Annotated in this window: 55 protein-coding genes (1 of these 55 only partly in view); 25 read left to right on the top strand and 30 right to left on the bottom strand. The window is 47.2% G+C overall.

All coding sequences use genetic code 11. The features are described 5' to 3' along the window. The 6 genes from A596_RS13305 to mscL all read left to right on the top strand — a co-directional run. Window positions 1-1,490: the 3' portion of a response regulator gene (locus tag A596_RS13305; protein ID WP_039915413.1), read on the top strand. 910 nt of this gene lie to the left of the window's left edge; only the last 1,490 of its 2,400 coding nucleotides appear in the window; its start codon lies off the left edge, out of view; its stop codon occupies window positions 1,488-1,490. A 136-nt stretch (window positions 1,491-1,626) separates the two neighbouring features. Beyond that, a complete protein-coding gene (trxA, locus tag A596_RS13300; RefSeq protein WP_039915411.1) occupies window positions 1,627-1,956 on the top strand; it encodes a thioredoxin TrxA in 330 nt (109 codons plus the stop codon). A gap of 404 nt (window positions 1,957-2,360) precedes the next feature. Continuing rightward, window positions 2,361-3,620, top strand: a complete 1,260-nt coding sequence (gene rho, locus A596_RS13295; protein WP_039915409.1) for a transcription termination factor Rho — start codon at window positions 2,361-2,363, stop codon at window positions 3,618-3,620. Between the two features lie 163 nt (window positions 3,621-3,783). Continuing rightward, entirely contained in the window at window positions 3,784-5,265 is a 1,482-nt protein-coding gene (gene ubiD, locus A596_RS13290; protein ID WP_039915407.1) for a 4-hydroxy-3-polyprenylbenzoate decarboxylase, read from the top strand. A 20-nt stretch (window positions 5,266-5,285) separates the two neighbouring features. Continuing rightward, the gene (locus A596_RS13285; RefSeq protein WP_039915405.1) at window positions 5,286-5,477 is read left to right on the top strand and encodes a CPXCG motif-containing cysteine-rich protein; all 192 of its coding nucleotides are present in this window, start codon (window positions 5,286-5,288) and stop codon (window positions 5,475-5,477) included. Window positions 5,478-5,582: 105 nt separating this feature from the next. After that, on the top strand, window positions 5,583-5,984 hold the full coding sequence (mscL, locus tag A596_RS13280) for a large-conductance mechanosensitive channel protein MscL (protein ID WP_039915403.1): 402 nt from the start codon (window positions 5,583-5,585) through the stop codon (window positions 5,982-5,984). 3 nt (window positions 5,985-5,987) lie between these two features. Here the strand turns inward: mscL and A596_RS13275 are convergent, their stop codons facing one another. From A596_RS13275 to A596_RS13260, 4 genes are all read right to left on the bottom strand, one after another. Next, a complete protein-coding gene (locus tag A596_RS13275; RefSeq protein ID WP_039915400.1) occupies window positions 5,988-6,896 on the bottom strand; it encodes a type 2 periplasmic-binding domain-containing protein in 909 nt (302 codons plus the stop codon). A gap of 92 nt (window positions 6,897-6,988) precedes the next feature. Continuing rightward, window positions 6,989-7,357, bottom strand: coding sequence for a hypothetical protein (locus A596_RS13270; RefSeq protein ID WP_039915398.1), 369 nt, complete (start codon window positions 7,355-7,357; stop codon window positions 6,989-6,991). Window positions 7,358-7,549: 192 nt separating this feature from the next. Beyond that, window positions 7,550-8,347: a serine O-acetyltransferase gene (cysE, locus tag A596_RS13265; RefSeq protein WP_039915396.1), complete on the bottom strand. Its 798-nt coding sequence runs from the start codon at window positions 8,345-8,347 to the stop codon at window positions 7,550-7,552. A gap of 75 nt (window positions 8,348-8,422) precedes the next feature. Then, window positions 8,423-9,406 (bottom strand): serine/threonine protein kinase, encoded by a 984-nt coding sequence (locus A596_RS13260; protein ID WP_039915688.1) that lies wholly within the window; start codon window positions 9,404-9,406, stop codon window positions 8,423-8,425. A 221-nt stretch (window positions 9,407-9,627) separates the two neighbouring features. On the opposite strand from A596_RS13260, the gene A596_RS13255 reads away from it, so the two are divergent. From A596_RS13255 to A596_RS13225, 7 genes are all read left to right on the top strand, one after another. Continuing rightward, on the top strand, window positions 9,628-10,389 hold the full coding sequence (locus A596_RS13255; protein WP_039915394.1) for a ParA family protein: 762 nt from the start codon (window positions 9,628-9,630) through the stop codon (window positions 10,387-10,389). A 17-nt stretch (window positions 10,390-10,406) separates the two neighbouring features. Then, window positions 10,407-10,865 carry a hypothetical protein gene (locus A596_RS13250; RefSeq protein WP_039915392.1) on the top strand — a complete coding sequence of 153 codons (459 nt, stop codon included), beginning with the start codon at window positions 10,407-10,409 and terminating at the stop codon, window positions 10,863-10,865. A gap of 368 nt (window positions 10,866-11,233) precedes the next feature. Beyond that, the gene (locus tag A596_RS22145; protein ID WP_052417481.1) at window positions 11,234-12,976 is read left to right on the top strand and encodes a two-component system sensor histidine kinase NtrB; all 1,743 of its coding nucleotides are present in this window, start codon (window positions 11,234-11,236) and stop codon (window positions 12,974-12,976) included. Window positions 12,977-13,040: 64 nt separating this feature from the next. Further along, window positions 13,041-13,751 (top strand): response regulator, encoded by a 711-nt coding sequence (locus A596_RS13240; protein ID WP_039915685.1) that lies wholly within the window; start codon window positions 13,041-13,043, stop codon window positions 13,749-13,751. Between the two features lie 242 nt (window positions 13,752-13,993). Next, window positions 13,994-15,049 carry a M23 family metallopeptidase gene (locus A596_RS13235; protein ID WP_039915391.1) on the top strand — a complete coding sequence of 352 codons (1,056 nt, stop codon included), beginning with the start codon at window positions 13,994-13,996 and terminating at the stop codon, window positions 15,047-15,049. Window positions 15,050-15,101: 52 nt separating this feature from the next. Next, a complete protein-coding gene (locus tag A596_RS13230) occupies window positions 15,102-15,311 on the top strand; it encodes a hypothetical protein (protein WP_039915390.1) in 210 nt (69 codons plus the stop codon). 332 nt (window positions 15,312-15,643) lie between these two features. Further along, window positions 15,644-16,387 carry a hypothetical protein gene (locus A596_RS13225; protein WP_039915389.1) on the top strand — a complete coding sequence of 248 codons (744 nt, stop codon included), beginning with the start codon at window positions 15,644-15,646 and terminating at the stop codon, window positions 16,385-16,387. Window positions 16,388-16,970: 583 nt separating this feature from the next. Here A596_RS13225 and A596_RS13220 read toward each other — a convergent pair. The 7 genes from A596_RS13220 to A596_RS13185 all read right to left on the bottom strand — a co-directional run bounded on the left by A596_RS13220 (window position 16,971) and on the right by A596_RS13185 (window position 26,043). Then, complete coding sequence (locus A596_RS13220) at window positions 16,971-17,636, bottom strand: PEP-CTERM sorting domain-containing protein (protein WP_039915387.1); 666 nt, start codon at window positions 17,634-17,636, stop codon at window positions 16,971-16,973. Window positions 17,637-18,245: 609 nt separating this feature from the next. Then, complete coding sequence (locus A596_RS13215) at window positions 18,246-19,172, bottom strand: DUF6625 family protein (protein WP_039915386.1); 927 nt, start codon at window positions 19,170-19,172, stop codon at window positions 18,246-18,248. 1 nt (window position 19,173) lies between these two features. Then, window positions 19,174-20,535 (bottom strand): MFS transporter, encoded by a 1,362-nt coding sequence (locus A596_RS13210; RefSeq protein WP_039915384.1) that lies wholly within the window; start codon window positions 20,533-20,535, stop codon window positions 19,174-19,176. A gap of 5 nt (window positions 20,536-20,540) precedes the next feature. Further along, window positions 20,541-20,960 carry a hypothetical protein gene (locus A596_RS13205; RefSeq protein ID WP_039915383.1) on the bottom strand — a complete coding sequence of 140 codons (420 nt, stop codon included), beginning with the start codon at window positions 20,958-20,960 and terminating at the stop codon, window positions 20,541-20,543. Between the two features lie 188 nt (window positions 20,961-21,148). After that, complete coding sequence (locus tag A596_RS13200; protein ID WP_039915382.1) at window positions 21,149-22,711, bottom strand: hypothetical protein; 1,563 nt, start codon at window positions 22,709-22,711, stop codon at window positions 21,149-21,151. Between the two features lie 775 nt (window positions 22,712-23,486). Further along, complete coding sequence (locus A596_RS13190) at window positions 23,487-24,431, bottom strand: hypothetical protein (RefSeq protein WP_039915380.1); 945 nt, start codon at window positions 24,429-24,431, stop codon at window positions 23,487-23,489. 1,033 nt (window positions 24,432-25,464) lie between these two features. Beyond that, on the bottom strand, window positions 25,465-26,043 hold the full coding sequence (locus A596_RS13185) for a pyridoxine/pyridoxamine 5'-phosphate oxidase (RefSeq protein WP_039915379.1): 579 nt from the start codon (window positions 26,041-26,043) through the stop codon (window positions 25,465-25,467). Between the two features lie 280 nt (window positions 26,044-26,323). Between A596_RS13185 and ahpC the strand changes: the two genes are divergently transcribed. After that, the gene (ahpC, locus tag A596_RS13180) at window positions 26,324-26,887 is read left to right on the top strand and encodes an alkyl hydroperoxide reductase subunit C (protein WP_039915377.1); all 564 of its coding nucleotides are present in this window, start codon (window positions 26,324-26,326) and stop codon (window positions 26,885-26,887) included. 161 nt (window positions 26,888-27,048) lie between these two features. Beyond that, the gene (gene ahpF, locus A596_RS13175) at window positions 27,049-28,614 is read left to right on the top strand and encodes an alkyl hydroperoxide reductase subunit F (protein ID WP_039915374.1); all 1,566 of its coding nucleotides are present in this window, start codon (window positions 27,049-27,051) and stop codon (window positions 28,612-28,614) included. An 83-nt stretch (window positions 28,615-28,697) separates the two neighbouring features. On the opposite strand, the gene A596_RS13170 is transcribed toward ahpF, so the two are convergent. Further along, on the bottom strand, window positions 28,698-29,297 hold the full coding sequence (locus A596_RS13170) for an RBBP9/YdeN family alpha/beta hydrolase (RefSeq protein WP_084128299.1): 600 nt from the start codon (window positions 29,295-29,297) through the stop codon (window positions 28,698-28,700). Window positions 29,298-29,443: 146 nt separating this feature from the next. Then, entirely contained in the window at window positions 29,444-30,079 is a 636-nt protein-coding gene (locus A596_RS13165) for a LysE family translocator (RefSeq protein WP_235425722.1), read from the bottom strand. Between the two features lie 102 nt (window positions 30,080-30,181). On the opposite strand from A596_RS13165, the gene A596_RS13160 reads away from it, so the two are divergent. Beyond that, a complete protein-coding gene (locus A596_RS13160) occupies window positions 30,182-30,517 on the top strand; it encodes a hypothetical protein (protein ID WP_039915369.1) in 336 nt (111 codons plus the stop codon). A gap of 345 nt (window positions 30,518-30,862) precedes the next feature. Further along, complete coding sequence (locus tag A596_RS13155; protein WP_039915367.1) at window positions 30,863-31,315, top strand: nuclear transport factor 2 family protein; 453 nt, start codon at window positions 30,863-30,865, stop codon at window positions 31,313-31,315. A gap of 83 nt (window positions 31,316-31,398) precedes the next feature. Here A596_RS13155 and panB read toward each other — a convergent pair whose 3' ends face one another. The 9 genes from panB to dksA form a co-directional block, all read right to left on the bottom strand. Beyond that, window positions 31,399-32,238 carry a 3-methyl-2-oxobutanoate hydroxymethyltransferase gene (panB, locus tag A596_RS13150; RefSeq protein WP_039915365.1) on the bottom strand — a complete coding sequence of 280 codons (840 nt, stop codon included), beginning with the start codon at window positions 32,236-32,238 and terminating at the stop codon, window positions 31,399-31,401. 95 nt (window positions 32,239-32,333) lie between these two features. Then, window positions 32,334-33,017, bottom strand: coding sequence for a deoxynucleoside kinase (locus A596_RS13145; RefSeq protein ID WP_039915364.1), 684 nt, complete (start codon window positions 33,015-33,017; stop codon window positions 32,334-32,336). An 18-nt stretch (window positions 33,018-33,035) separates the two neighbouring features. Next, window positions 33,036-33,521: a 2-amino-4-hydroxy-6-hydroxymethyldihydropteridine diphosphokinase gene (folK, locus tag A596_RS13140; RefSeq protein WP_039915362.1), complete on the bottom strand. Its 486-nt coding sequence runs from the start codon at window positions 33,519-33,521 to the stop codon at window positions 33,036-33,038. A 3-nt stretch (window positions 33,522-33,524) separates the two neighbouring features. Then, window positions 33,525-34,910 (bottom strand): polynucleotide adenylyltransferase PcnB, encoded by a 1,386-nt coding sequence (gene pcnB / locus A596_RS13135; RefSeq protein WP_039915361.1) that lies wholly within the window; start codon window positions 34,908-34,910, stop codon window positions 33,525-33,527. Between the two features lie 848 nt (window positions 34,911-35,758). Beyond that, window positions 35,759-37,168: a sigma-54-dependent transcriptional regulator gene (locus A596_RS13130; protein ID WP_039915360.1), complete on the bottom strand. Its 1,410-nt coding sequence runs from the start codon at window positions 37,166-37,168 to the stop codon at window positions 35,759-35,761. Window positions 37,169-37,245: 77 nt separating this feature from the next. Beyond that, a complete protein-coding gene (locus tag A596_RS13125; RefSeq protein WP_039915358.1) occupies window positions 37,246-40,212 on the bottom strand; it encodes an ATP-binding protein in 2,967 nt (988 codons plus the stop codon). Window positions 40,213-40,263: 51 nt separating this feature from the next. Next, window positions 40,264-40,446, bottom strand: a complete 183-nt coding sequence (locus A596_RS13120; RefSeq protein WP_039915355.1) for a hypothetical protein — start codon at window positions 40,444-40,446, stop codon at window positions 40,264-40,266. Between the two features lie 80 nt (window positions 40,447-40,526). Beyond that, a complete protein-coding gene (gene gluQRS, locus A596_RS13115) occupies window positions 40,527-41,537 on the bottom strand; it encodes a tRNA glutamyl-Q(34) synthetase GluQRS (protein ID WP_235425721.1) in 1,011 nt (336 codons plus the stop codon). Further along, window positions 41,503-41,946 carry an RNA polymerase-binding protein DksA gene (gene dksA / locus A596_RS13110; RefSeq protein ID WP_039915350.1) on the bottom strand — a complete coding sequence of 148 codons (444 nt, stop codon included), beginning with the start codon at window positions 41,944-41,946 and terminating at the stop codon, window positions 41,503-41,505. The genes gluQRS and dksA overlap by 35 nt, the downstream gene beginning before the upstream one ends. 283 nt (window positions 41,947-42,229) lie before the next feature. Between dksA and sfsA the strand changes: the two genes are divergently transcribed. Continuing rightward, window positions 42,230-42,940 (top strand): DNA/RNA nuclease SfsA, encoded by a 711-nt coding sequence (gene sfsA / locus A596_RS13105; RefSeq protein WP_039915347.1) that lies wholly within the window; start codon window positions 42,230-42,232, stop codon window positions 42,938-42,940. A 13-nt stretch (window positions 42,941-42,953) separates the two neighbouring features. Here sfsA and A596_RS13100 read toward each other — a convergent pair whose 3' ends face one another. Then, window positions 42,954-43,871, bottom strand: a complete 918-nt coding sequence (locus A596_RS13100; RefSeq protein ID WP_039915345.1) for a DMT family transporter — start codon at window positions 43,869-43,871, stop codon at window positions 42,954-42,956. Window positions 43,872-43,987: 116 nt separating this feature from the next. Next, window positions 43,988-44,533 carry a DUF4136 domain-containing protein gene (locus tag A596_RS13095; protein WP_039915342.1) on the bottom strand — a complete coding sequence of 182 codons (546 nt, stop codon included), beginning with the start codon at window positions 44,531-44,533 and terminating at the stop codon, window positions 43,988-43,990. A gap of 132 nt (window positions 44,534-44,665) precedes the next feature. On the opposite strand from A596_RS13095, the gene A596_RS13090 reads away from it, so the two are divergent. Beyond that, the gene (locus A596_RS13090) at window positions 44,666-45,490 is read left to right on the top strand and encodes an undecaprenyl-diphosphate phosphatase (protein WP_039915680.1); all 825 of its coding nucleotides are present in this window, start codon (window positions 44,666-44,668) and stop codon (window positions 45,488-45,490) included. A 31-nt stretch (window positions 45,491-45,521) separates the two neighbouring features. On the opposite strand, the gene A596_RS13085 is transcribed toward A596_RS13090, so the two are convergent. The 5 genes from A596_RS13085 to A596_RS13065 all read right to left on the bottom strand — a co-directional run bounded on the left by A596_RS13085 (window position 45,522) and on the right by A596_RS13065 (window position 50,852). Beyond that, the gene (locus A596_RS13085) at window positions 45,522-45,914 is read right to left on the bottom strand and encodes a gamma-butyrobetaine hydroxylase family protein (protein WP_039915339.1); all 393 of its coding nucleotides are present in this window, start codon (window positions 45,912-45,914) and stop codon (window positions 45,522-45,524) included. Beyond that, window positions 45,914-47,236 carry an ATP-dependent protease ATPase subunit HslU gene (hslU, locus tag A596_RS13080; protein ID WP_039915678.1) on the bottom strand — a complete coding sequence of 441 codons (1,323 nt, stop codon included), beginning with the start codon at window positions 47,234-47,236 and terminating at the stop codon, window positions 45,914-45,916. Before hslU ends, A596_RS13085 begins: the two co-directional genes overlap by 1 nt. 86 nt (window positions 47,237-47,322) lie before the next feature. Continuing rightward, window positions 47,323-47,880 (bottom strand): ATP-dependent protease subunit HslV, encoded by a 558-nt coding sequence (hslV, locus tag A596_RS13075; protein WP_200882925.1) that lies wholly within the window; start codon window positions 47,878-47,880, stop codon window positions 47,323-47,325. A 97-nt stretch (window positions 47,881-47,977) separates the two neighbouring features. Next, window positions 47,978-48,529 (bottom strand): SPOR domain-containing protein, encoded by a 552-nt coding sequence (locus tag A596_RS13070; protein ID WP_039915334.1) that lies wholly within the window; start codon window positions 48,527-48,529, stop codon window positions 47,978-47,980. A 103-nt stretch (window positions 48,530-48,632) separates the two neighbouring features. Then, window positions 48,633-50,852: a primosomal protein N' gene (locus tag A596_RS13065; protein ID WP_039915332.1), complete on the bottom strand. Its 2,220-nt coding sequence runs from the start codon at window positions 50,850-50,852 to the stop codon at window positions 48,633-48,635. 260 nt (window positions 50,853-51,112) lie between these two features. Between A596_RS13065 and rpmE the strand changes: the two genes are divergently transcribed. Together rpmE and A596_RS13055 are read left to right on the top strand one after the other, a co-directional pair. Further along, complete coding sequence (gene rpmE, locus A596_RS13060; protein ID WP_039915328.1) at window positions 51,113-51,334, top strand: 50S ribosomal protein L31; 222 nt, start codon at window positions 51,113-51,115, stop codon at window positions 51,332-51,334. Window positions 51,335-51,344: 10 nt separating this feature from the next. Then, entirely contained in the window at window positions 51,345-52,169 is an 825-nt protein-coding gene (locus A596_RS13055; protein ID WP_039915326.1) for a thermonuclease family protein, read from the top strand. A gap of 22 nt (window positions 52,170-52,191) precedes the next feature. On the opposite strand, the gene A596_RS13050 is transcribed toward A596_RS13055, so the two are convergent. After that, window positions 52,192-54,624, bottom strand: coding sequence for a penicillin-binding protein 1A (locus tag A596_RS13050; protein ID WP_052417480.1), 2,433 nt, complete (start codon window positions 54,622-54,624; stop codon window positions 52,192-52,194). A gap of 104 nt (window positions 54,625-54,728) precedes the next feature. Here A596_RS13050 and A596_RS13045 point away from each other — a divergent pair, with 104 nt between their 5' ends. The 4 genes from A596_RS13045 to A596_RS13030 are packed head-to-tail and all read left to right on the top strand — an operon-like array spanning window position 54,729 to window position 57,524. Then, window positions 54,729-55,796, top strand: a complete 1,068-nt coding sequence (locus tag A596_RS13045) for a pilus assembly protein PilM (protein ID WP_039915322.1) — start codon at window positions 54,729-54,731, stop codon at window positions 55,794-55,796. Beyond that, complete coding sequence (locus A596_RS13040) at window positions 55,796-56,383, top strand: PilN domain-containing protein (RefSeq protein WP_039915320.1); 588 nt, start codon at window positions 55,796-55,798, stop codon at window positions 56,381-56,383. Before A596_RS13045 ends, A596_RS13040 begins: the two co-directional genes overlap by 1 nt. Next, window positions 56,383-57,003 carry a type IV pilus inner membrane component PilO gene (locus A596_RS13035; RefSeq protein ID WP_039915318.1) on the top strand — a complete coding sequence of 207 codons (621 nt, stop codon included), beginning with the start codon at window positions 56,383-56,385 and terminating at the stop codon, window positions 57,001-57,003. Before A596_RS13040 ends, A596_RS13035 begins: the two co-directional genes overlap by 1 nt. Continuing rightward, window positions 57,000-57,524, top strand: coding sequence for a pilus assembly protein PilP (locus A596_RS13030; RefSeq protein WP_039915316.1), 525 nt, complete (start codon window positions 57,000-57,002; stop codon window positions 57,522-57,524). Before A596_RS13035 ends, A596_RS13030 begins: the two co-directional genes overlap by 4 nt. Window positions 57,525-57,671: the final 147 nt, after the last annotated feature.

The following is a 57,671-nucleotide window of genomic DNA, read 5'->3' as shown; positions in this document are numbered from 1 at the left end:
GTGATACGCCGCTTGATGAAAATCAGAAACACTATATCGATGTTATTCATCGCTCTGGCGAAACGTTGTTGAGCATCATCAATGACATTCTTGATTACTCCAAAATTGAAGCCGGAAAAATGCGGTTGGAGGAAACCACATTTGAATTGGATGAATTAGTCGAAAATTGCATCCAGCTTTTTGGTGCGACGGCAAATAAGCGACAGATTGAATTGTTTGGCGGTTTGGAGCCGGGGGTGCCGCGGTGGTTGCGTGGCGATCCAACCCGATTGCGGCAAATCATTATTAATTTGCTCGGCAACGCCTTTAAATTTACCAGCGAAGGTTTTGTTTCCTTGCGCGTGCAGCTGATTGCGGATCCGGTCGATCAAAAAGTAACGCTCAGATTTTTAGTACAAGATAGCGGTATTGGTTTGGATACCAGCAACACCGCCGTTTTGTTTGATTCGTTTAACCAGGCCGACGCTTCTACAACACGCAAATATGGTGGCACCGGTTTAGGATTGGCGATTTGTAAAAGCCTTGCCGAATTAATGGAGGGGGAGATCGGCGTAGAAAGTACCAAAGGGCAGGGCGCTACCTTTTGGTTTACGGCGCGAATGGAAATTGAAGAAGTTTGTGATTGGAATGCGAGTCGCAACCAGGCGAAATATGATGTGCTGATTGCAAAAAAATTATTGTTTGTGCAGTCCAGCCGTTCATTAACTGATTTTCTTACGCACCATTGTGTGGCCTGGGGAGTATTTGTTGAGTCGGCGCAATCTGCAAAAGCGGCGTTGGCGCAGATCAAGCATGCGATGCATTCCGGTGAGCCATACGATTTTGTCGGTTTTGATTATTCCCTGCCGGATGCTAATGGCTTTGAGTTCGCGCAATGGCTGCGCGATATTCCCGAACTCGATGAGCTGCCACTGTTTATGTTTAGTGCAGGCGATGTTTATCATGATCAGGTGCATATTCGCCGCCTTGGTATTCACTCGGTGTTGCGTAAACCGGTTTCCATCAAATTATTGCACCAGGAATTAATTGCGCTGCTCGGGCATGAAGCTGCGCCGGTTGCGCCTGTGGAACGCAAAGTGTTGGATCCGGAAAAATTCTCCCACTTGCGCGTGTTGGTTGCAGAAGATAATCCGGTCAACCGGATGGTCATCAAAGGTTTATTAGGTAAGCTTGGAATAAACCCTTCGTTTGCAGAAAACGGGATTGAAGCCCTGGATAGCGTCAAACAGGTAAAAGAGCGTTTCGGTTTGATTTTGATGGATTGCGAAATGCCTGAAATGGATGGCTTTGAGGCAACGCAAGGTATCCGGGATTACGAACGGCGGGAAGGTTTATCGCCGACACCGATTATCGCGCTCACGGCACACGCGCTACAAGAACACCGCGAGGCCGTGTTTGCCAGCGGGATGAATTATTATCTTTCCAAGCCGATTACCTTCGATAATTTGTACAGTGCTTTTGAAGCGGTTGGCCTGGTCAGGCCAGGGTAAATTCCACCTGTCACATAGTGCTCTCCTATGGCAATAATTGGTTTTTTCTCCTTGCCTGCGCCAGGTGCAGTCCTTATGATGCCTCCATCAATTGGGTTATCCCGCCACTAAATAACCGTTAGGTTTGGAGTTTTATATGAGTAGTGATGCCATTGTTCATGTCAGCGATGCCAGTTTTGAACAAGAAGTATTGAGTGCCGATTTGCCGGTATTGGTGGATTTCTGGGCAGCATGGTGTGGTCCATGTAAGATGATTGCACCTATCCTTGATGATCTTGCAGAACAGTTTGAAGGCAAAATCAAGATCGCCAAGCTGGATGTTGATGCCAACAAAGACACCCCGGCAAAATTCGGTATCCGTGGTATTCCAACGCTGATTATCTTCAAAAATGGTGCTGCACATGCGACTAAAGTAGGTGCACTGAGCAAGCCGCAACTGGTTGATTTTATCAACAGTTCGCTTTAATAACTAATTGGGCCGTTACAAAACGGCCCAATTAGTTTTTGCACTGTTCGTTTTTTATGGCTATACTCCAGCCAATCTGATGTTTGTTCCTCCTCGAATCACCTGCTAGATTCACAATAACCAGACGAACAAACCCTAAACTCCTGCTGTTATTCTTACCCCGGAATCCAAAGGTCCCTGGATTATCAGCTAACCCGTCAATTCACTGTATAAAAAATTGATAAGTTAATTGAACCCGTGGTCTTAGGCTGGCAAGCTTGCGTTCCTGAATTTTTCTGAAGAATTCAATGGCGGGCGACAATAACAGTAAAAGAGCAACCTGTTCCAGAAATGACAAGTCGCTTACCGACAAACTTGAAACTCACTATCTGCAATAACTCACATCCATCCATAAAGTCTCTCCTATGAATCTAACCGACCTTAAAAAGAAACCCATTGAAGAATTAATTGATATCGCCCATGAAATGGGTTTGGAAAATATCGCCCGTTCGCGTAAACAGGACATTATTTTTAATATCCTCAAGCGCCACGCCAAAGGCGGCGAAGATATTTACGGCGATGGTGTATTGGAAATTTTGGTGGATGGATTTGGATTCCTGCGGTCGGCAGACAGTTCTTATCTCGCTGGCCCTGATGATATTTATGTTTCACCCAGCCAGATTCGCCGTTTTAACTTGCGTACCGGCGATACTATTTCTGGCAAGATTCGCCCACCCAAAGAAGGTGAACGCTATTTTGCCCTGTTGAAAGTTAACGATATTAATTTCGACAAACCAGAAAGCTCCCGCAACAAAATTCTGTTTGAAAACCTCACACCGCTTTTCCCCAACATTCGTCTTCCACTCGAAGCAGGTAACGGCTCTACTGAAGACCTTACTGGCCGTATCATCGATCTGATTGCGCCGATTGGTAAAGGCCAGCGTGGCTTGATCGTAGCTCCACCAAAAGCCGGTAAAACCATCATGATGCAAAATATTGCGCAGGCTATTACGCGCAATAATCCTGAATGCCATTTGATTGTGTTATTGATTGACGAGCGTCCGGAGGAAGTAACAGAAATGCAACGCTCGGTGCGCGGTGAAGTGGTTGCGTCAACGTTTGACGAGCCGCCAGCGCGTCACGTGCAGGTAGCTGACATGGTGATCGAAAAAGCCAAGCGATTGGTGGAGCACAAGAAAGACGTGGTAATTTTGCTCGACTCTATTACTCGTTTGGCTCGCGCCTATAACACGGTTATTCCTTCATCAGGAAAAGTATTAACGGGTGGTGTGGATGCGCATGCGCTGGAGCGACCAAAACGTTTCTTTGGTGCCGCGCGTAATATCGAAGAGGGTGGTAGCTTGAGTATTATCGCTACCGCACTCGTAGATACCGGTTCCAAAATGGATGAAGTTATTTACGAAGAATTTAAAGGTACTGGTAACCTGGAATTGCACCTGGATCGTAAGATTGCTGAAAAACGTATTTATCCCGCAATCAACGTGCGCCGCTCCGGTACTCGTCGCGAAGATTTGTTGATGAAAGAGGATGAATTGCAGCGCGCATGGATTTTGCGTCGTTTGTTAAACGATATGGAAGACGTAGCCGCAACTGAATTCCTGCTCGATAAATTGAAAGATTTCAAAACTAACGATGAATTCTTCCAATCGATGAAACGCAAGTAACACCTACACGTCCCGCCTTTTGCTGTGCGTGCATGCTAAAAGGAGGGCGCTTTCTTCCGGGAAAGTAAGAAACAGCTTGTAGCCCGTATGGAGCGCAGCGTATGCGGGAAAATGAATAACCCGTATTCACTGCGCTCCGTACGGGCTTCGGCTTTTTTAAAACATGAAATATAAAGACCTTCGCGATTTTATCGCCCTGTTGGAAGCCCGTGGTTTATTAAAACGCATCAAACAGGAAATTGATCCCCACCTTGAAATGACTGAAATTTGCGACCGCACATTACGTGCCGGTGGCCCCGCGTTATTGTTCGAAAATCCCAAGGGTTACAATATTCCTGTGCTGGGAAATTTATTCGGTACCCCCGAACGGGTTGCATTGGGAATGGGACAGGAATCTGTTGATGCCCTGCGCGAAGTAGGGAAATTACTCGCGTTTTTAAAAGAGCCCGAACCACCAAAAGGGTTTAAAGATGCCTGGGAAAAATTGCCGGTTTTCAAACAGGTTTTGAATCTGGCTCCAAAAATATTGGGCAAGGCGCAATGCCAGGATGTTGTGTTGGACGGCGATGCAGTGAATCTGGATTTATTGCCGATCCAAACCTGTTGGCCTGGCGATGTGGGGCCGTTAGTGACATGGCCGTTAGTTGTGACGCGCGGTCCGCACAAAGAGCGGCAAAATCTTGGTATCTACCGGATGCAAAAAATCGGCAAGAACCGGTTGATTATGCGCTGGCTTTCCCATCGCGGCGGTGCATTGGATTTCCGTGAATTCCAAATTCAGAACCCCGGTAAAAATTTTCCAGTTGCGGTTGCACTCGGCGCTGATCCGGCAACCATCCTGGGTGCTGTAACACCGGTGCCCGATACGCTTTCCGAATACGGTTTTGCCGGATTATTGCGTGGCGATAAAACCGAAGTAGTGAAATGTATCGGCAATGATTTACAAGTGCCGGCATCTGCTGAATTTATCCTTGAAGGTTACATTGCTCCGAATGATATGGCCCCTGAAGGTCCGTTCGGCGATCACACGGGTTATTACAACGAGGTGGATAATTTCCCGGTGTTCACCGTGGAGCGAATTACCCATAGGCGCGATCCGATTTATCACAGTACCTACACTGGGCGTCCACCGGATGAGCCGGCCATTCTCGGCGTTGCATTGAACGAAGTGTTCGTACCGATCTTGCAAAAACAATTTCCGGAAATTGTGGATTTTTATTTGCCGCCGGAAGGTTGTTCTTACCGCATGGCGGTAGTGACCATGAAGAAACAATATCCAGGCCACGCCAAACGCGTGATGATGGGCGTGTGGAGTTTCTTACGGCAATTTATGTACACCAAATTTGTCATCGTTACTGATGACGATGTAAATGCGCGCGATTGGAAAGATGTGATCTGGGCGATGACAACACGTATGGATCCTGCGCGGGATACTGTAATGATCGAAAATACCCCAATTGATTATCTTGATTTTGCATCTCCCGTTTCCGGCCTCGGTTCCAAAATCGGTTTTGATGCAACCAATAAATGGCCAGGTGAGACCACGCGTGAGTGGGGCACTCCTATTGTGATGGACACGCACATAAAAAATCGTGTGGATGAAATCTGGGATGAGTTAGGGATCGATCAACCCACAGCATATTGATTTATTTTTTGCGAGGCGCCATGAGCTTGTTAGAGGAATGTTTTATTGATTGTCCTTATTGCGGTGAACCCATTAGTGTGTTGGTGGATTGCTCCTGCGAAGAACAAACTTATGTTGAGGACTGCCAGGTATGCTGCAGGCCCATGGTGTTGCACGTGAGTGTGGATGAGCAAGGCTACCCCGATGTTTATGCGCAGCGAGAAGATGAATGATCGGGTTGGCGTTTTTGCAGTCTCATGTTGGTTTTCATTCGGTTATAGGCTATAAAACTTTGCAGCGCATTCGCGCGCTTGATCAACTCATACAGGGGAATGGCAATGAGCTTTATTAAAGATTTCAAAGAATTCGCGGTGCGCGGCAATGTTGTCGATATGGCCGTGGGTATTATCATTGGTGCTGCTTTCGGCAAGGTTGTCAGCTCGCTGGTAAGCGATGTGTTCATGCCGCCGCTCGGGTGGATTATTGGCGGTGTAGATTTTTCTGATTTGGCAATTATTTTGCCGGAGCTGATCGAAGGCAAAGGACCGGTATCGATTTTTTACGGCAAATTCATCCAGACAATTCTGGATTTCACCATCGTTGCCTTTGCCATTTTTATGATGATTAAAGTCATCAATCGTGTGAAGAAAAAAGAAGAGGAAAAACCGGCAGCCCCCACAAAAGAAGAAGTGCTTCTCACGGAAATTCGCGATTTACTTAAACAGCAACAACAAAAATAAAATTTATTGTAATGCCTGGTTGGCGACTGGAGGATTTAATAATTGCCAGTTCGCCAACTCCGGATGAAAAAATCCACATTCGCGATAAGCGCGATCAATAGTGCCATTCGCGCGCAATTGTGAAATTCCCCGGCTTAATGCCTGATAAAAATCCGCGCCCAATGGGTGAATTTTACTGACTGGCCAATGGCGACTACCGCGAATCGCGACCTTTACGCCTTTGATTGGCACCAGGCGAATACCATCCACAACAATTTCCTGTTCCGGATTCATTTCAAACGGTGACAAGGTTAAATCCACGCGCCCGGCGTTAATCATACGCGCCATATTGACCCAATTAGGCGTGTACATAATTTTGCTAAAACCCAGCGATTCAAGCGTAATCATGTCGGGTTTCCACTGATTGCTGGTGACGACTTTTAATTGAATTAATTGTGCGAGGTTTTTACTTGATTGCGCTTTTTTATTTGTCGGGGATGTGTAGAGCCCCACAATAAACTGGCCATCCATTACCAACGGCGGGGTGATGTGCAATTTCTCTTGCTGGCTTTCCAGATCCTGATACCAAATCGTTCCGCTAATCGTCAGGATTTTTCCATCCAGTACATTGCGAATGCTGCGAAAATAATTTTCCTCGGCCACAAACTCCAATGGCTGATTAAAGCCTCCCAGTTTGAGCGCCTGCTGCATCAAAATCAGGTCGATAACATCGCGTCGCGCGTGGGGGCCGCCGTAATAATCCACTGCATCAGGGCTGCGTCCATCCAGGAACTGAAGGTAACTGGTGTGAATATCCGGTAACACGCCAATACGGACTGGCGTGGCCGCTGCCAGTTTGCCGGCGAATAAAAACAAGCCCAAAACCAGGGCGACATAAGGTGCGAGCAGTGCACAGAATGGTTTTGATTTCATAACGGATCACAGTGAAATACTGGCAAGGTTATGCCAGACACACTAATTGTGGCTGCTGATAGACCTATCGTCCAGATTGTGCTTTGTTCTTCTTAATCCACTGGATGGCCACGATACATTCGTACCGGTTTGGCTGGTGGTGGCGCGACTAATAATTCGGTACGCATTTTGTGTTTGGGGGCTTCTTCCAATGTTGTTTGGCCGCGATACACCTTGACGACTTGTTTGGCGAGGTCCGCTTTGTAGTCTCCCGATTGCAGCAGTGCTCGCCATTCATTGCCAGCTAGCGTGAGCAACTCTTTAATCAGGGTTTTGGTGATAGTGTCTTTTGCCTGGTGGTAATAATCCGCTAATTCCTTAAGCAGCTCCGGGTTCGCCATTTTCACACCCGGTTTTACATCCGGTTCAACCCGGCGGCGAATCTCGTACACCAAATCAATCATCGGCTTAGTGTATTGCATGCTCGTTCTCCTCGGTCCTGGACTAACAATTGAGCAATTATCAGACCAAGGCCAAAATTCCGGTTATAGCCAGCGATTTGATCTGCCAATGGGCAATAACGATGGTTGTTTTGGTGCGCGGGAATTATTTTGGGGCAGGTTATAAAATAAACGCCGGTATACCCGGCGTATTGAGGGAGGCTGTGAATCAGGTTAACGGATCAAATGATCCATTTCCCGTGCTGGCTGCGAACATAGGGTCTCGCAGATAATTTGCGCAGGCACACCGGCAGCAGTTGCGCGCGAAGGAACATCTTTCAGTACCACGCTGCCAGCACCAATTTTGGCGCATTCGCCAATGGTGATATTGCCAAGAATTTTAGCTCCCGCACCGATTAATACCCCTTTGCGTACTTTAGGGTGGCGGTCTCCCGCTTCCTTGCCGGTGCCTCCCAGAGTCACTGATTGCATAATCGAGACATTATCTTCAACGATAGCGGTTTCACCAATCACGATGCCGGTGGCGTGATCAAACATAATGCCCTTGCCGATGTGCGCCGCCGGGTGAATATCCACGGCGAACACGGCTGAAATGCGGTTTTGCAAAAACAGTGCAAGCGACATGCGGCCCTGTTGCCACAGCCAATGGGCAACGCGGTAAGCCTGTAGCGCGTGGAAGCCTTTGAAATAGAGCAATGGGGTTACCAGTGAACAACAAGCGGAGTCACGTTCACTCACCGCCATTAAGTCCGCACGGACCGACTCGATGATCTCGCCATCCTTCGCCAGCGCCTCTTCAATAACCTCGCGAATTAACATGGCAGGCAGGGCGGGGCTATCCAGTTTATTGGCAAGGTGAAAGCTTAACGCGCCTTTTAAGGAATCGTGATTAAGGACGGTGGCGTACAGAAAACTGGCCAGAACCGGTTCAGATTCAGCCTGCTTGCGAGTTTGCAGGCGGATGGATTCCCACAGGCTGTCGACAACCAAAGCGGGTGCGGGTGCAGTCATGGAAACTCCTCAGGTGGAACCGGCTCGCGAAATGCCATTATTGGGGGTTAATGTTAAATTTCCAACAGCTGATTACTAGTAAATGACTAACGGCGGTTCATTCAGCGCCGCCAATTGCTCGCGCAGCTCCAGGATATGGTCGCCCCAATAGCGTTCGGTGTTGAACCACGGGAAATGCCGGGGGAAGGCCGGATCGGTCCAGCGGCGCGCCAGCCAGGCGCTGTAATGCATAATCCTCAAGCTGCGCAGCGCTTCGATCAATTGCAGCTCGGCCAGGTCAAACTCGCAAAATTCGCGATAGCCTTCCAGTATTTCGCTCAGTTGTGCGGTTTGTTGCTCGCGCTCGCCGGACAGCAGCATCCATAAATCCTGGATTGCCGGGCCCATGCGCGCATCGTCAAAGTCGACAAAATGGGGAACCTCATCGCGCCATAAAATATTGCCGGGATGGCAATCGCCATGAAGGCGAATGGCTTGATATTTCACTCGCCCAAACACTGTGTCGCAACGTGCAAGCAAATCTGCCCCCAGGGTGCGGTAAGACTCGCGCAAGCTTGCGGGGATAAATTCATTCTCGAGCAAAAATGCGTAACTCTCGCGTCCGAAGGTCTGGATATCCAGTGGCGGGCGATAATCAAATGGGCGCGCCTGTCCCAGGGCATGTATGCGGCCCAACGTGCGCCCCAGCGATAAGAGCGCATCAAAATCATCCAGGTTGGGGGCATGGCCGCCCTGGCGCGGATAAAGCGCAAAGCGAAACCCCCGGTACTCGCGCAAAGTGCTGCCTTCATCATCGCCAAGTGGCGGAACGACGGAAATTTCCAGTTCCTTTAAGGCATGGGTGAATTGGTGTTCCTCGATGATCTGTTCATTGCTCCAGCGCGCGGGCCGGTAAAACTTGGCAATTAACGGTGAACTGCCCTCAATTCCTACCTGATACACACGATTCTCGTAACTATTGAGTGCGAGTATGCGTGCATCGGTCATCAGGCCGGTGCTTTCAATCGCATCCAGTACAAGGTCCGGGGTGAGTTGTTCGTAGGGATGGGCCTGGTTCATAAAGATGACTCGCAAAGTGAGGGCGCGATTGTAACGCGCGCGCAAGTTTCTTGCTCAGGCATGAAGCCAATCAAGAATTTGACGACGATTGGCGGATAAATTTTGAAGGATTTGAATAAAAATGCTACAAGTTAAAACTGCCTGGCCATATTTCAATCACAGATAATAACTGTACAGTCGCAAATAACTATCAGGACCACCTGAGCACGCATAGGATTGTTATGATCAAAATCGCTTTCTACAACCTTAAAGGCGGCGTTGGCAAAACCACCACCGCTGTGAATATGGCTTACATGGCCGCCGCGGCGAAAAAGAATGTGATCCTCTGGGATTTGGACCCGCAAGCCGCTGCCAGCTGGTTTTGCCAGCAAGAGCCGGATTCCGCCAAGGCGATTAAATTATTCAGCAAAGGCAAATCCATCGGCGAGATGGAGCTTTACAGCCCCTATCCACGCTTGATGCTGATTCCCGCCGACCTCAGCCTGCGCAGTCTGGATAGCGAGTTCGATGAGCTCAGCAAAGACAAAAAATTCCTCAAGCAATTGCTCAAACCGCTCAGCGAAAAAGCCGACATTTTAATTTTTGATTGCCCGCCAACACTCTCCCCCAGCGTTGAACAGCTGCTGATGGAAGTAGATATTTTATTGATACCGATGATTCCCAGCCCGCTGTCCATTCGTGCGATGGAGCAAGTGATCGAATTCCTTAATACTAAAAAATCGGCGCCGGCGCGTATTGTCGGCTTCTTCAACCAGGTCGATATGCGCCGCAGCCTGCATCGCGAGGCGGTAGAGAACGTCAAGAAAATGCCGGTACCGATGTTGAAAACCTATGTGCCCAACGATTCAGCCGTTGAACAAATGGGGCTGCGTCGCGCACCGCTCACCAGTTACAATCAGCGCAGTCGTGCGGCCGTGGCCTATATCGATTTGTGGAAAGAAATCGCGCGGCTGTTGAAAGCTGCAACCAAAGATGCTGAATAACTGTTATCGGGTACCTCATGACCAACTTTTTTAATCGTTTTTTTATCGCTTGTTTGGCACTGGCGTTTGTCGGCTGTGCCACTCATTCTCCATCGACTCCTCCATCACCACCACCCGTTACCACTGCACCACCACCGTTAATTACCAAACCTGAAGCGCCGGCCGTTGTGCAGCCGCAACCCGGGGCTGTCCCAAAGCCGGCTGCGGTGTTGAACCCCGCCGCGTTGAGCCTGGCTAAACAAGCGCGTAGCCAATATGTTGCGCAGGATTATCAAGGTGCGATTGCTACTGCAGAGCGCGGCCTGCGCATTGAGCGTCGCGCAGCGGATTTGTATTTGATTCTTGCCCAAAGTTATGTGCAACTAGGTTTACCGCAAAAAGCAGAGATGTTTGTGCAGCAGGGTTTACGTTTTGCGGCGCAAGGATCAGAGGTGGCGAGCGGGTTGTTGCGTGTGCGTGAACAGGTGGGTAATTAGATTTATTCTCGCTTCGTATAAAAAGGGCGCAATTTGCGCCCTTTTTTGTTATGCGTAACCACTAAAATTCGCGGTGCGCATGCTCAGCCTGTTTTGCTTTTTTCTGTTGATGTTTTTCTTTGGCAGTGCGAGTTGCCGGTTTTTTACTTTCTTTGCGTTTGTCTTGAGATTTGCTCATCTTGCTCACCTCCAGTGCATAAATTGGGTACCGCTCTTTAAGCCTAGGCGTTGTCGCGATATTTGCCAGACGATATTTGCCCGATAACGTCGCGTGCATAGCTGCATGTAAATCCACCAGCGGCTACAATCGCCAGCCTGGGTTTTGACATCCCCATATCGAATAGTTCTATTGCATTGCAGGGAAACGAATGAGCGATCCGGTTATCGATAATTACCATACTTTTTCTTTTAGCCAGCGCTACCGGATTTTTAATCCGTTAACGCTGGTATTCCGCGATTCATCCCTGGAGCAGGAATACCAGGCCAATGTTGCGGTAAACATCGCCCGACAAGTGCGCATTGCGTTGGCATTGGCGTTTGTGCTCTACCTGAATTTTGCGTTCCTGGATTATTTGCTGGTACCGGAAAAAATGTGGGAGCTATGGGGTGTTCGTGCCGTAACCTGCAGTTTGATAGCGCTATTATTTATTGGCACCTTCCAGGCCTTTTTCCAGCGAGTCCACCAGCAACTGGTGTTTGCCTCCAGCATGGTTGCGGCCGGCGGGATTTTCGCCATGCTGCTAATTACGCACAACCAATATAATCATTACTATTACGCGGGCATCAATCTGTGCATTACCTGGACGCTATTTATTGTCGGGTTGCGTTTTATAAATGCGTTGCGCACGGTAGTGTTGATCGTAGTGCTCTACAACTGCATCGCGTTTTTTAAAGCGCTGCCGTTTGCCGATATTATTTCCAATAATTTTTTCCTGCTCTCCAATGCCATTATCGGCATCTTCGCCGGTTATACCATCGAGCAACATTCGCGCTGGCAATTTTTCCAATCGCTGGTGATAAAAAACAACAGCAGCAAATTACACCGCGCGATGATTGCCGCATCGCTCGATGCCGTCATTACCATTGATGAAAGTGGTGCGGTGATTGAATTCAGCGAAGCCGCCGAACACATGTTTGGCTACGCGCGCGATGAAGCGCTGGGGCAATCGATTGGCGAATTAATTGTGCCGGAAGCCATGCGCGCCCAACATGAACAGGGTTTCCGTCGCTACAGCGAAAAAGGTGAGCCGCGCGTGTTGGGCCAGCGTTTGGAGCTGCAAGCCAAGCGCAAGGATAACAGCGAATTTCCGGTGGAATTAACCTTGCGGCAAGTAGATTTAATTGGCCGCCGTTTAGTTACTGCGTATATTCGCGATCTCACCGCACAGCGCAATGCGGAACATGAAATTATTCGCCAGCGCGAAGTCCTGCAACGCAATGAAAAATTAGCGGCGATGGGGACGCTGCTGGCGGGCATATCCCATGAGTTAAATAACCCCTTGGCGATTGTAGTCGGGCAAGCCCAACTGCTGCAGGAAACCGAACAGGAGCCGCGCATCCTCAAGCGCGCCGATAAAATCCGCAACGCCGCCGAGCGCTGCGCCACGATTGTAACTACATTTTTATCCATGGCCCGCAACCAGCCGCCGCAATGTGCACCGGTGAATATCAATCAACTTATACAGCACGTGCTGGAATTATTGGAACCTGGCTTACGCAACCAGCACATCGAACTACAATTACAGCTGGCCACTCATTTACCGGATGTTGCCGCCGATGCGGACCAAGTGCACCAGGTAATTAGCAACCTGATTATCAATGCCCAACAAGCGATGCAGGATTCGCCGCAAAAAATACTGCGCATTGAATCGGCATTGGCTGAAACGCATATGGCGATTCGCATTACCGATTCAGGCCCGGGTATTGCACCGGAAGTGCAACACCGGATTTTCGAGCCTTTTTTTACCACCAAGGCACCCGGCAAAGGCACAGGTTTGGGGCTGGCGGTATGCAGCGGCATTATTGAAGCGCACGGCGGTAATCTGGAGCTGGAACAGCATCCCGGTAGCGGGGCCTGTTTTTGCATTAGGTTGCCATTGGCTTTGAAATAAATTTTTTATCATTTTCTATTTAATAAAACGCGTAACAATTAATAACCAGTATCAAGTGAACAGCATGAGCACTCAATACCAAATGATTGTGGTCGATGATGAAATCGACATTGCCGAAACCCTCGCTGATTATTTTGAGATGCAAGGCTTCGCGGTAAAAATTGCGGTGAATGGCCAGGAGTTAAAAAAAATCCTGCCGGACTTTACGCCGCATATTGTGCTGCTGGATTTAAATATGCCGGGTGAAGACGGTCTAACACTCACGCGCTATTTGCGCGAACACACCCGCGCCGGAATTATTATGGTCACCGCATCGGCGGGGCAGGTGGACATGGTTGTCGGCCTGGAAATGGGCGCAGACGATTACGTCGGCAAGCCATTTGATTTGCGCGCATTGCTAGCTCGTGTGCGCAGCGTATTGCGCCGCACCCAAAATGAATTGCCGGCGAATACCCAACCGGTACAAGATGCGCGCAAAAAAATTGGCAAATGTTTGCTCGACGTTGAAACACGCAAACTCTGGGAAGGTGAAACCGAAATCCCGCTTACCGCCATGGAATACGATTTATTGATGGTCTTCCTCGCCAACCCCAACCGCCCGTTATCGCGCGATTATTTGCTGGAACTCGCCCACAAAACCGACGCTGATCCTTTTGATCGCTCCATCGATAGCCGCATCACGCGCATGCGCAAAAAAATTGAAGTTGATCCGGATAAACCCGCCACCATCAAAACGGTGCGTTCCGTAGGTTATGTCTATATCCCCAATGTCTGACCGCATTGGGGCTTTTCCTCCGCTGACACAATTGACACAAATCTCCTTCCTCGCGGCAAACTTCTGACAATTTGCCCTCGTAATATGGCCACATGAACAAACGACAAGGTTGTCGCGGTTATGGTAAGGAATTGTTCATTTGCTGTTATTTGTTATCGTTTTTTAATTTTTTCTTCGCTTCATGAAGAAGCCGGCGCTCAACCTAACTTACTCATTTTTTTAAATTTAAAAGGAAATTTAAAATGAAATCACTTCATGCTTTTACTCGCTCATTAATCATCGCTTCTGCTGCCTTGGTTTCTGTCTCTGCATCCGCTGTGGATTTTCCGTTGCGCGCCGATGACATCAACCTGAATTACCGTTACACCACAACCAACCATTGGTCCAAAGGGGCCCAAACCGACGGGTTTGATATTCTTGCCCAACGTCATATCGGTAATGGCAAATGGTCTGAGTTCAAAACCGACAATGCTGATACCACACTCAATTCCAGTCGTATTATTTACGGTGCAAAAATCCGTGCGATGGAGGCGGGCACCGTCGTCAACTGTTGGCGTAACTCACCGGAAAACACGCCTGGTTCCAATCACCCAAAAGTAGGTGAAGGCTATATCGCTTATGCGGGAAACTATTTGTATGTGCGTCACGATGACGGTAATTACGCCCTCTACGCCCACGCACAACCCGGTTCAATTCCTACCAGCCTTTGTCCGCATAATGCGGTTTACAATTCCACTGGAAAAGCGGGATACGTTTTAAACAGTGAAGGATGGGTTAGCGGCGGTGCACGCATTACCAAAGGGCAGGTTCTGGGTCTTGTTGGTAATGTCGGTAACTCTGATCGCCCGCACTTGCATGTGCATATGCAAACCTCTGCGGATCAACCGGTCGAAATTAAATTCGATCACGGTCAAACAACACCGTTCACCAACCAAACTGCATCGGTAAATGCCACCTGGACTTTACTGCAAGGTAAAAAACTTCCTGATGGTGAAGTAATGATTTGGGCCCCACACTCAGTGGCTTACTGGACTGTCAATAATATTCCCGATGAGCGCATGCAAGCCTGGTTCAATCACTTTGCAGACTCCGGTGTAATGCCCAATGTTTACGCCTGTACTGACAATGGTCAAATTTATAACACCGGTTGGGTTCCATCGAGCGGTTCATGGCAAGCATTCCACGGTATGACGTTAACTGCGTTCACTAAAAAATCGAACGATCTGGCACAACTGGGTTACACCCGTTACGGCTGGTGGTACTGCGGTTCTGTGTACACCGGAATCTGGCGCAAGTAATTAAATCGCTAACGATTTAAAAAATGGGAAATCATTCAAGAGGATTTGAGCAATGAAAGTAATTAATTTGGTTGGTGTGATTGCGTTGGTTTTGGGGGCTGCCACAGTGAATGCGGGAGTTATCGTGCATGATCTGCGAGTGAAAGAACAGGTAGGCAACTCTAACCCACAGCCCGATCCGCCAGGGAAAAATATTGAAGGGCAGGTTGGTAATTTTAACCCGCAACCCGATCCACCAGGAAAAAACATTATCGTGCAATAACTGCGTTAACTAAAAGCAATCGCCAAGCGCGATTGCTTTTTACTTCTCCAATATCCTGCTAACGATTTCTTATCTCGTAAAGTTGATAAGCCAGCATAATCTGGGATTCAAATGTTCTCATAGCAACACATGCGTTTGAATCTCAGTAGCATGTTCATCCCGAATATATTTTTCAACTCTCTTAACTATTCTCACGATCCCTTAAATTACCAGGGTTTTAGCCATTCTGTTAAAATTAATAATACGTACTTTCAAACGGCATACTCCTTGCTCTTCAAAAAAACTTTCCTGCTCAATACAAATCCCAAAACAACCGCAATGGAGATACTGCAATGACTGCAGTCAAAAAATTTACATTAAAGCAAAGCGATATTTTTGTTCTGCTCGGCGTTCTTCTGATTCTGGTAGGCTTCGCCCCTACATTTTATTTAAAACCGGTTTTCGGTGCAGGCAAACCCTTAACCTCGCTCATATTGGTTCACGGCATAACAATCACCGCCTGGATCGCCGTTTTCCTTTATCAACATTTTGCAGCCAGCAGAGGCTTGCTCGCGCGGCATAAAGAAGTCGGCGTTGCAGGTGCTGCGTTATTCGGCATATACATTGCGCTGTCCTACGTTGTGGTATTAGGCAGAACGGCGGCAGCCGCCAGCGAACCTTCGGGCGTGGCACCGTTAATCCGTTTGGCCTATCCATTCTGGATTATCACTGCAACGCTAATTTTTGGCTTGGCTGCTTTTATTCTGGTTCGTCGCCACCACTGGCATCGCCATTTCCAATTAGCCAGCTTTTTTATTTTGCTCGCACCCGCCACGGCACGTGCACTACGGTTTGTTGTTGAAACAGGCTCTGTTGCTACTTTTGGATCTTTGTTAATTTCTCTCGCACTTTATATTGGTGCAACTGGCTTGAAAGACAAAAGTTCGAGCAAATTTTCCAAGTTGGCACTAGGCATAGTCGGTGGTTATTTACTTGTGATTCTCTTGATATTTTTTAGTGTGAATGCAGCAACGCCCTGGCTTCACTTTGCGTCTGCATTAACGGGATACCCGGTTCCTGAAGTGGTATCTCCGTAAGCTGAGGTGAGTTTACGAACCCCCAACGTTCGAAATATCCAAATACGTAATAATCATAAATATTTGAACACTATTTTTTAGCCAATATGAGCTTTAAAAAATTCTCTTGAAGATATCCAGAAATTTGATTGTTCTATAGGGATTTTGTTGATAGATGAAAAAATTCAAAAAAATATAACGCTGCAAACGGCGCTCGATAATATAAAAAATTCGAGGCAGGTTCGTAATTATCCTTCATTGGGCCTATACGGCCCGACCCAATTTACGAACCAACAACCCAATAAAAGCTAACAGATAAAATGATGGTGGCTCAGGGACTGATGCATGTTGTGGCGAAACATGCATGCTGGAAATATCCATTGTTGCCCACGCTCTATAGGCTTGCCCATCTTTTTCACCTATCGCTAAGGTATAAGGATGAGTAAGGTGAGCTTAATGAAATGATTTCGAAATAATTGTTGAAATGAAAAAGCCCGCCCGTTTACAACAGGTGGGCTTTATATCGTATTGGTGATGTTTTTCGACAAACGAAAGTGATCGTTGCTAAAACCTTCATGTATTGAAAAGCCAACGCCCTTCGGTATTAACAAGTGCTCGCATTTCTGCGAAAACCATAAACAGAAAGCAGGGTTAATAAAGCAGCGAGCAACAACATCAGGCTTCCTGGCTCAGGCACTTCACTCACCGAATTCGCGTCGACACGCAAGGAAAACGGCGAGCCGCCAAGGTCCGTGGTATAACCGTTATAACCCCAAAAATTGATGTTGTAGGCGTACTCAGTTGCTGCCGGTTGAGCTGCATATGACATGATTGCATTGATAGAGCTGTCCTGCGCTTCAAATGCAATCCAATAAGACCCGGCCTCTACTAACCAATCAAGTCCAGAGATCCCATACCATGCGCCTTGAGAATCGGCAGGCATGTAACCACCGCTTGCGCTGTAAACCAAATTATCTGGACCGCTAGCATTGTCATCGTTATACAAGACAATTGAGAAAGCCCCGCCACTTGCAAAATAAGGTTCACTAAATTTGAGATGGGTGTCAATGCTATTGATTTGATACGCTGACGCGAAATTTATTTTGCCTGCAACATATTGATAGTTACCGTTGTTTGACCCCATGAACGCCGACCCATAGCCAGGTTCCGGGGGTTCTCCCGTGTCGATAATTAATCCGGCGTGGGCTGAACACAACAATCCAAACCAACCGCCGATACATAAACACAATCTGAGAAGTACATTTTTCATAGGTAATCCCTCGCTTGAGAAAAAAATATTAGGTTCCTGATTTATTACGAGAACAGAACTAGCACGAACAATATCTATTAACGCTGAAAAAATTTACGCCCGGAGAGCCTAGCATATCGAATGGAGAAACTTCTACGCAGGGTTGAGATGTCCTTCAACGCGTCGAATAGGATTCAACAGCCCGTTGTTACACAGGTGTCGATATTTTTATCAAATTTGTATTCTAACGCGCAGATAAATCCTCACACGACAACCGAGTAACATCAAAAACGGCGTCCCCTCAACATTCCAATCTACCTGCTCTGTGTGCCAAAACGGCCAAAAGCGGTCCTTGAGAATGTTGAATATTATTAATGAGCGCCAAGGTGAACTGCCGGCTTCAGCTAAATACGAACCTTAAGCTGCTACGCGACTATCTATTTTTTGAGGCAGTAGAAAAACCTAAAAGGTGAAAGCTAATTAAATTTCACCTTTTAGATACAACTAAGCAAGAACTATTCTAATCATATAAAAACTTTTAGAGTTTCATATGTGATGATAATCAAAGATAACTAGATCAGATCTTTGGTTAAAACTCAACTGAGCAATATCTTATATGCTATATACATATTAATCGGTCGAGGGAAGTGTATTAAAGCCATCAAGCCCTATGGTAAATCCATTTTCTGCTTCAGAATATGATATTTTTATTATTTTTTCCAAGGAAGACCAAGGGGCAATTGTGCCATAAAGCGCATCCATGTAGCGTGCGCTTGTGTAATTCATAAAATGAAGGTACATAAACTCATGCTCACCATTATCTTTGTTGGTAATAATGCCATCCTTCCAATACCATGTTTCAGAGTGCTTGATCGATTGTCCATGCCATAAGCCTGGCACTAACGGGGTGGAAAATTGTTCTTGAAGATAGACATTTCTATATTTAATACGGAAGGGATTTAATAAGTCTGTAATCCATATAAAAAATCGAAAATATTTTTTTGTAAATCTATTTGGCCTAAGAAAGGCTCTAAAATAATAGTCTTCATCAAAGCGAAAATGGAGTGGTGACTCAAATACCATTTTCCAAGCTGAAAGCTGCCTAAATGAACTACGTATCCATCGCTCGTTTTTGAATAGTGACAAATGTCCTGAGAAACACCATTCATGAGTACTAATTACGTTGTGTTTTAATACAGCATCAGTCAAAAATTTTTGAAGATTTCCATATATTACATCTACGTCTCCATATCCATAAAAATCGTATCCAGCAATTTCGTCCTCCCAAATATAACCAAGCGCTGGCCTGATATCACAGAGCTTGTACTTATTTTCCGGATTGAAATTTATCTTTAATCGTTCACTAACGTGTGCCTTATATGCATCCCAAGACATTTTTGAAAAAATAATATTACTATATTGGTATTGATCGTGTGCACAGTCTGTATGAATAAGCCAAGTGATTGATGGATTGCGGGCACAACTTAAAAAGTATAAGTTAATCCACTCTGGCCATTCTCCACCAAAGTATTCAATTATTATGATAATTTTCTTCATGTTAGTGCGTGTCAATGCAAACTCGCCGCTGGCTAAGTCTATAATTTATAGAGGCCATTCTTGACTTATTTAAAGGAAATATAACCATCAAGAGCGCAGCAATGCTTGCGAAAACCGCGGGAACGATGGTGAATAACCAACACAATCCTTCGATGACGTTAGCATTTTGTGGTTGGTTCGCTGTGTATCCAATCCATGCCAGCCCAATAGGCGCTATGAACCCACCAATTGCAGCTCCTAAGGTGCCTGCAAATAATCCCAGGCTGTTGATTAATGCAGCGGATCTAGAACCAGTCTTAAATTCATTGTAATCAATTACATCTGAATAGATAGCAAAAAATATTGGTGCGCATGCTCCGCCTAAAAACGAATTTAAGAAGTGAAATGTTAAAAGTAGTGCTGTATTTTCGGGATCAACCCAGAAAATTGCTGCGATAAACAACGCGTTTCCCGACATAAAGCAAATAAACAGTCTCTTCTTATCAAATTTTCCTAACAATAACGAGACAAAACAGACACCAATCAAACAACTAATTGTGCCGCCAGCCATAAAGTATTTATCGACGGAGGGAATCTGAATTACATACTTTAGATAGAAAACAGCCAGACCAGATTTAACACTTACAAAGAGCCCAATAAACACACTAGTTGCAATAACTGTCCAGAATGGGCCGGATCGAAATAAAGATTTAATGTCACCCCAAGGGGTAAGAATTGATTCAGGTTGAACCGAGATGCGTTCCTGGGTTGAATAAAATGTCCAATATAAAATTACTGACCCAATTATCGCGTAGAGAATACTTACAGCTAAGAAACCAGATGCTTCGTCGCCATCGCCAAACCAGAGCACTAAATCCTTGGTAAAAAACATTGCCAGGGTGCTAGCACCGAATGCTCCAATAAATCTTGCCGAAGCTAGATTTGCTCGGCTGCTTACATTGGATGTCATTGCACTCATTAAAGCAACATAAGGGACGTTCACGGCAGAGAATGAACTCCAGTAAATGAAGCAAACAGACAATGCATAAACATTTTTTTGCCAATCGGATAAGCCTGGAGGAGCATAAAAAACAAGAATTGAAGAAATTGCTAACGGTAGGATAGAGTAAAGCAACCAAGGTCGATATCGCCCATACTTACTTTGCGTGCGATCAGCTAAAATTCCCATGAGCGGATGATTTACTGTATCCCATATCTTAATAACAAGCATAATAATCGCAATCGAAGCTGGAGCGATGCCGAATACATCTGTGAGGAAATATAATTGGTAGAATCCAAGTAATGTGCCGATGAGAGCAAACGCAGCATCGCCCGCACCATAAGCAACTATTTCGGTTTTCTTGAGTTGGTGATCGGAAGCCATACTGATTATCCAGTTACTACTCGCTTTACAAATTTTTTATTTTTACGAAAATATATGCGAATTTTATTTCGTTTAGATAATACAATGACCCTCTGCGTGCGTATAAATTTTTTAAGTTGTTGGATGCCTTCTTGACTAGCAGAGCTTGTAATCATTATGTCTAACGGTAAGCAAATCGCGCCCTCACTCCATTCATATGGATAAACTGGCAAAACCCAGCCATTAAACAAGCGTTGTGTCGATGCTTTATTGATGCTCGCCCAAGCTATGTAACCAATTGGACGACCCAACTGATCGCGAAATATAGTTAGCTTTTGACTATGCGCAGAATTCCGTAGCGCATTAAGATGAGCAGGATATATACCTAATTGATGTCTCATACGAAACTCAAGAACATCAACTAAGATTTTGGCGTAATCGTTCATTTAATTCCCTATTTACGTATGAGCTCAACTGTCGTCAGAATTCTTAACAAGCCACTTCTAAAACTATAGTTTTGAATTGAGAGCTTTTCGGGTGGAATGCTATTAATTTCAATAATCAGATCTGATGCATAGGTAAAGGTTTTTATTTCGCCGGAGTCCAAACAACTGCAAAAAAAGACTTCTTTAGATTAATCAAATCCTATTGTTAAATTATTGCCCTCGTATAGGCGCATCTTTTGATTATCGGTAGCTTCAAATATCCATTCGCAGGCTGATATAGAATCAGTTATCAGTTTTCCCGAATTAAAAGGATTGTTGTATATGACATCATTAATATAATTTCCCAGCCTGCCTTTATAGAAAAATTCAACAAACAAAGATTTTTTTAGGGATGAGATAGCTAGCACAGTAAACAGATCAAAAAATTGAGTTCGTGACGACTTTGATCTAAAAAAATAATTCTTCGCGATTCTTCCAAATGTCGCTACTGCCACATCAGCACTAAAACCTTTTATATTTCTGAGTTTCAGCAATTTTTCATCAGATGCTTTTTGGTTGGCCAATGATAAAAATAGTGATTCTTGAAGCAAAATTATCGGATCCTCATTGATAATTTTTTCGGGCCAGCGAAGAATTAGTTTTGGATTTGCATGAAGTATCGCTGAGACCTGCGACGAGAAAAGACCTAACACATCGTGCTTCGTTGACTCGTCAAGTCTTTCATTCTGCATAGAAAATAAAGAAATGACATGTCGCTGGAAATGTGCGGACTTTTTTTCGTTGTAGAAATTTATGAGTTCCTTTTCATCCAGAGAAATATCATTATATTTAGTGAAGTTATGGATGAACTCTTGGAGTATTGAAATTACAGCATTTGATTCTTCGAAGAATGGAGGGCATCCTCCTACATTTTGACCACCGTTAATGAAACTTGCATTTGTTAGATCTATCCATCTTCCATCGAAACATAGATTTGACGGATAAATTCCTCCGTGCGTAATTCTGAATACTTTTGTATAAGAAAATTGGTCAGCGCAATTATTAAGGAATTCTTTCAAATAACCAACGCAAGCATCGATGCTTCCTAGCTGGTTGAATAGCGATAAGTTTGCCAGTTTAGTTCGAACCACATCAGGACTTAACCGGATCGATAAATTTTCATTCTCAACAAAAAATTGAGATCTAAAAAAATGCCCTGGTCTCAGGCAAATTTCACGAACCAAAAGCGCCCCCCACCCAAGCTCCTCAGCACTAGGGTTATTCTCGTCGAATTTATTGTATGCGCCATGCTCAGAAGTAAATATTACGCCGATTATTTTAGCTACTCCGACAGGGAGTAGCTTGGATAAAATAGAACCATAAATGGTTTCATAAACTGCATCTCGTGCATTCAACCCGCCATAGGAATAAAATTTTTTAGTAGAGCCTACTAATGGATTTTTGCCGATCCCCTTTATTTGAAACCCATTTAGATTGCCGCATCGGCCGCCGCCACCATTTTCCGCTATACCCTCTCCTCCATATCTCTCTGCATCCAGCATCAACTTCATTTCTTCCAATGACTCTAGCTGCGAAAAGCACTTATCTTGGTTTTCGGTTGCGACATAGGAAAATTTTTCTGAGAAGTCTTTGTATGGATTGTTGCTTTGAGTGTTTACATATTCTGTGTTAATCCATATAGCATCAGGACATTTAATATGTCTGGCTTCAAATTGCACCAATACTGCATCAATATCATATACATCTACCATACAAAAAAACTTCCAAGAGATTGTGCCGCGCAGGATGGAGGAGTGCCTTAAAAATGAGGACGTCGTTTCAAATGAGATTTAATAAGTGAATTGTATTTCGTGATTAATTGGGGGAATCTTTTATTTATTCTATGGTGATATTTAGTTGCAAGTTACTGAGCTCTTATTTTGATAAGAAAAATGCGGCCTCCCCGCATGGAGAGGCTGCATACTAATTAACCTGCGAAAATTGTCACTGTGCCATATGAACCACAACCCATGCATACGGATTGATAGTAACCTGGATTTGTGCCGGGATTTGGTGTGTAACCAGGCCCAGCATAATAACCACTACCGCCCCCACCACCATTTGAGGTTACCGAATTTTGGCAGGTTACTTGCCCGCTGGAATTTTTTTCATAGTTAATAGTTTTCCCCGTACCGTATCCGCTACCGGTATTTATTACCACAAAATTCCCGTTAGCAAGATATCCCAATGTTGCGAAAGTACTACCATTTGTGATGGTAACTGTGTCATTGGGGGCCCAACTTCTCACTAGCGTCGGATTAACATTACTCTTGAGGAAAGACATCATCTCCCCACCCATATCCAAATCTAATATTGAGCAGCTTTTGCAAAGATAGTTACCTCTGTTTTTTTCGCTCGGATCAGTTCTATTCCCTCAGGCTTGTAGATCTGCTGGAATATAGGATATTGCAGCAGCGGTCATCACTGCTAAAACATTAGCCTTCATTATTATCTCCTTGATTTTAGTTAGTTAATATTCTCGTAAAACTAGTCTACACAGAATTCGTTATATAGTTTTTCTGCTTGCACGACTGCTGAATCAATTTTGAAAGAATCCAGCGTGTCAGAAACTGTGGAAGGGTTCATCTGCTCACCATCAGAATATTTTCTCGACATAATCAAGTTATATGCATATAGGTGAGCGAGTTTGGAGCTTTCAGTAATTGGATCGTCTGTATACCAAGTGTTGCCGTACTCAAATCTATCTGCATGGGCAAGCACTTCAAAGGCTTTTGGTTCACATTTGCTTCTAGCTTCAACAAGCTTGTCTCCCATTTCAAACCTATAGCTGGATTTTTTCTCCTCGCTCCAGGAATCAAAATCCTCAGGTTTATAAAATGCTGCTAACATCGTTTTAGCTAAAGGATTCCCTATATCGGAAGATTTGCGCAGGAATTTCTCTACACTGCTATTCGGATAATTTTCCTTGAGCGTTTTACACATTAGGTAGTGATCTTCTGCTCTTTTGATGCTTGCTTGAGTCTCACCATTATTTTCTGCATTTTCCAGAGAAACGAACTCAAACATTTGTTTCATGTCATCCAGTTCTTTTTGGTCTTTGGGAGCAGAATTACAGTAGGAAAATGCTTTTCCAAGCATAAGGTTTATTTTTCCTGTTGGATCGTCGTTCTGCTTATCAAAATTTTTTTCGACAAAATCCAAAACTTGCCCTTGAGGCACATACGTATCGCGTGAAGCTTCTCTGTATGAAGGCAGGGTGATTGCTGACGAAGAAGTTGAAGCTTCTTGTTCGTGTTCTTTTTCCGGCACGCTGTCTTCAATCTCAGGCTCAATCTGATCGCTCTCTTGATAAGAAAGCTGAGTATCAGCGCTAGCGCCATCAGGGTTTTTTTTTTGAAGCGATGAATAGAAGAAATACGAGCATACAGCCAAAACCATAATGGCAATTATTGATAGCGTTCTCTTTGTCATTTTTCAATGCAGCCTAGGATGAATCGGGGATAGTTATTTTATCGTTTTTTTAGATATAGGCATTTTGATCATGCTGTATTCGTCATTATTTTTTGACAAACAACAGTATGCGAGATGGATATATTCATTATTATGCCTTCCGTTAGCTATTTGATCTAAAACTCAAGGATAAGATTATTTCTATCCTTGATAATATATATGTATATTAATCATATAGTCAATATAAATACTTATGTGACAAATGTTGCGGTGTTGATGATGTGCGAGGTTGTGATCCTGGGTCTATTTACCGAATTGTAGTAATTGTGAACTGAGGTTTGAGCAATAAATCATTCACTTTGTGGTGAACACTTGAAGAGTTTATTTTAGAGCTTTACACATAGTTATACTAATTGCCAAAGTCGCTGACTTTAAATTTTGATCATGTGAAGAGTGTAAACAAGCACACTCATGCCAAGGTCCGCTTGGGCACTTTGCAGACCTTTAAAGCTGTTTGCATTCGTAAACTCCCAGCAACTTACGCTTACAAAAAAACATTTGAGTATTAGAAATCAATTAAAAAAAATCGCCCCATTTCTACATATAAAAAGAAATAGAAAAAATCTAATACCTGGCATTGGGCGCTGCCGTCGACGCGACAAAAACCAAGTAAAGACCATAGCGGCATTCAGTGGCAGTATGAATTACAACCCATTACTGCACTTCCGTTGACCCGCGCTGCGGTAAAAACGTTGTTGTTTGAAGTTAATGAGCGCGTGAAATTACCGCAGTGGGCAATTAATAGTGTTGCGCGGGTGATAGACAGGATTGATGTGCATCTTAAGAAACAGTTGTCGATGTAGAAAAATATAGGCGGCTACAAAGCCGCCTAACAGTTATGGTATGCAACGCACTGAAATCCGCGCGAAAGTTTCCGGCATCCATTTAAGGCATTAATTTAATGATGGCTCCGATGGGAAGCCGCGTTACTGTATCAATGCGACGGTGCTGGATTTTATTCCTCGATAAATAACTTTGCTTCAACCTTGTTACATCAGGGTTGAAGCAAACTCTTGATCCATATATTTTCTTTTCTGGTAAACAATTCGCGCAAATGCAACCTGCTTTCAGCAAACGTCAGGAACTCAATTGATAGTGGCTTAATTCTATAGCCACCCCAGGTGGGTGGTTTGCGTACATCCTTATCAATAAATTGTTCCGATATGGTTTGCAGGCGCGTTTGCAATTCTTCTTGTGCCATTAGCGGTTGGCTTTGCTGAAATGCAGTGGTGATTAACTGTGCACTACGTTTTCTGGTCTTCCAGATTTCTACTGCCTCTGCATCATCAATGGTTTTTGCTTCGCCAATCACTCTTACCTGATAACCTATGTGGTCCCACCATAAGGTCATTGCTACTTTTGGATTTTGCTCGATGTGTTTTCCTTTGGCAGAGTCGAGATAGGAGCAAAAGACAAAACCATTTTCATCAACCGATTTTAAATCTACAAACCTGCCCGAGGGAAAACCATGCTCATCGATTGTTGAAATACAAATGGCGCTTTTTTGTTGCAACGGGGAATTTGATATTGCTTTATTCCACCAGCTTTGAAATTTTTCTATTGGATTTTCCATGCATTAAATTTCTCGGGAACGGGATAATCGGATCGCCAGTAATACCGCATAATCGCAATTGGCAGGCCGTAACCCCATCAGGATTGCGGCTTTTTCTTATGCTTGTTGATAGCTAATAAAAATTAGTGTTTCCATATCGATAAAATTTATATATTGAATGTATGGCGACATTCAATTAGCCCGCTGGCGCTCAACTCCCTACTCTGTACTCAACGAAATACATCAAACCACCCAAGTCTTTAACCACAAGCACTTAACCACAGACCTCAGGAGTCCACACATGGCTACTATCAATTCGGAAATCAAACCTTTTAACGCTCAGGCTTACCATCAAGGCAAATTTGTTCCTGTTAGCGATGCTGACCTGAAAGGCAAATGGTCCGTTGTTTTCTTCTACCCGGCTGACTTTACCTTTGTTTGCCCCACTGAATTGGGTGATCTCGCTGATAACTATGCCGAATTCCAAAAGCTGGGCGTAGAGATTTACTCGGTATCGACTGATACCCATTTCACCCACAAAGCCTGGCATGACAGCTCTGAAACCATCGGCAAGATCCAGTACCCGATGATCGGCGACCCAACCGGCACTATCACCCGTAATTTCGGGGTGATGATTGAATCTGAAGGCCTGGCTGAGCGAGGTACTTTTGTGATCGATCCAGAGGGCAAGATCCAGATTATCGAAGTCAACGCCGGCGGAATTGGTCGCGATGCCTCTGAACTGCTGCGCAAAGTGAAAGCGGCGCAATACGTCGCAAATCATCCTGGCGAAGTGTGCCCGGCGAAGTGGAAAGAAGGTGAGGCAACATTGGCGCCTTCATTGGATCTGGTTGGAAAAATCTAAATCCCCCAAGCAACTGTTTAGTAATCCCTCCCAGCCTCCCTTTATAAAGGGAGGAGCTTGGTTCTTCTCATGAGTCGAGAGATGCGAGGCTCCCCTCTTTGAAACGGGGTGCGTAGCTAAAAGGGGCTGGGGGGAGATTAAAATCTTACGGAGCACACACCATGTTAGATACCGCGATCAAAGGCCAACTCAAAGCCTATTTGGAAAAACTGCAACGACCTATCGAACTGGTGGCCAGCCTGGATGGGAGTGCAAAAGCACAGGAATTAAAAAATCTCCTGCAAGAAATTTCTACACTGTCTGACAAAGTTAGTGTCAGTGAACAAGGTAATTCGAATTATCGCCCCTCTTTTTCTGTTGCTGCTCGGGGCGAACCTGCACGGATTGAATTTGCGGGCATTCCCATGGGGCATGAGTTTACTTCGCTGGTGTTAGCTCTATTGCAAACGGGTGGCCATCCGCCGAAAGTGGATGCAAAAACCATCGAACAAATTAAAGCGATTGAGGGCAGATTTCATTTTGAAGTGTTTGTCTCGCTCTCATGCCACAACTGCCCGGATGTTGTGCAAGCGGTAAATTTGCTCGCTGCACTTAATCCGAATTTTTCTGCAACCATGATTGATGGCGCTCTCTTCCAGAGCGAAGTAGATAAGCGTCAAATCATGGCAGTTCCCAGCATTTATTTAAATGGTGAGCATTTTGGTCAGGGCCGTATAAGCCTGGAAGAAATTATTGGCAAAATCGATACGGGTGCCGCTGAGCGCGATGCAAAACTGCTCAGTGAAAAAGCTCCATTTGATGTATTGGTTATTGGCGGTGGCCCCGCCGGTGCTGCGGCCGCAATTTATTCGGCGCGCAAAGGTATTCGCACCGGTGTAGTGGCTGAACGTTTTGGTGGCCAGGTAATGGATACTGTCGGGATCGAAAATTTTATTTCAGTAAAAGCCACTGAAGGTCCGAAACTTGCCGTAGCACTTGAACAACACGTTAAAGAATATGATGTCGATGTTATTAATTTGCAAAAAGCCAGCGACGTTATTCCTGGTGATAATCCCGGTGATTTGGTAGAGGTAAAACTGGCGAGTGGCGCCTCCTTGAAAAGTAAAAGTGTGATTCTCGCAACCGGCGCGCGCTGGAGGGAAATGAATGTGCCCGGCGAAAAAGAATATCGCGGCAAAGGCGTTGCTTACTGTCCGCATTGCGATGGCCCTTTGTTTAAAGGTAAACGCGTAGCGGTAATTGGTGGCGGTAATTCAGGTGTAGAAGCTGCGATTGATTTAGCTGGAATCGTTGCTCATGTAACATTAATTGAGTTTGATTCAAAATTGCGCGCTGATGCGGTATTGCAACGCAAGTTATTCAGCTTGCCTAACGTTACCGTGATCACTGAAGCCTTAACCTCGGAAGTGGTTGGTGATGGTCAAAAGGTCACTGCATTGAAATACAAAAGCCGCAATACCGATGAGGTTGCAACTGTAGAGTTGGAAGGTATTTTTGTGCAAATCGGTTTGCTACCTAATACTGATTTCCTGAAAGGCGTTGTGCAGTTGACTAATCGCGGTGAAATTGAAATTAATCCACGCGGTGAAACGTCAGTACCGGGTGTATTTGCGGCGGGTGATTGTACCAACGTGCCTTACAAGCAAATCATTATTGCGATGGGGGCGGGCGCGACGGCATCTTTGGGGGCATTTGATTATTTGATTCGCTCCGGTGCGTCGCAGTAATTGCAAAATATCTCATACGTAAATACAAATAAGTGCAGATCTTTAATGAAAAAAACTGCACTTATTTTTTTCAACAATTGGACTCACGCGGCTTTTGACTTGTGCTGTGCCAGTGCCGTGCGGCGAGCGTTGGCTTTACGTAACAAACGCTGTAATTGGATTATTCCTTCGGGCCATTCGCCTAAATTGGATGCACTGTTAATGTGACCAACATTTTTAAAACGTAAATAATCGGCACCCCACAGCAATGCCCAATAAGCTGCTTTAGCTTCGGTTAACCAGGGGTCATTACTACTCGCAATAATTTGCGCTGATACCCGCAGTGGATGCTGCGGCAATTGCGATGCGATTTGAAATTTATCCGGATCAGCTGGAGCGACCAAAAATAATGCGGCAATTTTTTCTGGAAATTCCTCGGCAATACTTGCGCTTGCCAAGGTGCCAAAACTGTGGGCAATAATGACAACGGGCTGGTCAATATTTTGCAATTGTTCGCGAATGCCTTGTTTCCATTTTTCCAGGTCAGGCGTATCCCAATCGGTGAGTTCAATACGCTTGCTGTTGGGAAGTTTTCCTTCCCACAAACTTTGCCAGTGATGTTCATCGCTATTGCGCAGGCCAGGCACGATCAATACCGGTTGGTCGCGCAATGATTGAGGGAAAAAAGAATTAACACTGGACATGCTGCTATCTCCACAAGTTGATGAGTGCAGCTTAGGGATTTTTCCCGGGGTTGAAAAAGAATTGTTTTTTCTTTGCTTATATCGAAATTGCGCTTATATCTTAGTTCGGTTAGATCAAGATCATTTGGATAGTCGATGTGTTGTTATTAGAGCTGCGTAAATGCGAGCGCAATTCCGGCAATAACTAATGCTCCACCAGAGATGCGGTTAAACCAGCGTTGATGGCCGGGGGATTTCAACCAATGCATAATCGCGCTGCCACCAAGGGCGTAAATCGCCATCCATAGTAAGTCTGTGGCCAGGAAAATTACCGTTAACAAGGTAAATTGGGCGGGCATGGGCTGGCGTATATCAATAAATTGCGGAAAGAGTGCGCCGAAATAAATCAGGCCTTTGGGATTGGTGACTGCGACTAACAGAGACTTCCAGAATAAATGACTGCTGCGGATATCCGGTACTTCGCTTTGCAAATCGTGCGGGTTGGCAATGAACAAATCGATGCCGAGATACACCAGGTACGCTGCGCCTATCCATTTAATGGTGTGGAAAATCCATTCGGCTTCCTCTACCAATAATCCCAGCCCGATGGCGGAAAGTAACATCAACACCAGGTTTCCAGTACTGGCGCCGAACATGGTGAAGATGGATTTGGCAAAGCCAAAGCGACCGGCATCGGCCATGCACGACAACATTACCGGCCCCGGGCTGGCGGAAACAATGAAGGTCAGGGTGATAAACAGCCAGAGTTGTTCGGGCGACATGGTGTAAGGGAATTTAAGCAAGCCAGTGAGTGCGTCGCCTCCAGTGTAACAGAGCCGCCGGCAGCGGCGTTAAAGTCTCCTATACTCAAGCGATTAAGGCTGGTTAATTCAAAGGTGTGTGTCATGGTATGTAACAGTATTTCCAATGCGATTCCGGCATTAGAGGGGTTGCAGGCGGGGTTGGATCAGGCGTATTGGGAGGCAAATAGCCTGGATCGGAAAGATTTTTTTTATGATTTGATCAGTGCACTTCACGCGGAACTCGCCGAGTTAGGCAAGTTAAGCGTGCAAGACCACGATTTATTGTATGAACCTGTCACCGAAGAGTTTCGTGCGGCGCGCCCAAAACTGGGTCGGTTGCTGAAGTTGATCGATGATTTTGCCTTGCGCTCCACCACGGCAACAAGGTTGGATCAGCTCATTAATGAAGTCTTAGTGCTGATTGGCCGCAACGCCTAGCGTTATAGCCTTTTCTAATCAGGAGTCGCGGGTTATCGCCAAATAATTTAAACATTGTCATATAAAAACTGGCAGCGATTGAAAATTGAACAATACTAAAACTACCGGTAACGGTTTCTCCCTGTGAGCTGACGATAGCATGTTGAGATTGGTCCGCTTATCAATTTAGGGAGGTTAGGATGGTTACCGTTGGGTTTTTTCTCTTAGCCCAGTTTGGAACTCCCCTTTATTTGTAATCTAGTATGGTCTTGGCCGGCATCGTTTTGGTGTCGGCTTTTTTTTTGAGGCTAGAAAAGTATGTGTTATTTTCAGGGCCTGTTCTTTGAATGAGTGTTGGTGACAATAATGAAAAAAATTGCGCTTATGACCCTGCTATTTACTGTTGGTTTTCCCGCGTACGCAGATTCTTGCCTGGACAAGGAAAAATTAATTGCCCTTGATCAGCATTATGAAACTGCAATACAACAGGCGGATGTGAAGTTTTTAGGGAAATTGCTTGCCGATGAATTTTATTGGGTGCACAACCTTGCGAGCCTTAAGGAAAATAAAACCCAATTGCTAACGCGAATTCAAAAAGAAGAAAAACCCAAAGCGCGTCGCTCACATGATCTGAGTGTGCGCCAGTTGCAGAATACAGCGGTCGTGGAAGGTTTAAGCAGTGTGGAAAAATGGAATGTCGATGGCAAAACATTTCGCACGTCGCGCTATCAGGTAACACGCACCTATGTTGATGTTAATGGTGAGTGCAGGTTGTTGGCGATTCAAAGCATGAAGGTTTGGTCGAGTGACGGGAAATGATTTTTGGTGCACAGTAGTCGTTGAAACAAAATCATGGATTAAAAATACCGCTGCCATTGCAGCGGTATTTTTTGCACAGGATATTAATTAAAAATATTATCGTCACCCGGAAATGTTCCGGATTTAACATCGGCGACATATTTCTGCATTGCGCCGGGAATATCGTTGGCTTCTAATAAAAAATTTTTGGAAAACTTTGGTGGTTGTTCCGTCAGGCCGAGAATATCGTTGATTACCAATACTTGCGCATCGGTATCGCGACCTGCACCAATACCGATGGTGGGGATTGCAATTTCGCGCGTGATTTTTGCCCCCAAAGATGCTGGCACACATTCCAGCACTAATAAATCTGCACCGGCTTCAGCGAGTAATTTTGCATCGGTGAGAATTTTTTCTGCACCCTCCTGATCGCGGCCCTGTACGCGAAAACCACCAAATTTATTAACAGATTGTGGCGTTAACCCCAGGTGCGCACAAACTGGCACTCCACGCTCAGCGAGCATGCGCACGGTGTCTGCCAACCAGGCGCCGCCTTCCAGTTTTACCATGTGCGCACCGGCTTGCATGATGCGCATACAGTTGCGCATGGCATCTTCCGGTGTTGCATAGGTCATGAATGGTAAATCGCCAATAACCAGTGATTTTTTATTGCCGCGCGCAACTGCTTCCACGTGATAAATCATTTGTTCCATAGTGACTGGAATGGTGCTGTCGTAACCCAGGACAGTCATTCCCAATGAATCGCCAATCAATACCACTTCAACACCACAGCGTTGTGCCATCGCCGCCATGTGTGCATCGTAAAGTGAAATAACGACAAATTTTTCGCCGTTACTTTTTAATTTATGCAGGGTATTGATGGTGACACTTTTGGTGAGTGCAGTGTCTGCGGTGGAGGTACTGTTGATTATTCCGTAGGGCATGGCAGTTCTCTCTCGATAAGACGGTTGCAATAAAAATGACCGCGCTAAAAAGTCAGTCGCGCTGAAAATCAATGCGCATTAAACAATGGATATTCTTAAAGCGCTGGCACGGGATTGTAATAATGGCGGCCGCTTTTAATAGTAAGAATATATTCCACCAGTTGTTTGAAATGATCGCGATTTTTTGCCAGGTTTAGATCCTTGGCATTCACAATCAATAAAGGCGCTCCATCGTAAAAATGGAAGAATTCTGTGTAGGCGTCATTTAGCGCTTTTAAATAATCAGCACTGATATGCTGTTCGGCGCTAATGCCACGTTGGCGAATGCGATCAAGTAAAACATCAAGCGGTGCTTGCAAATAGATTACCAGATCCGGTTGTGGTGCATTGATGACTAACTTGTCATAAACCTGGCGATAGATATTCAATTCGTCGTCGTCAAGCGTAACGCGCGCAAAGAGCTGGTCTTTTTCAATTAAAAAATCGGCCACACGCACAGGCTCAAAAATATCGCCCTGCTTCAGGTTTTGCAATTGGTTGGCGCGCTGGAATAAAAAGAATAATTGGGTGGGAAGGGCGGTGGATTTTGGATCGCGATAAAAGCGCTCCAGGAAGGGATTTTCTTCCGGTTGCTCCAATAACATGTCGTAATTAAACAGGCGGGCGATGTTGCGCGCGAGAGTGGTTTTACCCACGCCGATACAACCTTCTACCGCGATATAGCGCGGTAATTTGATGTTGGTGAGATCAAGGCCCAGTTCTTCAAATACAGCGTCCACATTAACTCCTTGCGCCGGCTAATGGCTTCCTGACAAGCGCACCAGGCCTTCAAACGGGCAAAGGTGAAGCAAGGCTTGCAGTGATTGGCCATCCGGTAGTTGTAAATTCGGGTCGATATCTGCCAGCGGATAGAGTACGAAAGCGCGCCGGGTTAGATAAGGGTGGGGAACACTGAGGCGCGGATGCTGGATGGTTTCGTCCCCGTAGAGTAAGAGGTCCAGGTCCAGTGTGCGCGGTCCCCAATGCTGCAGGCGGACGCGCCTGTGGGCGTGTTCCAATGCTTGCAGCGCGTCCAGTAAATCCAATGGCGTGAGGCCGGTTTCGATACGTGCCACGGCATTGATGTAGTCCGGTTGCTCCGGCCCTATCGCACGACTCTGGTAAAGCGCAGAGCGCGCGATCAAGCGGGTATGTGGCAGAGTACCCAGCTCATCAAACGCACGCTTAACCTGATCGAGGGGGGCTTCCAGATTGCTACCCAGACCTATGTAGGCCGGCACCATCAGTTATTCGTTCCCGCTATGAGGTGCATCGGTCTTGGGCTTGCGTGGCCCACGGCGGCGACGTGGTTTATTGCCAGCCCTGGGGCCGCCTTGTTTGGCCAGGTCTTTGACCATGCGCTCGCGGTCTTCATCGCTTGCAGTTTGGTAATTGGTCCACCATACGCCTAAACCATCCAGTGATTCCCCGGCAGCTTCGCGCATTAACAGGAAATCATAGGCGGCGCGAAAACGGGGGTGATCGAGTGTGCGTAAAGCGCGCAAGCCGAGGCGATTGGGCAAACGTTGCTGCAAATCCCAAATCTCGCGCATCGGAATCAGGAAGCGTTTGGGAACAGCGGTGCGAGTGAGCTGCTGGTTAATTACGTTAGTGCCTGCTTGCGCCCAAGCCTGGGCCGGAGTCATTTGGCCTGACAACAGCGTGAATTGCTGTTGTAACGCTGGCCAGAGCAAGGCTGCGTAGATAAACGCTGGCGTCACTGTTTTATCGGCCCGGATACGTTTATCAGTGTTAATCATGCAGTGTTCAATCAGGTTTGCACCGAGGCTATCACCCGCTTTGAGTGCGGTATCTGTGCCGGGCAAGAGATGCAAAAGTAGATCGTACTCGCGCAATAAATTAAAGGTCGCAGTGGCCGACCCCCCCAAAAACAACTTGAGCACTTCCTCAAACAAACGGGCGTCTGACACATTCAACAATAAGCTGCCCAGGTCGCGAATCGGTTTTGCGGTTTTAGGCTCGATTGTAAACCCTAGCTTGGCTGCAAAGCGCAGTGCGCGAAGTATGCGTACCGGATCTTCCTTGTAGCGTGTAGCAGGGTCGCCAATCATGCGCAGAGTGCGGTTTTTAAGGTCTTCCATTCCCTTGCAATAATCGATCACTGAAAAATCTTTCAGCGTGTAATAGAGAGCGTTAACGGTGAAATCGCGACGCATGGCATCGGTTTCCAAAGTGCCATAAACGTTGTCGCGCAAGAGCATGCCATCTTCGCTACGTGCTGCATGCTGGGTGCTGTCATCATGGTGACCGCGGAAGGTTGTGACTTCGATTACCTCGCGCCCCATCCGCACATGAACGATCTGGAAGCGGCGCCCGACAATTCGGGCGCTGCGAAACAGGCGCTTTACTTCTTCGGGTTTGGCGTTGGTCGCGACATCGAAATCTTTGGGGTGATTGCCGAGCAATAAGTCGCGCACACCACCGCCCACCAGATAGGCGGCAAAACCGGCTTCTTCCAATTGTTTAATGATTTTTATCGCTGCCTGACTGATATTTTTGCGCGAGATATTGTGTTGGTCGCGCGGGATGTAAATCGCGCCATCAATGGTGCGCTGGCCGGAAATTTTGCCGGAGTCCTTTGATGTGAAGAGGTTGAGCAAGCGTTTGAGCATGGTGTCTCGCTGGTGATTAGGCAGTCAGTTGCACGAAAGCGGCGAGTTTAGCAGATGATCGGGGTTTTTTACGACAGTGCAGCAGTTTTGGGAATTTGTCGCGTAAAAGCTTGTCTCAATGTTCAGCGGCGTTGAACCCTCTGAAAAGCAAAACGGGAAAGCTCACGCTTTCCCGCTGGAGGGTAGCACCAAGGTGCTGCATTCTGGCATCTCAATGGGTTGCCTCCATGGCAAACATCCGATCTCGCGTGCTATCCCATCCTGTGCCTAGTCAGTAGTCCGCTTTATTTTACTGTCTTATTGCTCTTGTCTTCTAGCGTGGTCAATCTAAGTTATTGTTTTCGTTATTGTTATATACATTCTGTTGTTATTATTTCTTGTTGTTATGTTCTATTTTTTTCAGTTCTTATTATTTCTTGTTGTTATTCGCTTGTTTCAGTTTCTTATTGTCTATTGTTGTTATTTTTAAGTTTTTACGTTTTTTATTATTTGTTGTTGTTATTAGATTTTGTTAATTAATTCTTATTGTTTGTTTTTGTTATGGCCGACATAGAGCAGGTGTTGTGCCAGTTTTTAAAAGTCTAATAAAAACAATTGGTTAGTTTTTTTTGATAGGCTCTTATTTCTTTTTGTTATTTCGAACGGTTACAGGTTGGTATCAAATTTGTTACTGCGGGGTAGCGAAAGTAACAGTTTTTTTACGGTAACACTCTCGTGGTTCGGGGTAACAGTCTGGCGTTAAAGTAACTATGTTTGGCACATTTTTTAGTAAATGTGTCACTCCCAATAAAAATCCCCGCTGCTTGAGGCATAGCGGGGATTTTTTTGATAGCGAAATGTTAAGAGGCTTATTTGGCGGCGGAGGCAGCTGCAGAAACTTTGGTGCGAGGAATGCCAAGCCGTTGACGGCGCTCCCACAAGCATTTGCGGCTCACGCCAAGCTTACGGGCCAGTTCAGTTTCACTCATGGTGTCCTGATGTTCGAGCACAAAACGCTGGAAGTAGTCTTCCAGTGATAAATCCTCCGTGGCTTCCTGGCGGCTGCTCCGTCCGGCAAGGCGTGGTGCTTCGATCAGTGAAGTACCGGTGTTGTCATCCAGGTCGCGCGCATCCATGTCAATTGAGAGCAGGTGATCGCCAATCTCGGTGCTGTCTTCGCACAAGATGACCGCACGCTGCATGGCATTTTCCAGCTCGCGTACGTTTCCGGGCCAGTTATAACTCATGATGGCATCCATCGCAGCCGATGACAGTTTGAGCTGCGGTTTGCCAAATTGACCACAGTAACGCTGTAATAGGGATTCAGCGATATTGATGATATCGCGGCCACGCTCACGCAGTGGCGGTAGCTCCAGTTGGACTACGTTAATACGGAAATATAAGTCTTCGCGAAATTTCCCCTCTTTGGAGAGCTTGCGCAGGTCGCGGTGGGTTGCGGCGACAAGGCGTACATCGACTTTGCGCGACTCTACGGAACCCAGGGGGCGAACTTCGCCTTCCTGCAGTACACGCAACAGGCGCGCTTGCGCTTCAAGTGGTAATTCACCGATTTCATCCAGGAATAAGGTGCCACCGTCAGCGGCAGCAACCAATCCTTCGCGATTGTTAGCGGCACCGGTGAATGCGCCTTTTTCGTACCCGAACAATTCGGACTCAATCAATGTGTCGGGAATTGCCGCGCAGTTAACCGAGATCATCAGGTGATTGTTGCGATTGCTTTCTTCATGGAGGGCGCGGGCCACCAATTCCTTACCTGTGCCGGTTTCACCATGAATCAATACGGTGGCATTGGTTGGAGCTACTTTGTGGATGCGGTTATATAGATCCTGCATGACATCGCTGGCGCCAATCATGCCTGCAATTGCGCTGCTGGCCGCCTGGCTTGATGGAGCTGCCTTATTGGCAGCCTTGGCTTTGCCAATAACGCGTTTGACGGCGTTGACCATTTCGTCGTGATCGAAAGGTTTGGCAATATAGTCCACCGCGCCCATGCGCATAGAGTCTACCGCCGAGCGCAAGCTCGCATAGCTGGTCATAATAAGTACCGGCGTATCGCCCGCGAGCTTGATCAAATCTGTACCCGGTGCGCCCGGTAGCCGTAGATCACTGACGATCAAGTCAAAATCCTTCAACTGGAATTTTGAAGTAGCCTCTTTGACCGACGGGGCCTCACTGACCTCGTACTGGTTACGCTCCAGCAGCTTGCGCAGGGCGTTGCGGATGATGGTCTCGTCTTCAACAATCAGAATCTTGCTCATAGCTATCCGGGTCTTGCATGTTGGTGTTACTGATCTGGCCCGATGCAAAAATTTGCTCCGGGTCGCGAGTTATATATCTAGGCGTCCATGAAAACATCAAGGTGACGCGGCAATGTTATTACGAATTTTGCGCCGCGATTGTGAACCGGATCGGCGGGACTAATGATGTCCATATGGCCACTGTGGTCTTCAATGATGCTGTAGACCATGGCCAAACCTAAACCCGTACCTTCACCCGGTTCTTTGGTGGTGAAGAAAGGTTCAAGAATCCGCTCGATCAGCTCGGGAGGGATACCATGCCCCTCATCGGTAACAGAAACTGTTACCGAATCCTCATCTTCGTTACTTTCAAGCATAACACGCCCTTGCTCCGGGCTGGCATCCCGCGCGTTAGATAAAAGATTTATAAAAACCTGAATAATGCGTTGCGCGTCGCCAGCGATGATGGCGGTTTTGGGAATATCATTGCAGAAAAGGACCTGATTTTTCTCTTTTTGCAGCGATAGCAAATGAATTGCCTCGTTGGCACAGTCACGAATGGAAACAGCTTCAAACTCGGTCTTACTGGCATGGCCGGCGTGGGAGAAGCTCACCAGCGATTGCACAATACGGCCCACACGGTCGGTTTGGCTGAGGATTTGCTCGGCGGTTTCCAGTACTTCTTTGGGGTCACTGGAGTCATATTTAAGGTTTTGCGCCAGGCAAGCGATACCGGTGATAGGGTTGCCAATTTCATGGGCAACCCCCGCAGCTAGCCGGCCTACTGAGGCGAGGCGCTCTGAATGTACCAGTTCCTGCTCCAGCAATTGGGTTTCGGTAACATCTTCCAGCAACATCACCTGATCGTACACTCCCGCAGTAATAGGGCCCTCAATGTTGGCTTTGTGCAGGCTTATCCAATGTGGGCGATTATTCAGTTCGATCTCGCGGCGATAAAAATGGGGCTCTTTGCTCTGGCTGAAGTCTATTAGCAGGCTGCACCAGGGTTCAGGTATGTCTTCCAGGTAAGAACCGGTCACATCTTCGGTCGGAATCCGGGTCAGGTTGGCCATCGCCCGGTTCCACATCAGCACTTCCATATCGCGCCCTAATGAACAAACTGCCATGGGCAATTCTTCCAGGGTTTTGCGATGGTAGAGGCGCAGGGTGTTCAGTTCTGCCGCCATACCGGTCAGGTGGTCCCGGTATTGGGCCAGCCTGTTTTCAATCAGGTTGATATCTACCGTACTTTGGGTTTCTGCTGTCACATGGGGAATATATTTATCCATGATTTCGCTCGCCACATGGATACCCATCAAGCTGGAGAGGTTTCCTTCGATCTGGTCGCGCAAGCGGCGTAATGCATAAGGCCGGCGCTCATCAATGGTGAGATTGAGCTCTTGCAGGGCAATATCCACCTCGCGGCTGGCGGTGACCTTACCCAAAGGCTTGGCAAGGCGATGTTTGAATTCGGAGGCGGAGTGAACATCCAGCGCCTGGCGGACGGGGTGGCTTAGCTCATCGGCGGCGCAGACTTCGGCGCTGTATTGCTCGTCATCCGATTGGCGGGTAAGCAGGGAAATAACTACGAAGAAAAAGGTGTTAAGGCCCAGCGAAATCAGCGTTACATGGTTCCAATATTCAATCCCTACCGGAATATTCAGGTTGCCGAGCGGTAGATGAATGTATTCGATGCCGGTCAGGATCGGCAGTAGTAAACCCAATCCCCAAATAGTGGTACCTACCGACAAGCCGGCAATCAGGCCGCGTTTGTTGCCCTTGCTCCAAAATACAATGGCAAAGGTGGCTGGCAGGAATTGCAGTGTTTCGATAAATGCTGTCATCGCCAGGTGTGCGAGGCTGAAACGGTTGTCCAGCACCCAATAGAATACATAGCCACCGGCAAAAATCGCTCCGATCAATACGCGCCGCAACCAGATCAACTGGCTATAGAGATCCGAGCGGGTGCGCAGCTTGAGGCTGGGTAGCAGCCAGTGGTTCATCACCATAGTGGCCAGGGCCAGGGAGATGATGACCATGGCGCCGGTGGCCGCCGATAAACCGCCCAGGAATGCCAGTAAGGTGAGGCCGGGCGAGCCAAACAAAATGGGAACGCCGAGTGAATAATACTGGGGTGGCAAGGGAACGGAGAGTTCTGTACCGGCCCAGAGAATCGGGAAAATGGGCAATGCCATTAATAATAAGAAAAGAGGAAAGGCCCAAGTGACGGTGTGCGAGTTGCGCATCAGTGGGTTTTCCGCCAATCCCAAATGGAAAATGTGCGGCATGGTGACTGCTGTCGCCACAAATACCAGCAAGAGTGTATGGGCTGAATCGGTATGGATCGGGGTATGAAGCAGTGCCAGGTTTTCCGGGTGATCCAGCAGCCATTGGTCCAAACCGTCAAGGCCATCGAATACACCATATACCGCAACCAGGCCAACGGCGCACAGTGCACACACTTTTAGCAATGATTCAAACGCCATCGCGGTAATAAGGCCGCGATGTTGGTCGCGATTGGCGCCGAATGAAATAGTAAAGAACGCCAGGATGGCGCAATAACACAGCGCCATGATGTCCTTAAATGTCAGGCCGGTTTCCAGTGGTAGTGATGGATTACTGCTTACTGTCAGGATATGCATGGTGTCGGCAATTGCCTGAATCTGCAGGGCAAGTAGTGGCAAAATCCCGCAGAGCATACACAGTGTGGTTAGTGCGCCAACACTATGGCTGTGGTAGCGGAATACCAGCAAATCCGCCAATGAGTGCACTTGATGGCGGCGCGCCAGTTCCGCTAGTGGTGCCAGTGCGACGGGCGCGAACAGGAAGAGTGCGCCAGTTCCCAAGTAGTAGGCGAGAGCTCCATAGCCATATTGGAAGGCAAGGTCGATTACCCCGTAAAACGCCCAGGCACTGGCAAAGATACCCAGCGACAAAATATAGGTGATAGGGTGGGAGGTGACGGATTCGGGAATCCAGCCGCGTTCGGTAATCCAGGCGATGCCAAATAACAGCAGCAGGTAACCGATTCCGATGAGTGCAACTTGGCTCAGGTCAAAAGTCATTGTGGCGTTCTTATGGGTGTCATTATCAGGTGATCATCAAATACGTATCGGCTAATCGAGATCATTGTATTTCTTGCGGCGTAACTGCATCGCGAATGCGATACCGATCACCAGAATCCACACGATATAAGGCCTGTACCAGGCGCCTTCCGGGTTGATAATCCAATTAAACAGGGTTGGGGAAAATATGTAGGCGATTAGCAGCAGTAAGATGACCAGGCGTTGATTGTTCATGAGCTGTGCTTCCAGAGTGGCGCCGCAGCGCAACCGGGTTGATGTTATTGTTTTAAGGCCTGTTTATTGCCGCTGTATTGTTAGTTATCGCTGTACAGGTGACTTTGGCCTGTAATCTTGTCCCTGCGCCAATAATGCAATCCCCAGTCCAGAATTTCATTGGTTGAAGCACCCGCCAAATCAGGGGGCGGATTTTGCCCTAAAAACTCTAGCCCACGCCACAGGTTCCTGCTTGCATCTTTGATCTCAATGGCGCGCGCGTGATTTTGTTTGCTCAATTTTTGCCCGTTTGCCTGCACGGCCAAAGGGACATGGCCATAGATGGGCAAAGGCGCACCCAGCAATCCGAAGAAAAATAGCTGGCGAGCGGTGACTTCCAGTAAATCATTGCCCCGAATGATATGGGTGATGCCTTGCGCTATATCATCCACCACAACGGCAAGTTGATAAGCGTAGAAGCCATCGCGCCGTCTCAGGATCTGATCACCTGCGTCCGTGCGCAAATTTTGTGCTTGGAAGCCCTGAATCAGGTCATGGAAATGACACTCATCGCTGCCCGGGTAATCCTTGGTATCGTAAAGCTTAAGGCGCAGGGCGTGTGGCAGAGATAGATCCACTGATCTGTAGCGGCAGCGACCATTATAAATTCCCCCCATTGCGCTTAGATCCTGGCGTGAACAATCGCATGGGTAAACCCGGTCGTGTGCAAGCAGATCATCCAGGCAGTCTTGATATGCGTCGTGGCGCTTACTCTGATACATCACATCGCCATCCCACTCCAACCCATGGCCCTCAAGGCTGCGCAGGATTACATCGGCGGCACCGGGTTGTTCTCGTGGTGGGTCCAGATCTTCCATTCGCACCAGCCACTGGCCTCGATGGGCCTTGGCATCGAGGTAACTTGCCAGGGCGGTAACCAGCGAGCCGAAATGCAAGGGGCCAGAGGGCGAAGGCGCAAATCTGCCAATGTAAGGGCTGTTTTTTGATGTAACGGGGGAGTGTGGTGCGGCGGGCATATCAGTGAGGTGGGAAAGCCCACCTCCGGAATCGACGGTATTAACCGCCGATTTGCTTTTCTTTGATTTCTGCAAGGGTTTTGCAATCCACGCAGAGTGTTGCAGTCGGGCGGGCTTCCAGGCGGCGAATACCAATTTCTACACCGCAGGCATCGCAATAACCGTAATCGTCGTTTTCGATCAGCTCAAGGGTGCTGTCAATTTTCTTGATCAACTTGCGCTCGCGGTCGCGGGTACGCAGCTCGAGGCTGAATTCTTCTTCCTGGCTGGCGCGGTCAGCTGGGTCGGGGAAGTTAGCCGCTTCGTCTTTCATGTGGCTCACGGTGCGGTCTACTTCTTCCATCAATTCTGAACGCCAGTTCAGCAGCAGATTTCTAAAATGCAGCTTCTGGTTATCGTTCATGTAGTCTTCACCCTTTTTCTCCACATAGGGAGTAAAAGGACGCAGCGCAAAGGTTTCAGTAGAGGGGGATTTTTTCGCCATAATGTGTAGCGCCTCGTAAGACTTCCTGGATCGTCATTCACTGCCCTTATTAGGTGGGCAGAATTAGAAGGGGGAGCAAGCTATCAGATAACAAATGGGAGTGCTAGCGTTTTTTCACGGCTATCTTATTGAAAACTGGTGATAACTCCCGGTTTGCCTAAACGCCCGAGGGCGATCAACCACAAACAAAAACTATAGCCCCAAAATGGCGCGTTTGTGGTTCAATTTGTCATTCGATTGTCATTTTATCCCGTTCCTTCAATCCAGATTCTGAAAGTGGCTTATGGTTCCCTTGTTTTCCGCGCTATTGCGCAAGCGCTACAAACGTTTCCTTGCGGATATTTCTCTGTCCGATGGGAGTGAGCTGACGATCCATTGCCCAAATACAGGCTCCATGAAAAATTGTGTGATTGCCGATAGTCCGTGTTGGTATTCGGTGAGTGATAGCAAGACCCGTAAATATCCCCAAACATTGGAGGTGGTGAGTACGCCGGGCGGATACCTTGCAGGCATCAATACAGCGCGCGCCAATATTTTGGTAGAGCACGCAATTGCAAATGGCGTTATTGCGGAATTACAAGGTTATGCATTGCTAAAACGCGAAGTCGTTTATGGTGAAGAAAAATCGCGCATTGATTTTTTGTTGGCAAATCGCCTGGATGATGCTCGCGCTTGTTACGTCGAAGTTAAAAATGTAACGCTCATGGAAGCTGATGGCGAAGGTTTTTTCCCCGATGCAATCAGCCAGCGCGGCAGTAAACATTTACGTGAATTAATGACAATGGTGCGACAAGGGCAGCGCGCCGTTTTATTATTTTGTGTGCAACATACCGGAATTAAAACAGTGCGCCCCGCTGATCACATTGATGTGTTGTATGGTGCAACATTGCGCGAAGCAAAGGCGGCCGGTGTTGAAGTGATTGCTTATGCGGCAGACATTTTGCCGCAACAAAATCACATCGCACTGGCTCATGCATTGCCTGTTGAAATGTGATGGCTATTTATTTTTATTTAGCGCATTTTTTTGTACCGGAATTAACGACGGCAACTGCTCCCAAAATTAATACTGTTGCACTGAATTCCGGCCAGCCGGGTGCTTCGCCCAGAATTACTATTCCTGAAATAACACCCACTAATGGTGTGATCAGCGATGAAAGTGAAGAAACGCTAACCGGTACCAAACTGACCAGGCGTACCCAGGCCCAATAACAAAACATAAACGCAATAAACACGTTGTATACCAATCCCCATAGCACCATTGTCGAAGGTGTTTTTTGTGGCAAACCATCAAAAAAAAATGCGGCAATTAACACAGGAATACTCGCCAGTAATAACAGCCAGCCGGTCAATGCGACGCTATTCATCGGGATTTGCCAGCGTTTCATTAACACAGTTCCGGTCGCCCAGCTCCAGGCTGCAACAATCATCAGTCCCGCACCGATTAACAATTGATGATTAAATGGACCGCCAAACCAGCTTAATAACGATTCGCTCATTAAGGCCGCTATACCGCCCACACCTAATAGCAGGGCGATACCTACACGTGTGGTGAATTTGTCGTTCAGTATCCAGATGGAAAGCAGTACCGCCCAAATCGGCATGGTGTAACCCAATAATGCCGAGCGGCCTGCAGGTAAGAAACTTAATCCGTAAGTGGCAAATACATTCCAGCCAATAATATTTAACAGCGTGACCCACACTATTTTTTTGACGTAGCCTTTGGGTATGCGCAATGAAAGGCCCGATACGCGTGCGAGTCCGAGAATGCCAAAACCGCCCAACATTAAACAAAAACCGCGAAAACTCAGTGGGGGAATTTCAGCAATAATAAATTTCATAATGGGCCAATTAATGCCCCATCCAATAGCTAAACCAATTAATAACAAAATGCCTTCAGCGGAAAGGCGAGGGGAGGTCTGGGGCATGAGTACATCACTTGGAAGGAAATGAAATTAAATCAAAAAATGTAGCGGGCTTTACTGTAAAGCCCGCTTTTACTCATTTGTCGGAAAAAAATTACGATACAACGATCGATAATTAGTTACTTGGCCTTGGATTTTGGTGGAAACTGTTGCAGTAGCTGCGTAAAGCTTTCACTGAGTTTATGTTCAGCTTTCAATGAAAAATTAATGAGTGGTATTCCTTCTGCGGTGCCACGCCAAATCAAAGTATTGGATTTTGTCTGGGTAACATCGATAACGATTACTCCCTCCTGTTTACCTTTGCCCAGAATTTGGCCGGTACCAAGGCCAACACTACCGTGGCGACCAACAGGCATTCCAATACCAATGCCGATACTGGTATTACCGCCGCTACTTTCGCGTGAAAAAACCTGCAGGTCCAGCAATACATCGGGGGCTTTATCCGCAGCGACAAAACCCTGGGTGCGCAATTGGTTATCGGCCAGACGTTGCAGGAGATCTTTATCGGTTCCACCAATATCCACCGTCACTGAACGCCATTGGTAGGTTTTCAAGCCGTTAAATTCCGTGCCGGATTTAAAATCATCGCTATAGCGGATTTGAGTACAGGCTCCCAGTAGCATTAACGTAGTAATTGCTAATAAACGGGAAATATTCAGCATCATGAATTTGTCCTCCGGGTATGGTAGAAGAATTATACCCCAGAGTTGACCCGCGTATGGGCACAGAGTTTGCAAACCTGGTGGAACTGGCGCAGACTGCGCCCGCTTTTTTTTACATTGATCCGGGAGTTGATTGTGGATTTTTTATTGATTATCAAGGCAATTGTGTTAGGTGTGGTGGAAGGTCTTACCGAGTTTTTACCAATTTCCAGTACCGGGCATTTGATTGTGGTTGCGGACCTGATTAACTTCCATAACGATGGTCGCGTATTTGAAATTGCGATCCAACTAGGCGCTATATTGGCGGTAGTTGTGGAATATCGGCAGCGATTTACCCGTGTGGCCTTAGGGATGTTTAACGATTCGCAAGCCCAGCGATTTATTATCAATTTGTTGATTGCCTTTCTGCCCGCAGCAATTTTTGGCGTACTGTTTATCTCTATTATCAAAACCTATTTATTCAACCCGCTGAGTGTAGCAACGATGTTGATTCTTGGCGGTATCGTGATTCTCTGGGCAGAACGCCGTACACATCAGGTACGCGTACACAATGTTGATGATATGAGTTGGAAAGATGCGTTAAAAGTGGGGTTGTTCCAGGTGGTATCCATGGTGCCGGGTACTTCGCGTTCCGGTGCAACCATTATCGGCGGTTTGTTTATCGGCCTGGATCGCAAAGTCGCTGCCGAGTTTTCATTTTTCCTCGCAGTGCCAACGATGTTTGCAGCAACGTTTTATGATATCTACAAGCATCGCGACTTGCTGCATGCCAGTGATTTACCGATGTTTGCAGCAGGATTTATCACTGCATTCTTTGCCGCGTGGCTGGCGGTGAGAACACTGGTGCGTTTTGTCGCTAACCACACCTATGAAATTTTTGCCTGGTATCGCATCGCGTTCGGCCTGGTGATTTTGGCAACGGCATACACGGGTATGGTTAGCTGGAGTGGTGTTGAATAATTAGCTGGAGCGGTGCTGAATAGATTGGTTGCTAGTGAATAAACTTCACGACGCTGGTATCTTTCTCGCGACTTTTACCAGCCTCGTGTAATTTTTGCAGATACTCACCCCAGAGCTTCTCCTGGTTTTTCCCCAGATCGTAAAAATAACTCCAGGTAAAAATGCCACTGTCGTGCCCATCGCTAAAAATCAATTTGAGGGCATAGTTGCCGGCGCGTTCAACACCGGTTATAGCAACGTCTTTCTTCCCGAACTGCAACACTTCCTGCCCGGGACCATGGCCCTTCACTTCTGCACTGGGTGAATAAACGCGCAAAAATTCGGCGGGCAATAAAAATTGCTCGCCACCAAAATGCAACTCAAGTTGTTGCGATTGTTTATGCAGCTTGATTTTGCTGGGAGTTAATGTGGTAGCTGTGCTCATCAGAGAATGTACCGGCTCAAATCTTCATTTTTTGCCAGCTCTCCCAAGTGTTTATCAACGTAATCCGCATTGATTTCAACACTGTTATTACCATTGCCCGCATCAAAAGAAACGTCTTCAAGCAAGCGCTCAAGGATAGTATGCAAACGGCGGGCGCCGATATTTTCAGTTCGCTCATTCACATCAAAAGCGGTTTCTGCAATGCGGCGAATACCATCGTTAGAGAAAGAAACTTCAACACCTTCCGTTTTAAGCAGTGCTTGTTGTTGTTCAGTCAGCGATGCTTTTGGCTCAGTGAGGATGCGTTCAAAATCATCCGGTGTTAAGGCTTGCAATTCCACCCGAATGGGCAAACGGCCTTGCAGCTCCGGAATCAAATCGGATGGCTTGCTCAAATGAAATGCGCCTGACGTGATAAACAAAATGTGATCGGTTTTAATCATGCCGTGTTTGGTCGTTACAGTGCAGCCTTCAATTAGCGGCAGCAAATCGCGCTGTACACCTTCGCGCGATACATCCGCGCCGCTCACATTGCCACGGCGTGCCACTTTATCGATCTCATCGATAAACACAATGCCATTTTGTTCCGCAGCTTCAATCGCCTGGGTTTTGATATCGTCTTCACTCACCAGTTTTGCCGCTTCTTCATCCTGTAATTGTTTGAAGGCTTTTTTAACGGTGGTTTTGATTTTTTTTGTTTTGTCACGCCCTAGTGATGAAAACATACTTTGCAATTGATTGGTCATTTCTTCCATGCCGGGCGGGGCCATAATTTCCACACCTACACCAGGAGCGGCCAAATCAATTTCAATTTCTTTGTCATCCAATTCGCCTTCGCGCAATTTTTTGCGGAAGATCTGGCGAGTGCCGGATTCGTGTTTGCTTTCTTCAGTGGATAAATCGCGTGCCGGTGGCAACAATGCATCCAGGATACGATCCTCTGCTGCTTCAGCCGCGCGATGTTGGACGGATTTTACTGCTTGCTCGCGGCGCATTTTAATAGCGACATCGACGAGGTCGCGAATAATGGATTCCACATCGCGGCCGACATAACCGACTTCCGTAAACTTGGTCGCTTCCACTTTAATAAACGGTGCGTTGGCCAATTTTGCCAAACGGCGGGCGATTTCGGTTTTACCAACACCGGTCGGGCCGATCATCAGAATATTTTTCGGGGTGATTTCATTGCGCATATCGGCGGGCACTTGCATGCGGCGCCAGCGATTGCGCAAGGCAATGGCGACGGCGCGCTTGGCATTTTGTTGGCCGACAATATGTTTATCCAATTCATGCACGATTTCGCGCGGGGTCATAGAAGACATAAAAAACTCTTTAATTTCTTTGTGCATTGGTAGCCATTTTGGTGAGGCGCTGTGTGCCCCACCAAAATGGCGGGCTAATATAAAAATTAATAATCGAGCACTTCAATGGTGTGGTTCTGGTTGGTGAACACGCAAATATCGCCAGCGATTTTCAAACCTTTTTCAACAATATTGCGCGCATCGAGCGATGTATTTTCCAGTAATGCACGTGCAGCGGCTTGCGCGTAGTTGCCGCCGGAACCAATCGCAATTAAATCATCTTCGGGTTGGATCACATCGCCATTGCCGGTAATGATTAACGAAGCTTCTTTATCGGCAACAGCCAGTAAGGCTTCCAGGCGGCGCAAGCTGCGGTCCGTTCGCCAGTCTTTGGCGAGTTCAACAGCGGCACGCGTTAGTTGGCCGTTATGGGCTTCGAGTTTGGCTTCAAAGCGTTCGAATAACGTAAACGCATCGGCAGTGCCGCCGGCGAATCCGGCGAGCACCTGGTTTTTGTACAAACGACGCACCTTGCGCGCGTTGCCTTTCATGACGGTATTGCCAAGGGATACCTGGCCGTCGCCACCAATTACCACCTGGCCTTCGCGGCGAACAGAAAGAATCGTAGTCACAGGACTTCCTTTAAAGAATAAATACAAACACATGCGGGACATGTGCTGTGCGGTATCGCAACAGGAATTATCGAAATGGGGATCGACACCGGTTTTTCAAGCGGTATCGATTGCGGATTGGCTTACGCCATTACTTGGCTTTGGCGCGTTTGAGGACGAGTGCGTTGTACTCATTTTTGACGAGTTGTGAGCGCGCGCTGGTCAATGCATTTTGGTTATCAAAAGGACCGACAACGACACGATGCCAGATTTCACCTTTGCGGATTTCCACTTTTTCGATACCCGCATCAAGGTTCAGCAGGATCAGTTGCGCGCGTAATTTGTCGGCATCTTCTGCTTTGGGGAATGAGCCCACCTGGATCAGGTATTCAATCCCTGCTTCCTGCTGTGCCGGTTTCTCTTCACTGGTAGCTTCGCTGGCAGGAACAATCGTTTCGCTTTCTTGCAGTAATTTGTAGAAATCAAAACGTGGTTTGGGGGTTTTGTTTTCAATTACTTTTGGTTTGGGCTCTTCCTTGGGGGCCGGTGCTTCTACCGGATTTTTAATAAAGTAGTAGCTTGCCGCAAATGCACCCAGCACCAGGCCTGCAATAAACCACAGCCATGCAGGTGTTTGCCCTCCGCTATTGCTGCCGTTGCGTTTGGCCGGTGCGCGGCCTTTTTTGGCGAAATCTCTACTCATGGATATTTACATAATCGGTTGGCTAAAAAATAAGGGCGCGATTGTAAAGGGAATGGCTATTGCCGTCACTAAGCTCTATTCCTCAATTGCTATAGCCCAATCACTAACCCATCTCTTGCGGGTCGACATCAATTGACCAGCGTACCGCTTTGGCAAGCGGACTGGCCTCAAGTTTCATCGCTAATTCCGTTAGCAATTGTTGCAAGGGCTTGCGTTGCGCGCTGTTGATTTGCAATTGATAGCGAAAACGGTCGCCGCGCTTCTCCATCAATGCTGGCAAGGGGCCGAGATAACTGAGTGCCGGGGTTGCGGGCGATAATATTTCTGCTTGTTGGCGTGCGTAGGTCAGAAAGTCAGTCGCCTTTTGGGGAAATTTGCTTTCGGCACGAACCAGTGCGAGTTGGCGATAAGGGGGCAGGGCAGTCAGTTGGCGCTCCTGCAAAATCAAATCAGCTAATGCGTGGTAACCGCGCGTAACCAAAGTCTGTACCAGCGGATGATCGGTATGGTGGCTCTGCAATATGACTCGCCCCGGTTTTTCGGCGCGCCCGGCGCGCCCGGCAACTTGTAAAAGCAATTGGCCCATGCGTTCGGGGCCGCGGAAATCCGTGCTGAATAAACCGGCATCGGCATCGATAATGACCACCAGCGTTACATCGGCAAAGTGGTGGCCTTTGGCGAGCATCTGTGTTCCAACGAGGATGCAGGGTTCGCCGGTATGAACATCTTCCAGTAATTTTTGCATTGCATTTTTATTGCGCGTGGAATCGCGGTCCACACGAATAATTTTTTGCCCCGGAAATAATTGCTGCAGCACGATTTCACTGCGCTCGGTTCCCTGGCCGATGGGTTGTAAATGGCTGGAATTGCAGTGCGGGCAGCGGCGCGGCAATGCGCGCTGGTGATCACAATGATGGCAATGTAAATGGCGCGGGGTTTGGTGCACGGTCATGCGTGCATCGCAAAAATGACAGTTCGCCAGCCAGCCGCAATCGTGGCATTCCAATGTCGGTGCATAACCGCGGCGGTTGAGAAAAACCAGCACCTGGTTTCCGCGTGCGAGGGTTTCGCTAATAGCATCAATGCTGGCTTGGGCAAAACCGTCGTGGAGTATTTCGCCGCGAATATCCAGCAACTGGATTTCCGGTGGCCTGGCACTGCCCGCACGAGCTTTAAGTTGCAAATGTTGGGAGCGACCTTGCAATGCATTGTGCAAGGTTTCCAGCGAGGGCGTTGCCGAGCCGAGAATCAGGGGAATGTTCAAGCGGTGCGCACGTACGGCGGCGAGGTCACGCGCTGAATAACGGAAGCCATCCTGTTGCTTGAATGAACCATCGTGCTCTTCATCAATAATGATAATTCCCAGTGATTGGAAGGGCGTAAACAGCGCCGAGCGAGTCCCGATTACGATGCGGGCAATACCCGCACGTGCTTGCAGCCATGCCTCCAGCCTCTCTTTATCATTTAACCCTGAATGTAATGCGGCAACCGGAACAGCAAAGCGCCGCTGGAAGCGCTGGATGGTTTGCGGGGTAAGGCCAATTTCAGGGACCAGCACTAATGCTTGTTTGCCTTGTTGGAGGCACTGTTCAATCGCTTGCAAATAAATTTCGGTTTTGCCGCTACCGGTGGCGCCGTCGAGTAGCCAGGTTTTAAAGCCGGTAAAGTCGATCTGTTCAAATGCTTGTTGTTGTTCATCACTCAGGGGGAGTGGCGGTTCCCGCAATAATTGGAGGGCGGGATTTTGTGTTGATATCACCAGCTCTTCGATTCTTACCAAGCCTTTATCGATCAGGTTTTTGGCAATGGCGCGGGGTATTTCCAGTAAATCCAGATCTGCCCGTGTTAACTGCGGGGTCTTTTGTAGTGCTGCCAGTAATTCGGCTTGTTTGCGTGCGCGTTTGAGGGCGCCTTCGGGCAAGCCTTTGCCTTCAGTGGTCAATACAAAAACAGGTTCGCCTTTTAATCGCGCCGGTTCACCCTGTCGCAAGAGGACGGGTAAAGCAGTTTGCAGAGCCTCGCCTAAAGGGGATTGATAATAGTCAGCGGCCCATCGGCAAAGCTCGAGTAGTTCAGTGTCCAGTACAGGGTGGTGATCGATAAAACCCAGCGCGGGGCGCAGCTTGGCAGGTTGGTAAGAACTAACTGATTTAACCGCGAGCAATACCCCGATGAGCTCCTGGTGGCCAAACGGAACCTTGATCAGGGTGCCAGCTTGCATTGAATCCAGTGCATCGAGGGGAAAATCAATCGGCGGTAAATAGTCGAAATTGCGCCTTAGGGGGACCGGAAGGGCAATTTCAAGCAATCGTGGTTCGAGCATCGTTGATAGAGTTCTGATTAGGCAGCGTTTTAGTGGAAGGATAACCCATATCGTCTCGACAAAGCAGGGAGTCAAATTGACGCTTTAGTGGCAGAAACATCATATGGGTGATGATTTTTTAGGCAAAACCATGCTTTGCGGTTGCGCTCGCATTTTTTTCTGATAGTATCGCCGCTCTTCAAAAACAGCCGTTTTTTTTAACCTATGTGCGGTGCCAGGCAATTGACCCGGTGGCGGCACAGCTTACGAAGGCATTCATCATGAAAGCAGACATTCATCCAAATTACGTTGAAGTTGCTGTTAACTGCAGCTGCGGCAACAACTTCACTACCCGTTCAACCCTGGGTAAATCTTTCCACGTAGACGTGTGCGGCCAATGCCACCCTTTCTACACTGGCAAGCAAAAAATCGTTGATACCGGTGGTCGTATTGACCGCTTCACCAAGCGTTTCGGCAGCCGCATCGGTGGCGCCAAGAAATAATTGGTGTGTCTTGCAGCTTAAGCTGACACGACAATCACTAAAAACGCCGGCGAGTTTACTCGCCGGCGTTTTTTTATGCCTGTTGACCTCTGCGCCTGTATTGGCCGAGTGCGGCCATCCCGAAACTGCACCTATTCGCGTTGCGAAGGTGCAGGATGGCGATACATTGAAGCTCAGTGATGGTCGCTCGGTGCGTGTGTTGGGGATGAACGCGCCGGAGATTGCCATCGGTCAAAAACGCGGCCAACCCATGGGGCAGGAATCACTGGCAAAAGCGCGCCAATTTATCGCCAGCGCTGGCGGCGAAGTTCGTTTGGGGTTTGATACTGAAAGGCGCGACCACTACGGGCGTTGGCTGGCGCATGTGTACGATAAATCAGGGCGCAGCCTTGCCGCCGAACAAATTCGCGCTGGCATGGCATTTCAAATCAGTGTTCCCCCTAATCGTGCGCAAGAATCCTGCCTCTCTTCAATTGAATCGCGTGCGCGCAAAAATCCATCCGGTGTTTGGCGTAACCCTTATTGGGGAGGATTTCAATCTGCGTCTTTACTGGTGGGCGATACCGGTTTTCGCCTCGTGCGCGGCAAGGTAACTCGTGTCGATGTGAATTCGGCGGTGTGGATTGAGTTTGATGGCGAACTGGTTGCGCAGATCAAAAAGTCTGATTGGCAGGCGTTCGGGCGTAAGGATTGGCAGGTGCTGGTGGGCAAAACAGTGGAAGTGCGTGGATGGATTACTGCTCGGAAAAACAAGGGTGGCCAAAGTGGCAAACGCCAGTTTAAGTCGTTGGTGATGGGGGTGCGCACTCCTTCATCCCTGAAGGTTATCGATTAGCTTACTCAAAAAATCTCTAGCGTTAGAAAATCTCTTCCGGCAGGGTGACTTGCTCGCTGGTTTCATGGCCTGCGGCAGATGTACGGCCGGTATCTTCCCCTAAAAATACTTCAAAGATGGCGTCCGGATCACCAGGCATAGCCGGTTTTCCGGTATCCGGATTGATGCGCACGGTAACAATGCCTTCAGGCTGGCGTGGTAACTGATCTGGTAATCCTTCCAGGGCGGTGCGCATAAAGTCGATCCAGATCGGCAGCGCTGCAGAGCTACCGAACTCTTTTCTACCCAATAATGTGTTCGCATCAAAACCTACCCACACGGTGGTAGTGATATTAGGGTTGTAGCCAGAAAACCATGTGTCGCGCGGACCGTTGGTAGTGCCGGTTTTACCGGCGAGATCCTTGCGCCCCAATTGTTTCGCTTGGCGGCCAGTGCCTTTATCCACTACGTCGCGCAGCATCGAGTCGATCAGGTAGGCGATACGGGCATCAATAATTCGCTTGGCAACATTGGTGTTGGCATCATTCGTGGATGGAAGGTTGCTCTCGCATTCTTTACAAACTCTTTTGGGGGTGGCTTCGTAAACAATCTTGCCGCTGTCTTCCTCAATTCGTGTGACCAGGTATGGATCAATTTTGAAGCCGCCGTTAGCGAAACTGGCATAGGCGGTCGCCATTTGCATGGGCGTTAATTCATGAGTACCCAATGCCAACGTCAGGTCGCGGGGGAAATCTTTGGGGTTGAAGCCAAATCTTGCCATGCTATCCAGCGCTGTTTGCATGCCAATACTGCGCAGTAAGCGGATCGAAACCAGATTTCGCGAACGATACAATGCCTGGCGCAGACGCATAGGGCCAGAGAATTTGCCATCGTCATTCTCCGGGCGCCAGGCTATGCCAGTGCTGGTATTTTCGATGACGATTGGGGCATCGTTAATAATTGATGCAGGTGTAAATCCATTTTCCAGGGCGGCGGTATACAGCAAGGGTTTGAAGCTGGACCCGGGCTGGCGAGCTCCTTGAGTGGCGCGATTGTAATGACTTTGGTTGAAGTCGAAACCACCGACTAATGAGCGAATGGCGCCATCCATTGGGTCGAGTGAAACCAGTGCAGCCTGAATGGCGGGAACCTGGCTGAAGTGCCATTGGTCGTCATTATCTTTTGCAAGCCGCACTACGTCGCCGGGCTTCAAAAAATCGCGCGCACTATTATAAGTCGCGCCGCGGCTGTCTTCGGTAATGTAGGGGCGTACATTGGACAGGCCTTGTTCCCAGCCGAGGTCAACAAAATCCCCATTGCTCATAATGACTTTGACTGTTTTGTCGGCAACATCTACGACAGCGGCAGGCTCAAGGCCTCCGAGGACCGGGATTGTCTGCAGTTCATCTTGCCAATCCGAAAGATCAGATTCTTGCGATGGGTTTAGTTTTCGCTCCGGGCCGCGGTAACCGTGGCGTTTGTCGTAATCCATTAGTCCCTTGAGGATTGCTGCCTGGGCTGTCGCTTGTGCAGCGCTATCGACAGTAGTGTAAACACGATACCCCTGCACGTAAGCTTTGTCGCCAAAACGATCAAGTACTTCCTGGCGTGCCATTTCTGCAATATAAGGTGCTTGCACATCCAGTGTTGTACCGTGATAGCTGGCCGTGTTGGGTTCATTGATTGCTGCTTCATAGGTGACGCGATCAATATGTTTTAACTCATACATGCGCCCGATAATCCAGTTGCGGCGGATCATCGCGCGTTTGAGGTTCGCAAGCGGGTTATAGGCTGAAGGTGCTTTAAGTACACCGACGATCATGGCGTATTGGGCGACGCTTAAATCCTTAATATCCTTGCCATAATAGATTTGGGCAGCCGCTTGTAAACCGTAGGCACGGTTCCCAAAGAACATTTTATTATTGAATAATTCCAGGATTTCTTCCTTGGTGAATTTTCTTTCAATTTCAATGGATAAGAGAATTTCGTTAAACTTGCGTGAGAAGATTTGCTGGCGAGTGAGAAAGAAATCACGTGCCAACTGTTGAGTAATAGTACTTCCACCCGATTGGATGGCGCCGGACTTTAGAATTTGTGATGCGGCGCGCAACATGCCTTTTAGAGAAACCCCATGATGCTCGAAGAACTCTGCATCTTCGGCGGAGAGGAGAGCTTTTATATAAAGGGGCGGGATCTGATCGTAGGTGAGTGGAGTGCGACGTTGTTCGCCAAATTCACCAATAAGTTTGCCGTCGCTTGAATAAACCCGTAACGGGGTCTGTAATTTAACCTCCCTCAAGGATTCAACCGAAGGTAATTTGGGGCTGAGATAGAGATAAAGGCCTGCAAATGTCACCAGGGTAACACTGGTACCAGCCAGTAACAGCCAAAAAATAATGCCGAACAAGGATTTTTTACTAAACATTTTTTCTATGTGAATTAATGGGTTAGCGAATTCGCAGGAAGAGGCGCGCATTATACGGGCTTTTTTGCCTGTTTACATATTCATCGGTTTGTTGCAGGCTTAAGTTAAAGTGCTATAACATAAACAACGTCTAAGTTACGGATATAGATAGAAAAATGGGCATTTTAAGTTTCCTCGAAAAGAAGGCAAAGCCGGTGATCGGGCTGGATATCAGCTCCACATCGGTGAAATTGCTTGAACTCAGCCGTAGCGGTGATCGCTATCGTGTTGAGTCCTATACCGTAAAAGCGCTTCCCCCTAATGCGGTAGTAGAAAAAAATATTGCTGATCCGGTGGCGGTAGCGGAAGTGATTCGCTCAATGGTCAAGCAGTCCAAAACCAAATTAAAGCATGCTGCGGTAGCCGTTGCAGGTTCGGCGGTGATCACCAAAATGATCGATATGCCGGCGGATTTGAATGATGATGCTATGGAAAGCCAGATTGCCGCTGAAGCTGACCAATATATTCCTTTCCCACTTGAAGAGGTGGCGCTGGACTTTGAAGTCCAGGGGATTTCACCGCGCAATCCTGACCAGGTTGAAGTGTTGCTCGCTGCTTGTCGTCGTGAGAATGTCGAAGTGCGTGAGCAGGTGTTGGCAGATTCAGATTTAATAGCTGAAAAGGTCGATATTGAAGCCTATTGCATGGAACGTGCTTTTGAGCTGATTGCCGAGCAATTGGAGGATCAGGAAGGGCAGGTTGTTGCGATTATTGATATAGGCGCAACCATGACAACACTGAGTGTGTTAGTTGATGGCAAAACAGTGTATACCCGTGAACAGTTGTTCGGTGGACGTCAGCTTACTGAGGAAATCCAGCGACGTTATGGCTTGTCACGCGAAGAGGCCGGACTTGCCAAAAAACAAGGCGGTTTGCCGGATGATTATGAAATGGAAGTATTAACGCCATTTAAAGATGCCGTCGTCCAACAAGTTACCCGCTCCCTCCAGTTTTTCTTTTCTGCAAGTCAATACAACGATGTTGACTACATCATCCTTGCCGGCGGTGTTGCTTCGCTTGAGGGATTGGTGGGGTTGATTGAGGAAAAGCTGGGAACCCAAACCGTTGTAGCAAACCCTTTTGCGCGAATGTCAGTGTCGTCCAGGGTCAATGCAGTTTCTTTAGCTAATGATGCGCCAGCGTTAATGATTGTTACCGGTTTGGCAATGAGGAGTTTTGACTAATGGCCAAAATTAACTTATTGCCCTGGCGTCAAGTCTATCGCGAGGAAAAGAAGCGCGAGTTTTTAGGCATTATCGCCGGTGTTGGGCTTGTTGCGGCGTTTGCTGCTTATCTATGGGTGTCCAGTGTTCAATCCGCTATTGAAAACCAGAATGCACGTAACCAGCTCTTGGACCAGGAAATTAAAAAGCTGGATGCGCAAGTAAAAGAAATTAGCGAAATCAAGAAAGTGCGCGATGATTTGTTGGCGCGCATCAAAGTTATTACCGACCTTGAAGGAACTCGCCCCGTTATTGTTCGTTATTTTGATGAACTGGCAAGAGCGATTCCGGATGGTGTGTGGGTAAATTCGGTAGAGCGTAAGGGCAATGTCGTCACCATTGCAGGCGTTGCTGAGTCATATAACCGTGTTGCCAGTTTTATGCGTAACCTGGAGGCATCGGACTGGTATGCATCGCCAAATCTGTCTTCTGTACAAGCGGCACAGGATGAGGGAGAGGATGCAAGCACATTTAAAATGACGGTAGAAACTTCTGCTCCTGTAGATCCTGCTGCTGAAGCGGCCAAAACCGCAGGAGGGGCAAAATAATGTCATTCCAGGATACTCTCGAACAACTAAAAGATTTTGACGTAAACAATATCGATTTTGAAAAAATCGGTGTATGGCCTTTACCTGCCAAAGTGTTTGTGTGCCTGTTGTTGGTGGCGCTTATTTTTATCGCAACTTATTACGTAAAAATTAGCGATTTAAATTTGGAATTGGAATCTGTTGCTGCGCAGGAAAAAACACTTCGAACCACTTTTGAAAAGCGTAGTTTTGAAGCGGCCAATCTGGATGCATATAAAGCGCAAATGGAAGAGATGAAAGTCACTTTCGAATCGTTGCTTTCCCGCCTGCCTGCTAAAACAGAGGTGCCGGGGTTGCTTGAAGATATTGGTACACGCGGAACAGAGAGCGGTTTGACCAATGCGAACATAAACTTCCAGCCAGATGTTGTAGCTGAGTATTACATTGAGGTTCCCATCAGTATTTCGGTGGATGGCGGCTATCACGATATGGGCGGTTTTGTGAGTGGTGTTGCTGGTATGCCGCGTATTGTTACGTTACATGACTTCACAATAACGGCGGCTAAAGAAAGCCGGACGTTGAACATGAAAATATCAGCAAAAACATATCGCTATAAAGCACAGGAGGCCGCTGCTAAATGAAACGGTCTTTATTAATTGCACAAGTGTTTTGTGTATTGGCACTGGTTGGTTGTGGTCAATCTTCCCAGCAAGATTTAATCGATTTTATGGAAGAGACCAAGCGTCGTCCTAAAGGGCAGATTGAGCCTTTACCAACCTTTAGTCCATATCAACCTTTTGCGTACAGCGCGATGACTTTGCGTAGCCCTTTTGAAAAACCAATTCCAGTGGACGAGTCGGCTGCTAAAGGTGGGCGCGCTGTTGCCCCTGACTTGGCGCGTGAAAAAGAATTTCTTGAAGGATTCAATATTACTTCATTGAAAATGGTGGGCACTATTTTAAAAGGTGGTCAGTTATGGGCGCTGATCGATAATGGCGAAAATAGTGTTGTACCTGCAACTTTAGGTAATTACCTGGGGATGAATCATGGAAAAATTATTTCAGCCTCCTCATCACAAATTGAAGTGATGGAGATTGTTAGTGATGGTTCCAATGGTTGGGTTGAACGTCCCAGAATTATTAAATTAGAAGAGAAGGAATAAGCGGACATGTGTGCTCTATTCACTCCGGGGTTGAATATGCGTAAATTTGCTTTGGCACTGATTGGCGTAATCGCCTCCCCTTTCTTGTGGGCTAACACTCTCAAGACTATTGATTTTTCACAATTGCCAGGTGAGCGCTTTGAAGTG

Origin of the sequence: Cellvibrio mixtus subsp. mixtus J3-8, from assembly GCF_000766945.1 — a bacterium.
Lineage (GTDB): Bacteria > Pseudomonadota > Gammaproteobacteria > Pseudomonadales > Cellvibrionaceae > Cellvibrio > Cellvibrio mixtus_A.
This window is presented reverse-complemented; position numbering and strand designations above follow the sequence as displayed.

Excerpts from the sequence above, each read along its gene's own strand:
- trxA (WP_039915411.1), top strand. The coding sequence starts at position 1,627 with ATGAGTAGTGATGCCATTGTTCATGTCAGCGATGCCAGTTTTGAACAA.
- rho (WP_039915409.1), top strand. The coding sequence starts at position 2,361 with ATGAATCTAACCGACCTTAAAAAGAAACCCATTGAAGAATTAATTGAT.
- ubiD (WP_039915407.1), top strand. The coding sequence starts at position 3,784 with ATGAAATATAAAGACCTTCGCGATTTTATCGCCCTGTTGGAAGCCCGT.
- A596_RS13285 (WP_039915405.1), top strand. The coding sequence starts at position 5,286 with ATGAGCTTGTTAGAGGAATGTTTTATTGATTGTCCTTATTGCGGTGAA.
- mscL (WP_039915403.1), top strand. The coding sequence starts at position 5,583 with ATGAGCTTTATTAAAGATTTCAAAGAATTCGCGGTGCGCGGCAATGTT.
- A596_RS13275 (WP_039915400.1), bottom strand. The coding sequence starts at position 6,896 with ATGAAATCAAAACCATTCTGTGCACTGCTCGCACCTTATGTCGCCCTG.
- A596_RS13270 (WP_039915398.1), bottom strand. The coding sequence starts at position 7,357 with ATGCAATACACTAAGCCGATGATTGATTTGGTGTACGAGATTCGCCGC.
- cysE (WP_039915396.1), bottom strand. The coding sequence starts at position 8,347 with ATGACTGCACCCGCACCCGCTTTGGTTGTCGACAGCCTGTGGGAATCC.
- A596_RS13260 (WP_039915688.1), bottom strand. The coding sequence starts at position 9,406 with ATGAACCAGGCCCATCCCTACGAACAACTCACCCCGGACCTTGTACTG.
- A596_RS13255 (WP_039915394.1), top strand. The coding sequence starts at position 9,628 with ATGATCAAAATCGCTTTCTACAACCTTAAAGGCGGCGTTGGCAAAACC.
- A596_RS13250 (WP_039915392.1), top strand. The coding sequence starts at position 10,407 with ATGACCAACTTTTTTAATCGTTTTTTTATCGCTTGTTTGGCACTGGCG.
- A596_RS22145 (WP_052417481.1), top strand. The coding sequence starts at position 11,234 with ATGAGCGATCCGGTTATCGATAATTACCATACTTTTTCTTTTAGCCAG.
- A596_RS13240 (WP_039915685.1), top strand. The coding sequence starts at position 13,041 with ATGAGCACTCAATACCAAATGATTGTGGTCGATGATGAAATCGACATT.
- A596_RS13235 (WP_039915391.1), top strand. The coding sequence starts at position 13,994 with ATGAAATCACTTCATGCTTTTACTCGCTCATTAATCATCGCTTCTGCT.
- A596_RS13230 (WP_039915390.1), top strand. The coding sequence starts at position 15,102 with ATGAAAGTAATTAATTTGGTTGGTGTGATTGCGTTGGTTTTGGGGGCT.
- A596_RS13225 (WP_039915389.1), top strand. The coding sequence starts at position 15,644 with ATGACTGCAGTCAAAAAATTTACATTAAAGCAAAGCGATATTTTTGTT.
- A596_RS13220 (WP_039915387.1), bottom strand. The coding sequence starts at position 17,636 with ATGAAAAATGTACTTCTCAGATTGTGTTTATGTATCGGCGGTTGGTTT.
- A596_RS13215 (WP_039915386.1), bottom strand. The coding sequence starts at position 19,172 with ATGAAGAAAATTATCATAATAATTGAATACTTTGGTGGAGAATGGCCA.
- A596_RS13210 (WP_039915384.1), bottom strand. The coding sequence starts at position 20,535 with ATGGCTTCCGATCACCAACTCAAGAAAACCGAAATAGTTGCTTATGGT.
- A596_RS13205 (WP_039915383.1), bottom strand. The coding sequence starts at position 20,960 with ATGAACGATTACGCCAAAATCTTAGTTGATGTTCTTGAGTTTCGTATG.
- A596_RS13200 (WP_039915382.1), bottom strand. The coding sequence starts at position 22,711 with ATGGTAGATGTATATGATATTGATGCAGTATTGGTGCAATTTGAAGCC.
- A596_RS13190 (WP_039915380.1), bottom strand. The coding sequence starts at position 24,431 with ATGACAAAGAGAACGCTATCAATAATTGCCATTATGGTTTTGGCTGTA.
- A596_RS13185 (WP_039915379.1), bottom strand. The coding sequence starts at position 26,043 with ATGGAAAATCCAATAGAAAAATTTCAAAGCTGGTGGAATAAAGCAATA.
- ahpC (WP_039915377.1), top strand. The coding sequence starts at position 26,324 with ATGGCTACTATCAATTCGGAAATCAAACCTTTTAACGCTCAGGCTTAC.
- ahpF (WP_039915374.1), top strand. The coding sequence starts at position 27,049 with ATGTTAGATACCGCGATCAAAGGCCAACTCAAAGCCTATTTGGAAAAA.
- A596_RS13170 (WP_084128299.1), bottom strand. The coding sequence starts at position 29,297 with ATGTCCAGTGTTAATTCTTTTTTCCCTCAATCATTGCGCGACCAACCG.
- A596_RS13160 (WP_039915369.1), top strand. The coding sequence starts at position 30,182 with ATGGTATGTAACAGTATTTCCAATGCGATTCCGGCATTAGAGGGGTTG.
- A596_RS13155 (WP_039915367.1), top strand. The coding sequence starts at position 30,863 with ATGAAAAAAATTGCGCTTATGACCCTGCTATTTACTGTTGGTTTTCCC.
- panB (WP_039915365.1), bottom strand. The coding sequence starts at position 32,238 with ATGCCCTACGGAATAATCAACAGTACCTCCACCGCAGACACTGCACTC.
- folK (WP_039915362.1), bottom strand. The coding sequence starts at position 33,521 with ATGGTGCCGGCCTACATAGGTCTGGGTAGCAATCTGGAAGCCCCCCTC.
- pcnB (WP_039915361.1), bottom strand. The coding sequence starts at position 34,910 with ATGCTCAAACGCTTGCTCAACCTCTTCACATCAAAGGACTCCGGCAAA.
- A596_RS13130 (WP_039915360.1), bottom strand. The coding sequence starts at position 37,168 with ATGAGCAAGATTCTGATTGTTGAAGACGAGACCATCATCCGCAACGCC.
- A596_RS13125 (WP_039915358.1), bottom strand. The coding sequence starts at position 40,212 with ATGACTTTTGACCTGAGCCAAGTTGCACTCATCGGAATCGGTTACCTG.
- A596_RS13120 (WP_039915355.1), bottom strand. The coding sequence starts at position 40,446 with ATGAACAATCAACGCCTGGTCATCTTACTGCTGCTAATCGCCTACATA.
- dksA (WP_039915350.1), bottom strand. The coding sequence starts at position 41,946 with ATGGCGAAAAAATCCCCCTCTACTGAAACCTTTGCGCTGCGTCCTTTT.
- sfsA (WP_039915347.1), top strand. The coding sequence starts at position 42,230 with ATGGTTCCCTTGTTTTCCGCGCTATTGCGCAAGCGCTACAAACGTTTC.
- A596_RS13100 (WP_039915345.1), bottom strand. The coding sequence starts at position 43,871 with ATGCCCCAGACCTCCCCTCGCCTTTCCGCTGAAGGCATTTTGTTATTA.
- A596_RS13095 (WP_039915342.1), bottom strand. The coding sequence starts at position 44,533 with ATGATGCTGAATATTTCCCGTTTATTAGCAATTACTACGTTAATGCTA.
- A596_RS13085 (WP_039915339.1), bottom strand. The coding sequence starts at position 45,914 with ATGAGCACAGCTACCACATTAACTCCCAGCAAAATCAAGCTGCATAAA.
- hslU (WP_039915678.1), bottom strand. The coding sequence starts at position 47,236 with ATGTCTTCTATGACCCCGCGCGAAATCGTGCATGAATTGGATAAACAT.
- hslV (WP_200882925.1), bottom strand. The coding sequence starts at position 47,880 with ATGTGTTTGTATTTATTCTTTAAAGGAAGTCCTGTGACTACGATTCTT.
- A596_RS13070 (WP_039915334.1), bottom strand. The coding sequence starts at position 48,529 with ATGAGTAGAGATTTCGCCAAAAAAGGCCGCGCACCGGCCAAACGCAAC.
- A596_RS13065 (WP_039915332.1), bottom strand. The coding sequence starts at position 50,852 with ATGCTCGAACCACGATTGCTTGAAATTGCCCTTCCGGTCCCCCTAAGG.
- rpmE (WP_039915328.1), top strand. The coding sequence starts at position 51,113 with ATGAAAGCAGACATTCATCCAAATTACGTTGAAGTTGCTGTTAACTGC.
- A596_RS13050 (WP_052417480.1), bottom strand. The coding sequence starts at position 54,624 with ATGCGCGCCTCTTCCTGCGAATTCGCTAACCCATTAATTCACATAGAA.
- A596_RS13045 (WP_039915322.1), top strand. The coding sequence starts at position 54,729 with ATGGGCATTTTAAGTTTCCTCGAAAAGAAGGCAAAGCCGGTGATCGGG.
- A596_RS13040 (WP_039915320.1), top strand. The coding sequence starts at position 55,796 with ATGGCCAAAATTAACTTATTGCCCTGGCGTCAAGTCTATCGCGAGGAA.
- A596_RS13035 (WP_039915318.1), top strand. The coding sequence starts at position 56,383 with ATGTCATTCCAGGATACTCTCGAACAACTAAAAGATTTTGACGTAAAC.
- A596_RS13030 (WP_039915316.1), top strand. The coding sequence starts at position 57,000 with ATGAAACGGTCTTTATTAATTGCACAAGTGTTTTGTGTATTGGCACTG.